The 55729-nt window shown below is 73.7% G+C and carries 53 protein-coding genes, 1 tRNA gene, 1 pseudogene and 1 riboswitch (2 of these 56 running past the window's edge); of the genes and pseudogenes, 28 read left to right on the plus strand and 27 right to left on the minus strand.

Annotated features, from left to right (window positions below; translation table 11 throughout):
• The 3 genes from ACGFSH_RS18680 to ACGFSH_RS18690 form a co-directional block, all read right to left on the minus strand.
• On the minus strand, positions 1-598 hold the 5' portion of the coding sequence (locus tag ACGFSH_RS18680; RefSeq protein WP_393349748.1) for a hypothetical protein. It extends 335 nt beyond the left edge of the window; the window shows 598 of its 933 coding nt (coding positions 1-598); its start codon is at positions 596-598; the stop codon falls past the left edge of the window.
• A gap of 220 nt (positions 599-818) precedes the next feature.
• A complete protein-coding gene (locus ACGFSH_RS18685; protein ID WP_393349750.1) occupies positions 819-4010 on the minus strand; it encodes a sacsin N-terminal ATP-binding-like domain-containing protein in 3192 nt (1063 codons plus the stop codon).
• Positions 4011-4618: 608 nt separating this feature from the next.
• A complete protein-coding gene (locus ACGFSH_RS18690) occupies positions 4619-5581 on the minus strand; it encodes a DUF3027 domain-containing protein (RefSeq protein ID WP_393349753.1) in 963 nt (320 codons plus the stop codon).
• A gap of 576 nt (positions 5582-6157) precedes the next feature.
• On the opposite strand from ACGFSH_RS18690, the gene ACGFSH_RS18695 reads away from it, so the two are divergent.
• The 4 genes from ACGFSH_RS18695 to ACGFSH_RS18710 all read left to right on the plus strand — a co-directional run bounded on the left by ACGFSH_RS18695 (position 6158) and on the right by ACGFSH_RS18710 (position 9731).
• A complete protein-coding gene (locus ACGFSH_RS18695; RefSeq protein WP_329411180.1) occupies positions 6158-7591 on the plus strand; it encodes an MFS transporter in 1434 nt (477 codons plus the stop codon).
• A 61-nt stretch (positions 7592-7652) separates the two neighbouring features.
• On the plus strand, positions 7653-8165 hold the full coding sequence (locus tag ACGFSH_RS18700) for a DUF2771 domain-containing protein (RefSeq protein ID WP_329411182.1): 513 nt from the start codon (positions 7653-7655) through the stop codon (positions 8163-8165).
• Positions 8166-8188: 23 nt separating this feature from the next.
• The gene (locus tag ACGFSH_RS18705; RefSeq protein ID WP_393349755.1) at positions 8189-8890 is read left to right on the plus strand and encodes a futalosine hydrolase; all 702 of its coding nucleotides are present in this window, start codon (positions 8189-8191) and stop codon (positions 8888-8890) included.
• Complete coding sequence (locus ACGFSH_RS18710) at positions 8877-9731, plus strand: 1,4-dihydroxy-6-naphthoate synthase (protein WP_393349756.1); 855 nt, start codon at positions 8877-8879, stop codon at positions 9729-9731. Before ACGFSH_RS18705 ends, ACGFSH_RS18710 begins: the two co-directional genes overlap by 14 nt.
• Before the next feature lie 15 nt (positions 9732-9746).
• Here the strand turns inward: ACGFSH_RS18710 and ACGFSH_RS18715 are convergent, their stop codons facing one another.
• Entirely contained in the window at positions 9747-10130 is a 384-nt protein-coding gene (locus ACGFSH_RS18715; protein ID WP_329411186.1) for a cold-shock protein, read from the minus strand.
• A gap of 184 nt (positions 10131-10314) precedes the next feature.
• Here ACGFSH_RS18715 and ACGFSH_RS18720 point away from each other — a divergent pair, with 184 nt between their 5' ends.
• The gene (locus ACGFSH_RS18720) at positions 10315-10572 is read left to right on the plus strand and encodes a hypothetical protein (RefSeq protein ID WP_393349759.1); all 258 of its coding nucleotides are present in this window, start codon (positions 10315-10317) and stop codon (positions 10570-10572) included.
• Here ACGFSH_RS18720 and ACGFSH_RS18725 read toward each other — a convergent pair.
• Together ACGFSH_RS18725 and ACGFSH_RS18730 are read right to left on the minus strand one after the other, a co-directional pair.
• The gene (locus tag ACGFSH_RS18725) at positions 10560-11186 is read right to left on the minus strand and encodes an HAD family hydrolase (RefSeq protein WP_393349762.1); all 627 of its coding nucleotides are present in this window, start codon (positions 11184-11186) and stop codon (positions 10560-10562) included. The genes ACGFSH_RS18720 and ACGFSH_RS18725 overlap by 13 nt on opposite strands.
• A 59-nt stretch (positions 11187-11245) precedes the next feature.
• Entirely contained in the window at positions 11246-12265 is a 1020-nt protein-coding gene (locus ACGFSH_RS18730) for a hypothetical protein (protein ID WP_393349764.1), read from the minus strand.
• 158 nt (positions 12266-12423) lie between these two features.
• Here ACGFSH_RS18730 and ACGFSH_RS18735 point away from each other — a divergent pair, with 158 nt between their 5' ends.
• Positions 12424-15123: a helicase-associated domain-containing protein gene (locus ACGFSH_RS18735; protein ID WP_393349766.1), complete on the plus strand. Its 2700-nt coding sequence runs from the start codon at positions 12424-12426 to the stop codon at positions 15121-15123.
• 51 nt (positions 15124-15174) lie between these two features.
• Here ACGFSH_RS18735 and ACGFSH_RS18740 read toward each other — a convergent pair whose 3' ends face one another.
• Positions 15175-15729, minus strand: coding sequence for a hypothetical protein (locus tag ACGFSH_RS18740; RefSeq protein WP_393349768.1), 555 nt, complete (start codon positions 15727-15729; stop codon positions 15175-15177).
• A 193-nt stretch (positions 15730-15922) separates the two neighbouring features.
• Here ACGFSH_RS18740 and ACGFSH_RS18745 point away from each other — a divergent pair, with 193 nt between their 5' ends.
• A complete protein-coding gene (locus ACGFSH_RS18745) occupies positions 15923-17566 on the plus strand; it encodes a DNA repair helicase XPB (protein ID WP_393349771.1) in 1644 nt (547 codons plus the stop codon).
• A gap of 8 nt (positions 17567-17574) precedes the next feature.
• Here ACGFSH_RS18745 and ACGFSH_RS18750 read toward each other — a convergent pair whose 3' ends face one another.
• Positions 17575-17754, minus strand: a complete 180-nt coding sequence (locus ACGFSH_RS18750; RefSeq protein WP_329411216.1) for a hypothetical protein — start codon at positions 17752-17754, stop codon at positions 17575-17577.
• A 436-nt stretch (positions 17755-18190) separates the two neighbouring features.
• Here ACGFSH_RS18750 and ACGFSH_RS18755 point away from each other — a divergent pair, with 436 nt between their 5' ends.
• Positions 18191-20164 (plus strand): HelD family protein, encoded by a 1974-nt coding sequence (locus tag ACGFSH_RS18755; protein ID WP_393350062.1) that lies wholly within the window; start codon positions 18191-18193, stop codon positions 20162-20164.
• Positions 20165-20301: 137 nt separating this feature from the next.
• Here the strand turns inward: ACGFSH_RS18755 and ACGFSH_RS18760 are convergent, their stop codons facing one another.
• Complete coding sequence (locus ACGFSH_RS18760; protein ID WP_393349774.1) at positions 20302-21012, minus strand: copper homeostasis protein CutC; 711 nt, start codon at positions 21010-21012, stop codon at positions 20302-20304.
• An 89-nt stretch (positions 21013-21101) separates the two neighbouring features.
• Between ACGFSH_RS18760 and ACGFSH_RS18765 the strand changes: the two genes are divergently transcribed.
• The 3 genes from ACGFSH_RS18765 to ACGFSH_RS18775 all read left to right on the plus strand — a co-directional run bounded on the left by ACGFSH_RS18765 (position 21102) and on the right by ACGFSH_RS18775 (position 23253).
• Positions 21102-21743 carry a hypothetical protein gene (locus ACGFSH_RS18765; protein ID WP_393349775.1) on the plus strand — a complete coding sequence of 214 codons (642 nt, stop codon included), beginning with the start codon at positions 21102-21104 and terminating at the stop codon, positions 21741-21743.
• Positions 21740-22288 carry a GNAT family N-acetyltransferase gene (locus ACGFSH_RS18770; protein ID WP_393349778.1) on the plus strand — a complete coding sequence of 183 codons (549 nt, stop codon included), beginning with the start codon at positions 21740-21742 and terminating at the stop codon, positions 22286-22288. The genes ACGFSH_RS18765 and ACGFSH_RS18770 overlap by 4 nt, the downstream gene beginning before the upstream one ends.
• A 134-nt stretch (positions 22289-22422) precedes the next feature.
• Positions 22423-23253 (plus strand): hypothetical protein, encoded by an 831-nt coding sequence (locus ACGFSH_RS18775; protein ID WP_393349781.1) that lies wholly within the window; start codon positions 22423-22425, stop codon positions 23251-23253.
• On the opposite strand, the gene ACGFSH_RS18780 is transcribed toward ACGFSH_RS18775, so the two are convergent.
• Both ACGFSH_RS18780 and ACGFSH_RS18785 read right to left on the minus strand, forming a co-directional pair.
• Positions 23243-23515, minus strand: coding sequence for a DUF4031 domain-containing protein (locus ACGFSH_RS18780; RefSeq protein WP_256920293.1), 273 nt, complete (start codon positions 23513-23515; stop codon positions 23243-23245). The genes ACGFSH_RS18775 and ACGFSH_RS18780 overlap by 11 nt on opposite strands.
• 7 nt (positions 23516-23522) lie before the next feature.
• A complete protein-coding gene (locus ACGFSH_RS18785; protein ID WP_393349784.1) occupies positions 23523-23918 on the minus strand; it encodes a hypothetical protein in 396 nt (131 codons plus the stop codon).
• A gap of 294 nt (positions 23919-24212) precedes the next feature.
• Between ACGFSH_RS18785 and murQ the strand changes: the two genes are divergently transcribed.
• The 3 genes from murQ to ACGFSH_RS18800 all read left to right on the plus strand — a co-directional run bounded on the left by murQ (position 24213) and on the right by ACGFSH_RS18800 (position 27278).
• The gene (gene murQ, locus ACGFSH_RS18790; RefSeq protein WP_393349786.1) at positions 24213-25148 is read left to right on the plus strand and encodes an N-acetylmuramic acid 6-phosphate etherase; all 936 of its coding nucleotides are present in this window, start codon (positions 24213-24215) and stop codon (positions 25146-25148) included.
• Between the two features lie 16 nt (positions 25149-25164).
• Positions 25165-26601, plus strand: coding sequence for a PTS transporter subunit EIIC (locus ACGFSH_RS18795; RefSeq protein WP_393349789.1), 1437 nt, complete (start codon positions 25165-25167; stop codon positions 26599-26601).
• Between the two features lie 107 nt (positions 26602-26708).
• Positions 26709-27278 carry a hypothetical protein gene (locus ACGFSH_RS18800; RefSeq protein WP_393349791.1) on the plus strand — a complete coding sequence of 190 codons (570 nt, stop codon included), beginning with the start codon at positions 26709-26711 and terminating at the stop codon, positions 27276-27278.
• Between the two features lie 80 nt (positions 27279-27358).
• Here the strand turns inward: ACGFSH_RS18800 and ACGFSH_RS18805 are convergent, their stop codons facing one another.
• Positions 27359-28486, minus strand: a complete 1128-nt coding sequence (locus ACGFSH_RS18805) for an NADH:flavin oxidoreductase (protein WP_393349794.1) — start codon at positions 28484-28486, stop codon at positions 27359-27361.
• 553 nt (positions 28487-29039) lie between these two features.
• Here ACGFSH_RS18805 and ACGFSH_RS18810 point away from each other — a divergent pair.
• Genes ACGFSH_RS18810 through ACGFSH_RS18820 form a run of 3 tightly spaced genes read left to right on the plus strand, consistent with a single transcriptional unit; the run spans position 29040 to position 30443 of the window.
• A complete protein-coding gene (locus ACGFSH_RS18810) occupies positions 29040-29885 on the plus strand; it encodes a hypothetical protein (RefSeq protein WP_393349796.1) in 846 nt (281 codons plus the stop codon).
• Positions 29886-29919: 34 nt separating this feature from the next.
• The gene (locus ACGFSH_RS18815) at positions 29920-30195 is read left to right on the plus strand and encodes a type II toxin-antitoxin system Phd/YefM family antitoxin (RefSeq protein WP_393349799.1); all 276 of its coding nucleotides are present in this window, start codon (positions 29920-29922) and stop codon (positions 30193-30195) included.
• On the plus strand, positions 30192-30443 hold the full coding sequence (locus ACGFSH_RS18820; RefSeq protein WP_393349801.1) for a type II toxin-antitoxin system RelE/ParE family toxin: 252 nt from the start codon (positions 30192-30194) through the stop codon (positions 30441-30443). Before ACGFSH_RS18815 ends, ACGFSH_RS18820 begins: the two co-directional genes overlap by 4 nt.
• A gap of 113 nt (positions 30444-30556) precedes the next feature.
• On the opposite strand, the gene groL is transcribed toward ACGFSH_RS18820, so the two are convergent.
• The 4 genes from groL to thrC all read right to left on the minus strand — a co-directional run bounded on the left by groL (position 30557) and on the right by thrC (position 34762).
• The gene (groL, locus tag ACGFSH_RS18825; protein ID WP_079661499.1) at positions 30557-32179 is read right to left on the minus strand and encodes a chaperonin GroEL; all 1623 of its coding nucleotides are present in this window, start codon (positions 32177-32179) and stop codon (positions 30557-30559) included.
• A gap of 355 nt (positions 32180-32534) precedes the next feature.
• Positions 32535-32741, minus strand: coding sequence for a cold-shock protein (locus ACGFSH_RS18830; protein ID WP_007493268.1), 207 nt, complete (start codon positions 32739-32741; stop codon positions 32535-32537).
• A gap of 450 nt (positions 32742-33191) precedes the next feature.
• On the minus strand, positions 33192-33467 hold the full coding sequence (locus ACGFSH_RS18835) for a MoaD/ThiS family protein (RefSeq protein WP_329411235.1): 276 nt from the start codon (positions 33465-33467) through the stop codon (positions 33192-33194).
• Positions 33464-34762 (minus strand): threonine synthase, encoded by a 1299-nt coding sequence (thrC, locus tag ACGFSH_RS18840; RefSeq protein ID WP_393349803.1) that lies wholly within the window; start codon positions 34760-34762, stop codon positions 33464-33466. Before thrC ends, ACGFSH_RS18835 begins: the two co-directional genes overlap by 4 nt.
• A gap of 18 nt (positions 34763-34780) precedes the next feature.
• A riboswitch (SAM riboswitch) is annotated at positions 34781-34945 on the minus strand.
• A 167-nt stretch (positions 34946-35112) separates the two neighbouring features.
• Between thrC and ACGFSH_RS18845 the strand changes: the two genes are divergently transcribed.
• Positions 35113-36057 (plus strand): glucosyl-3-phosphoglycerate synthase, encoded by a 945-nt coding sequence (locus ACGFSH_RS18845; RefSeq protein WP_393349806.1) that lies wholly within the window; start codon positions 35113-35115, stop codon positions 36055-36057.
• Between the two features lie 149 nt (positions 36058-36206).
• Positions 36207-37625 carry a trehalose-6-phosphate synthase gene (locus ACGFSH_RS18850; protein WP_393349808.1) on the plus strand — a complete coding sequence of 473 codons (1419 nt, stop codon included), beginning with the start codon at positions 36207-36209 and terminating at the stop codon, positions 37623-37625.
• Here ACGFSH_RS18850 and otsB read toward each other — a convergent pair.
• From otsB to ACGFSH_RS18865, 3 genes are all read right to left on the minus strand, one after another.
• Positions 37613-38530 carry a trehalose-phosphatase gene (gene otsB, locus ACGFSH_RS18855; protein WP_393349811.1) on the minus strand — a complete coding sequence of 306 codons (918 nt, stop codon included), beginning with the start codon at positions 38528-38530 and terminating at the stop codon, positions 37613-37615. The two genes, ACGFSH_RS18850 and otsB, sit on opposite strands and share 13 nt — an antisense overlap.
• A 29-nt stretch (positions 38531-38559) precedes the next feature.
• On the minus strand, positions 38560-38805 hold the full coding sequence (locus ACGFSH_RS18860; protein WP_329411240.1) for a DUF3263 domain-containing protein: 246 nt from the start codon (positions 38803-38805) through the stop codon (positions 38560-38562).
• A 70-nt stretch (positions 38806-38875) separates the two neighbouring features.
• A complete protein-coding gene (locus ACGFSH_RS18865; protein ID WP_393349813.1) occupies positions 38876-40165 on the minus strand; it encodes an ABC transporter substrate-binding protein in 1290 nt (429 codons plus the stop codon).
• 121 nt (positions 40166-40286) lie between these two features.
• Here ACGFSH_RS18865 and ACGFSH_RS18870 point away from each other — a divergent pair, with 121 nt between their 5' ends.
• The 3 genes from ACGFSH_RS18870 (at position 40287) to ACGFSH_RS18880 (ending at position 43535) form a co-directional block, all read left to right on the plus strand.
• Positions 40287-41228, plus strand: coding sequence for an ROK family protein (locus ACGFSH_RS18870; protein ID WP_393349816.1), 942 nt, complete (start codon positions 40287-40289; stop codon positions 41226-41228).
• The gene (gene nagA, locus ACGFSH_RS18875) at positions 41228-42469 is read left to right on the plus strand and encodes an N-acetylglucosamine-6-phosphate deacetylase (protein WP_393349818.1); all 1242 of its coding nucleotides are present in this window, start codon (positions 41228-41230) and stop codon (positions 42467-42469) included. The genes ACGFSH_RS18870 and nagA overlap by 1 nt, the downstream gene beginning before the upstream one ends.
• Positions 42470-42605: 136 nt before the next feature.
• Positions 42606-43535 (plus strand): 1-phosphofructokinase family hexose kinase, encoded by a 930-nt coding sequence (locus ACGFSH_RS18880; RefSeq protein ID WP_393349820.1) that lies wholly within the window; start codon positions 42606-42608, stop codon positions 43533-43535.
• Between the two features lie 13 nt (positions 43536-43548).
• On the opposite strand, the gene ACGFSH_RS18885 is transcribed toward ACGFSH_RS18880, so the two are convergent.
• Positions 43549-44502 carry a CBM35 domain-containing protein gene (locus ACGFSH_RS18885; RefSeq protein ID WP_393349822.1) on the minus strand — a complete coding sequence of 318 codons (954 nt, stop codon included), beginning with the start codon at positions 44500-44502 and terminating at the stop codon, positions 43549-43551.
• Between the two features lie 147 nt (positions 44503-44649).
• Positions 44650-46317, minus strand: a complete 1668-nt coding sequence (gene cdgB / locus ACGFSH_RS18890) for a diguanylate cyclase CdgB (protein ID WP_393349824.1) — start codon at positions 46315-46317, stop codon at positions 44650-44652.
• A gap of 342 nt (positions 46318-46659) precedes the next feature.
• Here cdgB and ACGFSH_RS18895 point away from each other — a divergent pair, with 342 nt between their 5' ends.
• A complete protein-coding gene (locus ACGFSH_RS18895; RefSeq protein WP_393350064.1) occupies positions 46660-47223 on the plus strand; it encodes a flavin reductase family protein in 564 nt (187 codons plus the stop codon).
• A 54-nt stretch (positions 47224-47277) separates the two neighbouring features.
• A pseudogene (locus tag ACGFSH_RS18900) lies at positions 47278-47784 on the plus strand (GNAT family N-acetyltransferase); the annotation flags it as partial.
• Here the strand turns inward: ACGFSH_RS18900 and ACGFSH_RS18905 are convergent.
• Positions 47774-48691, minus strand: coding sequence for a sigma-70 family RNA polymerase sigma factor (locus ACGFSH_RS18905; protein WP_393349826.1), 918 nt, complete (start codon positions 48689-48691; stop codon positions 47774-47776). The pseudogene ACGFSH_RS18900 and the gene ACGFSH_RS18905 sit on opposite strands and share 11 nt — an antisense overlap.
• Before the next feature lie 179 nt (positions 48692-48870).
• Positions 48871-49308, minus strand: coding sequence for an alternative ribosome rescue aminoacyl-tRNA hydrolase ArfB (arfB, locus tag ACGFSH_RS18910; RefSeq protein ID WP_393349828.1), 438 nt, complete (start codon positions 49306-49308; stop codon positions 48871-48873).
• Between the two features lie 166 nt (positions 49309-49474).
• Between arfB and ACGFSH_RS18915 the strand changes: the two genes are divergently transcribed.
• Positions 49475-50050, plus strand: coding sequence for a TerD family protein (locus ACGFSH_RS18915; protein WP_256920379.1), 576 nt, complete (start codon positions 49475-49477; stop codon positions 50048-50050).
• A gap of 169 nt (positions 50051-50219) precedes the next feature.
• Positions 50220-50774, plus strand: coding sequence for a GNAT family N-acetyltransferase (locus ACGFSH_RS18920; protein WP_393349830.1), 555 nt, complete (start codon positions 50220-50222; stop codon positions 50772-50774).
• Positions 50775-50842: 68 nt separating this feature from the next.
• Here the strand turns inward: ACGFSH_RS18920 and ACGFSH_RS18925 are convergent, their stop codons facing one another.
• A complete protein-coding gene (locus ACGFSH_RS18925; RefSeq protein ID WP_393349832.1) occupies positions 50843-52321 on the minus strand; it encodes a M1 family metallopeptidase in 1479 nt (492 codons plus the stop codon).
• A 7-nt stretch (positions 52322-52328) separates the two neighbouring features.
• Between ACGFSH_RS18925 and ACGFSH_RS18930 the strand changes: the two genes are divergently transcribed.
• A complete protein-coding gene (locus ACGFSH_RS18930) occupies positions 52329-52829 on the plus strand; it encodes a hypothetical protein (RefSeq protein ID WP_393349834.1) in 501 nt (166 codons plus the stop codon).
• A gap of 42 nt (positions 52830-52871) precedes the next feature.
• Here the strand turns inward: ACGFSH_RS18930 and ACGFSH_RS18935 are convergent, their stop codons facing one another.
• From ACGFSH_RS18935 to ACGFSH_RS18945, 3 genes are all read right to left on the minus strand, one after another.
• Positions 52872-53585 (minus strand): pentapeptide repeat-containing protein, encoded by a 714-nt coding sequence (locus ACGFSH_RS18935; RefSeq protein WP_393349836.1) that lies wholly within the window; start codon positions 53583-53585, stop codon positions 52872-52874.
• Between the two features lie 82 nt (positions 53586-53667).
• Positions 53668-54369, minus strand: coding sequence for a rhomboid-like protein (locus ACGFSH_RS18940; RefSeq protein WP_393349838.1), 702 nt, complete (start codon positions 54367-54369; stop codon positions 53668-53670).
• A gap of 51 nt (positions 54370-54420) precedes the next feature.
• Positions 54421-54497: transfer RNA gene (locus ACGFSH_RS18945), tRNA-Thr, on the minus strand.
• 294 nt (positions 54498-54791) lie between these two features.
• Here ACGFSH_RS18945 and ACGFSH_RS18950 point away from each other — a divergent pair.
• Positions 54792-55729 carry the 5' portion of an ABC transporter ATP-binding protein gene (locus ACGFSH_RS18950; RefSeq protein WP_069770563.1) on the plus strand. 151 nt of this gene lie beyond the right edge of the window, so only the first 938 of its 1089 coding nucleotides appear in the window; the start codon lies at positions 54792-54794; its stop codon lies beyond the right edge, outside the window.

The raw sequence follows: 55729 nt of genomic DNA on the forward strand, positions 1-55729 counted from the left end.
CCAGCGCGTCGCCCTCGGTGTACCCGACCTTGGTCCAGTCGACGTCGTCGGCTCTCGGGTCGACGTCGTTCCAGTCGATGACGTACCCGGCCGCCTTCCAGACCGAGGCGTCGACGTTGTCCAGCTGCTCGGACGGGGCGATGTCGATGGTGCCGGAGCAGGAGGCGACCGTGGCGCTGGTGGCGGTGCAGCTCGGCGCGTAGTCGCCGATCAGCGTCTTGACCGGGTGGGCGAACGACGCGCCGCGGTACAGGACCAGGTCCAGCTGGACGTCCTCCGCGCCGAGGTCGACGCCCGCGCCGTGCGTGATCTGGAACGTGACCGGCACGCTGACCCGGCCATCGGCGCCGGCCGCGATCGGCCGCCCCTTGTTGACCTTGACGCCGCCGAACGTGACGTCCAGTGGGTACGGAACGCCGCCGGCGGGGCTCGCACCCGTGAAGGCGCTCTTGCCGGCGAGGGCCGTGTGCAGGGCCTTCAACGCGCCGGCGGGATGACGCGACCCGCCCCCGGCGGCCTGCGCGGCCGGAACGACGACGGCGGACAGAGCCACGGCGCCGGCGACGGCGACGGTGACCACGGTGGCGCGTGCACGCATGCGATTCCCCCTGAAGGTAGGGGCCCGGACGGTCCCTTCGCACGGCTCGCGACCCGTCCGGCGCCCAAGTGATCGTGGAGTCTTCTGACCCGGTTGCTCAGATGGCCGTCGCAGACGGATGGTTGTGCGAAGGGGAAGATCAACTGACGGAGCGTCCACCGCGGGCGACCGCGCCGCCCGGACAGGCGCCGCCCGGACCGGCCGGGCGGCCCTCTCCGTCTCAGTCGAACCAGCGGTCCCGGGCCAGTTCGGCTGTGCGGGACGGGTCCTCCAGGAGGGCTGCGACCTCGAAGCGGCGGGGCCACTGGCGGGCGGCCCAGGCGAGGCCGGCCGCCACGCCCTCCAGGGTGGACGCGTGCAGGACGCCGTCGGCGGTCAGGCGCCAGTCGATCTCCACGCCGTCGACGACGAGTTCGTCGTGTTCGACGTAGGTGGCGGGCGTGCGCGGTCCGAGGAGGACGCGCACCGGCTCCGGGACGGCGTGTTCCGCGCCCTCGGAGTCGACCTCGCCGGTCACGGACTCGCTCAGCCGCCGCACCTGGAACAGCTCGGCGAGTTCGGCCGCCCGGGAGGGGCGCACGGGGAGCAGCGGGACGCCCCGGGTGAAGGGCAGCAGGTCGGGGGAGTCGACGACCACCGCGTCGGCGGCTTCCACGACCTGGACGTGCCCGTCGACGACGGCCCGCAGCTCGTCCGGCAGGGTCACCTGCTCGGGGTCCAGCTCGGCCAGCGCGCCGTACAGGCCGTGCAGTTGGGCCGGGCCGACGGTTCGTTCCGGGTCGGCGAGGCGGTCCAGCAGTTCGGCCGCGCCGCCGGGCTCGTCGAGGAGGGCCGCGACCGAGGTGCGCACGCCGAGGGCGCGCAGCACCTGTTCGTCGTCGAAGCCGGTGGCGTCGGCCTCGTCGTAGAGGCCGTGCAGCAGCGGGTCGCCGCCGGCCGCGAGCAGACCGGCCGGGCGGCGGCCGTCGAGGACCGGGTTCCCGCGCAGCCACCAGGCGGTGTAGGGCCGTACCAGCTCGTGGGTGCCGTCGGGCAGGAGGACGCGGACGGGCTGGGTGATCGCGTCGCGCAGCGGCGGCCGGGCCAGCATCGCGAGGGCCTGCGGCCAGCGGTCCTCGTCGACGAGGTCGAGGTCGCGCACGGCGACCAGCTCGGTGGCTACGGGAGGCACGGGGCTGTCGGGGAAGCGGTCGAGGATGTCCTCGCACCACACGTCCACCGCGTCCAGCAGCCCGGCGTCGTCGGGCTCGGCGAAGTCGCCGTCGCGCGGCTCCAGTTCGTCCGGGTCGAGGACGACGTCCGTGGCCCGCACCAGCGCGAACCCGGCGAGCACGCCACAGGCGGCGAGCGGCTGCTCCCCCCACTTGTCCGCCAATTCCGCTTCGACAAAGGCGAGTTCGTCCTCACGGATGACGGAGGCGAACGCGCTGCCGGGCAGGACCAGTTCACCGGCGGGGACGAGTTCGCCGTCCTCGTCCGGCAGCGCCAGAGCGCCCAGCCAGGGCTCGTCCCCGGGCTCCAGACCCGCGTCGCGGACCAGCGCGAGCACCGTGTCGGCGAGCTCCTCGGCGTCCGGCGCGCCCTCGTCGTCCCAGGCCCCGCCCTCGTCGTCCAGGGAGGCCGCCACGGCGGCCCGCACCTGCGGGGTGGTCAGGATCGCGCGCGGGGTGGCGGGCAGCGCGCCGAGCTTCTCCAGCAGGGGATGCGCGGCGTCCGGGTGGGCCACCTTGAGGCCCAGCCGGGCGAGGACCTGCGGGTCGAGCGCGGACGCGTCCGGCGTCGGCAGCAGCACCTGGCGCGGGCCGACGGCGGTCCGCCGCCCCCCGCCGAAGGAGGCGGAGGCGTCGCCGGCCAGCGGCACCGGCAGCCCGGTCAGCCGGTCCGGGTCGACCCCGGCCAGGCTGTCGTAGAGCCGGTACCACCACTGCGGGTCCTTCTCCAGCCCGGCGAGGCGGTCGACGACGTCCGCGAGCGGGATCCGGGCCACGCCCAGCGTGCGCAGCTCGACGCGCCGCTCCAGCCCCGCGGGCAGCAGCGTGGGCAGCACCTCCGCCAGCACCCGCACCGTGTCGGCGCCCGCCCCCTCGACGACCTCGGCGTCCCGGGGGCGCAGCGCCTCGGCGAGCCCGGCCGCGACCTCGCCCTCGTCGGCGCCGTCGGGCGCCTCCTCCGGCACGGGCGGGACGGCGGGCGGCAGGAACGCGGTGCGCGGCAGCAGTTCCAGGACGGCCCGGCGCAGCGCCCCGTCCAGCTCCCCCTTGCCCAGCGGACCGGGCACCAGGTCGATGATCCCGGCGCCCACCGGGCGCCAGTCGGCCAGGAGCCCGGCGTACACGTCCGCCGCGCGGCGCACCAGATGGTCGGTCAGCGGGCCGGGGGCCGCGTGCCGGCGGGTGGTGTCGAGCGGGAAGGAGGCGATGAGCAGGGCGGGCACGCCCAGGGGCTCGTCGCTGGGGGTGGGCGCGTGGACGACGGGCGTGGTGCGCGGCGGGACGGGCGCGCCGTCGTCGTCGACGGGCACGGCCCAGGTCACCGACCAGTGCGGCCGCAGCCGCTCCTCCACGGGGCGGTCGGCCAGCAGGTCCGGGGTGAGGTCGCCGTGGGCGGAGGCCGTCCGCCAGCGGGTCGTGCCCTGTTCGCTGTCCGAGACGACGGTGTGGGCCCCGTCGACGGAGCGCCGCAGGGTGCGGGCGGCGCCGTCGCCGATCTCGATCACGACCTCCTCCAGGCCCGGCAGGGCGAGGAGGAGGGCGTCGTCGACGGCGGCGAGGAGACGCTCGGCGAGGTCGGCGGCGGCGGTGTCGCGCAGCGGGAGGATGACGGCCGTGTCGTACGGGTCGGGGGCGGTGCCCTGAGCGGCGAACGGGAGCCTCAGCAGCGGCACATGGCCGTCGCGCCGCCGGATCTCGTCCCCGAGGCCGGGGCTGTGCCGGGCGGTCTCGGACGCGAGCGTACGGGCCTCGGCCAGGTCCCAGCGGACGCCGCCGTGACGGCCGACGACGGCCGGTTCGTCGGTGACGGCGAGCACGGCGGCGAACCCGACGCCGAACCGTCCGACGGCGACGCCCGGCTGCTGTGCCTCACGCTTGGCGGAGGCCCGCAGCGTGGCCAGCGACTCCACGCCGGCCGCGTCCAGCGGCGCGCCGGTGTTCGCCGCGACCAGGACGCCGTCCCGCAGGGTGAGCCGCAGCCGCCCCGGCACCCCGCCCCTGGCGGCCGCGTCGGCGGCGTTCTGCGCGAGCTCGACGACGAGCCGGTCCCGGTATCCGCCGAGGACCAGGTCCTCCTCGGCGTTGGCGTCCTCCCGGAAACGGGCCGCGCTGGTGGCCCAGGCGTCCAGGACCCCGCGGCGCAGGCGCGCCGTGCCGAAGGGATCCGCGCCCTCGGGCGCCGGCCGCACGAACTTGCTCACGTTGGCTCTCCTCGTCGACGGGAGTCGACGGTACCGCGAGATCTTCCCCGCCCCCGCCGCCCCCTGCCACCGTCACCCCGCAGAGCCCTGACCGGGAAAGCCCGGGGCCGCGGACACGGGACCGTGGAACCGGCCGGGAGCGGGACCCGGGCCGCGGAACCGGCCGGAAAGACCCAGGGGCGCAGAACCGGCCGGGAAGACGCGGAGTCGCAGAACCGGCCGGGAAGACCAGGGGCGGGACGACGAGAGAGACCCGGGGCCGCACAGCCGGGAAAGACCCGCAAGCCGGACGACCGGAAAAGACCCGAGGGCCGGACGACCGGGCGGGGCCGGGGCGGTCCGACGGCCCGGTGCCGGCCAGCGGCCCGACGGCTCGGTGCCGGCCCGGTAACGCGGTGGACCGGCAGCCCGGTGGCCCGGTCGCCCGGCGTTGGACCGGCGGCCCGACGGTCCGCTGCCGCCCCACAAGCCCGACGGCTCGGCTGCTGCCCCACAAGCCCCAGGGCCCGATGACCCGCTCCCACGAGCCCGGCGGCTCGGTGCCGGCCCAGCAACCAGGCAGCCCGGTGGTCCGGGGATCGCCCGGAAACCCACCGGCAGCCCGGTCGCTAGGAGTGGCCCAGCTCTGCCGTGTCCTCGTCCGGGACGGCCGGGACCGAGCCCGAGTCCGCGGCCGGGCGCAGCGGGAACGGGTCGACGCGGGTCTCGTCGATCACCGGCGGGGCCGGCCGCGGCGGCTTGGGCATGACCGCGGCCTCCGAGTGGCCGCCGCAGCCGTAGGCCAGGGAGACCACCCGGCCGTCCGCCGGGGAGAACTCGTTGGCGCACACGCCGAAGGCCTGGCCCAGCGAGCCGCCGATCGGGGTGAGGAAACCGCAGCTCACACAGGAGGCGGGAGCGGCCTGCGCCATGGGCGTCTTGGCGCCGAAGCCCTCTTCCCAGCGGTCGGCGGCGGTGTGCAGGCCGTAACGGGACAGCACCCGGGCCCTGCGCAGGCCCAGTTCCTCCGCGACGGCGGCGATCGTGCCGCGGCGCGGGGCGGCGGGCAGGGCCGCCGGCGGCGCCGCCGTCACCTCCGCGTCCTCCGCCTCCACCAGCTCGGCCATCTCCTCGGAGAGAGGCGAGTTGGGCGTCGGGTCGTCCGCGTCGAAGTAGCCGGGCTGGAGGCGCGGGTCGTCCTCGCCGGTGTACCCCGGCTCCAGACGGAGGTCCTCCGCGTCCGTGGGGAGCAGGTCGCCCGGGCCCATGTCGCCGGGGCGCAGCCGCTCGCTCCACGGGACCCACTCGGGGGCGAGCACCGCGTCCGGGCCGGGCAGCAGGACCACCTCGTCCAGGGTGACCGTCTTGGCGCGGGAGGCCCGTGCCACCGTCGCCGCCCAGCGCCAGCCCCGGTAGCCCGGTTCCTTGCACTCGAAGTAGTGGGTGACCACACGGTCGCCCTCGGAGACGACGCCCGCGTGCTCGCCGACCACGCCGGGCGCGGCTGCCTCCTCGGCTGCGGCGCGGGCGAGGTCGACGGCCTCGGCGCACAGGCGGTCGGGGGTGCGGCTTCGCGTGGTCGCTGCGCTCACAGGTATCGCTTCTCTCCTACGCCGTCTCTCGGTGCGCCTGCCTGAAGGCGGCGGGTGCGGACGGAGCGGACCACTGGACCGCGTCGACGTCCGCGCCCGATCGCGCTCGGGCGCACCTGCTGTCATCCATTCTGCGGGATGTCCGGGAGGCGCGCGGCCGAGAACGATCGCCACGGCGCGCTACGCACGCTACCTGCTCCCGGACGCTCGGCCTACACCGACGGGACGTTTCCCTCACTTCGAAACCCCCCGCCCGCCCCACGGCACCCCTTTTCCCCCGCCTCGCCAACGGCCGTTCCGGCGTCCCGGAACTCCCCGGAAAACCCCCTCCGCGGCCCGTCACCGCGCCACCGCGGCCGCACCGGCCCGCCACCGAGGGCTTCCCGCGGGCCTTCCGGGCTCCTCCCCCGCGCTCGCGCACCCGCCCCCGGCCGGCCGGGGGCGGCCTGTGCCCGCCCGGCGGCACCGTGGAATCGTGGGGCGGGCGCGGCCGGGCCCGCCGGGCGCGCCGACGATCACACGGCCATACGCGCGGTAACCGCACTATGCACGGCGTTTCCGGGGCACTATGACGGGGTGGCAGCCGCAAGGACACCCCAGGGCGCCACCGGCATCGGTGCGGCGAAGGGGAACAAGGGGAGGAGCCAGGTGAGCGGTTCGGGCCGGATGAGCGGGTCCGTCCGCGCGGTCGGACGCGCCCTGAACCTCCCGTTCACCGGCGCCGCCCGCGGCATCAGGAAGATCACCCACGCGCACGGCGCCGGCGAGTCCGGCCTCGGCAAGCTGATCGAACTGCACGGCGTGAACGGCGCGGGCGACGTCATGATCACCGTCGCGCTCGCCTCGACCGTCTTCTTCTCCGTGCCCACCGACGAGGCCCGCGGCCGCGTCGCGCTCTACCTCGCCATCACCATGGCCCCCTTCACCGTCCTCGCCCCCGTCATCGGCCCGCTGCTCGACCGGCTCCCGCACGGCCGCCGCGCCGCCATGGCCGGGGCCATGCTGGCGCGGGCCCTGCTCGCGCTGGTGCTGTCCGGGGCCGTCGCCACCGGCAGCATCGAGCTGTACCCGGCGGCGCTGGGCGTGCTCGTCTCCTCCAAGGCCTACGGCGTCGTCAGAAGCGCCGTGGTGCCCCGACTGCTGCCACCAGGGTTCTCCCTGGTCAAGGCCAACTCACGGGTCACCCTCGGCGGCCTCCTCGCCACCGGCGTCGCCGCGCCCGTCGGCGCCGGACTCCAGGCCCTCGGCCCCCGCTACCCGCTCTACGGCGCCTTCCTGATCTTCGTGGCCGGGACGTTCCTGTCGTTCTCCCTGCCCCGCAAGGTCGACTCCGCCAAGGGCGAGGACGTGGCCCTCCTCGCCGCCGACGAGCAGCACCTGCACGGCCCCCACCGCCATCCCGTCAAACGTCCCGGCCTGCGCACGGTCGGCATCGCCGTCACCCACGCCCTCGGCGCCAACGCGGCCCTGCGCTGGCTGTCCGGGTTCCTCACGTTCTTCCTCGCGTTCCTGCTGCGCGAGCACCCCCTCACCGGACAGAGCGCGGCCGTGTCGCTGGGCATGGTCGCCGTCTCCGCGGGCCTCGGCAACGCGCTCGGGACGGCCGTCGGGGCCTGGCTGCGCTCCAAGGCCCCGGAACTGATCATCGTGACGGTCGTCGCCGTCGTGCTGGGCGCCGTGCTCGTGGCCGCCGTGTTCTTCGGCGCGTTCCTCGTGGCCTGCCTCGCCGCCGTCGCCGGGTTCTCCCAGGCCCTCGCCAAGCTGTCCCTGGACGCGCTGATCCAGCGCGACGTGCCGGAACTCGTGCGGACCTCGGCCTTCGCCCGCTCCGAGACCCTCCTCCAGGTGTGCTGGGTGTTCGGCGGCGCGGTCGGCATCGTCATGCCGCTCAACGGATCGCTGGGCCTGTCCGTGGCCGCCGCCGTCGTCGCGCTGGGCTGGCTCGCCACCGTCCGCGGACTGCTCTCCTCGGTGCGCCACGGGAGCGGCGCCAAGCCCCGCGTGGCGTAACACACAGCCGCGCCGCCCCCCGCGTAAAGAGACCACCCGGCGTGCCCGATAGCCTTCGGCCATGACCACGATGCCCCGCGGCGGAGCCGCTGATGTCCTCGGCGTGGTGCGACGCCGCCGTGCCGTCGCCGCCGCCGGCGCCGTATGTGCCGGACTGCTCGTCCTGTCGGCCTGCGACAAGCCGACCCCCCTGTCCACGATCACCGTCGGACGCGACTCGGTCAGCTCCGAGGCCACCTGCGGTGGCGAGGGCGAGACCCTGAAGGCCGCCGAGCTGACCAAGTGCCTCGGCGACAAGGACATCAAGTCCATCAGCGTCGACCCCGACGAGACCGTCCGCTTCGGCGTCGACCCCGACGTCGCCGACAAGCGCTGGACGATCCTGATGAACGGTCAGCCGCTCACCGAGGACAGCGACAAGACCTACCGGACGATCCCGGGCAGCGTGTTCTTCAACGCGCAGTACGGCGCCCAGGGCAACTCCACCCTCGTCACCATCAAGGCCGGAGACGGCAAGAAGCAGAGCCAGGCGGCGACCGGCCTGTGGTCCTTCAAGCTCAAGAAGGACGACTGACCACGTCCCGCCCCCGCGTCCTCGTGGCCACCGCGGTCCCCGCCGAACGGGACGCGGTGGCACGGGCGTGGCCGTCCGGGCCCGCCCCGTGGACCCTGCTGCCCGGCCTGACGCTGCACCGCGCCGGCGAGGGCTGCGACCTCCTCGCCGCCGGCGTCGGCCCCGCCCTGGCCGCCGCGTCCGTGTCCGCCGCCCTCACCGCCGCCGCCCTGAGCGGCGCGCCCTACGGCCTCGTCGTGTCGGCGGGCATCGCCGGCGGTTTCGCGCCCGACGCGCCCGTGGGCTCCCTCGTCGTCGCCGACGAGATCACCGCGGCCGACCTGGGCGCCGAGACCGCCGACGGCTTCCTGCCGGTCACCGAGCTGGGCTTCGGCGCCGTCACCCACCGTCCCCCCGCCCTGCTCGTCCGGCAGACAGCGGCCGCCACCGGCGCCCGGCCCGGGGCCGTCCTGACCGTGTCGACGGTCACCGGCACCGCCGCCCGCGCCGCCGCCCTGCGCGCCCGCCACCCGCGGGCGCTGGCCGAGGCGATGGAGGGCTTCGGCGTCGCCGAGGCGGCCGCCGCGCACGGCACGCCCGTGCTGGAGATCCGCGCGGTCTCCAACCCCGTCGGCCCGCGCGACCGCGCCGCCTGGCGCATCGGCGAGGCGCTCGGCGCGCTCACCGGGGCCTTCGGGAAGCTCGCACCCGTCCTGGAGAGTTGGAAGCCACATGACCACGACTGAGCCGGCGCTGCAGATCGCGTACTCCCCCTGCCCCAACGACACCTTCGTCTTCGACGCCCTCGCGCACGGCCGCGTGCCGGGCGCGCCCGCGCTCGACGTGACGTTCGCGGACATCGACGTCACCAACGGCATGGCCGAGCGCGGCGAGTTCGACGTGCTGAAGGTGTCGTACGCCGTGCTGCCGTACGTCCTCGACGAGTACGCGCTGCTGCCCTGCGGGGGCGCGCTGGGCCGCGGCTGCGGGCCGCTGGTCCTCACCCGCGAGCCGGGGGCCGACCTCACCGGCCGCACCGTCGCCGTGCCCGGCGAGCGTTCCACCGCCTACCTGCTCTTCCGGCTGTGGGCGGCGGAGACGGTGCCCGGCGGCGTCGGCGAGATCGTCGTCATGCCGTTCCACGAGATCATGCCCGCCGTGCGGGACGGCAAGGTCGACGCGGGGCTCGTCATCCACGAGGCCCGCTTCACCTACGGCGGCTACGGACTGCACAAACTCGCGGACATGGGCGAGCACTGGGAGTCCACGACCGGCCTGCCCATCCCGCTCGGCGCCATCATCGCCAAGCGTTCACTGGGAGCGGCCGCGCTGACCGGGCTGGCCGACGCGGTCCGCGCCTCCGTACGGGCCGCCTGGGACGCCCCCGAAATCTCCCGCCCCTACGTGATGGAACACGCCCAGGAGATGGACCCGGCCGTCGCCGACCAGCACATCGGCCTGTACGTCAACGAGTTCACGGCGGAGCTGGGCGAGGACGGCCGGGCGGCGGTCCGCGGCCTGCTCACCCGCGCGGCGGCCGAGGGACTGCTGCCGCCCCTCGGCCCCGGCGCGCTCGACTTCCCGTGACCGCCGCCGGCGCGCTCAGACGTCCAGCTGGTCGGCGACCGCGCGCAGCAGACCGGCGATCTTCTTGCCGGAGGTCTTCTCCGGGTAGCGGCCCTTCTCCAGCATCGGCGTGATGTTCTCGAGGAGGGTCGTCAGGTCCTGGACGATGGAGGCCAGTTCGTCGGGCTTCCTGCGCTGTGCGGCGGCGACCGACGGGGTCGGGTCGAGGATGACGACGGAGAGCGCCTGGTCGCCGCGCTGCCCGGCGACGACGCCGAACTCCACTCGCTGGCCCGGCTTCAGTGCCTCGACTCCGGCGGGGAGGACCGAGGAATGCACGAAGACGTCACCGCCGTCGTCGCGGGAGAGAAAGCCGAAGCCCTTCTCGACGTTGAACCACTTGACTTTGCCGGTAGGCACGTCTGTCCTCGTCCTCGTACTCGTAGAAACGTTCATGGAAAACGGCTCCGGAACCGCTGCGGACCGGCTCCGGACAGCACTTGGGCGGGTCGACCATGACCCGCCGGTACCAGGCTAATGCTCTGCGGGCCGGTGACAAGACGTCCCCCGGCTGTTCCTCAGGGCTGGGAACTACCCTGGTCCGGTGCGTGACAAAACCCAAACGAATTCCGCCGCTCCCGGTGACCGACTGATCCGTGCCGGCGCCGTCGTGTTCTTCGTCGGCGCCGTGGCCACACTGGTCACGGTCGCCCCACTGCTGCTCGGCACGACGCCTTTCCCGACGTTCATGTTCGGGCTGTGCATGCTGATGGGCGTCGGCTTCCTGGTCGCGGCCGCGGGGGTGCTGCGGTCGGCGGCCGCGGGCCGTCGGCAGGCGCGGGGCCAGGGTCAGCCCTCGTAGGCCGCGAACCACCGCGCGAACCGCGTGAGGTCGTCGAGGACGACGTCCGCGCCGGCCTCGGCCAGTTCCTCCGCGCTGCACGGGCCCGTGGCGACGGCGACGGAGAACGCCCCGGCGGCACGGGCGCCGCGCACGTCACCGACGTGATCGCCGACGTAGACGGACGCGCCGTGCTCGCGCAGGGCCGTCGCCTTCTGCGTCGCCCACAGGTCGCCGATCACCGCGTCGGGCCGCATGTCCAGGTGGTCCATGTGCAGCCTGGCGTTCGGCTCCCACTTCGCGGTGACGACGATCGCCCTGCCGCCCGCCGCCCGGACCGCCGCGACGGCCTCGCGTGCGCCCGGCATCGCGAGCGTGCCCGCCACGGCGAACTCCGGGTAGATCTCGCGGTAGAGGTCGGTCATCGCCGGTATGTCCCGCGCCGGGAACCAGTGCGCCATCTCCTGCGCGAGCGGCGGCCCGAGCCGCGTCACCACGAGGTCGGCGTCGACGTACGTCCCGGTCCGCGCGGACAGCTCCTGCCAGCAGGCGCGGATGCCCGGGCGGGAATCGATGAGGGTCATGTCGAGGTCGAAGCCGACGGTGCGGACTGGAGTGACGGTCATGTCCGCCATTGTCGCCGGTCGGCGGGCCGCGCCCGGTGCGGGCGGCATGCGGGGCGGCCCGGGTGGCGTCACCTCTGGCGTTGCGAGCGCCAGACCAGGAACAGGGCCGACGCCACGGCCGCGCCCCGGATGACCCACGGCCAGGTCTCGGCGACCGCGTCGTGCATGTGCCCCTCCGCGATGGGCTCGCCCCAGCGGCCCTCCGAGCGCCCCCACAGCCAGACCAGCCCCGCCGTGAGGGCGAGCCCGGGGAGCCACACGACCGCCAGTTTCGTCTCACGGTCGGTCAGCCGGCGTGAGGCGTAGGCGATCAGCCAGCCCAGGAGCAGTGCGAACCAGTTCCCGAGGACGGCGCCGGCCACCAGGCAGCCGGCCGCGGCCAGCAGCAGCGGGTTGCTCCAGCGCCGGCCCGGCGCGCCGGGCGTCCCGAGGAAGGGGAGCCGGCGGCGGCGCGGGCGGGCCGCGCTCCCGCCGTCGGCCGTGGCGTCGCCGGCGGCCGCCGGGGCCGGTTTCCCGGCTTCCCTCCGCTCGGCGGCCTCCTCCTTCTCCGGGTCGCGGCGTGGCGGGGGCTTGAGCAGTTCCGGGATCTCGACGCCCCCGACGAAGCCGTGCACGTCCTCGCCGGGGCCGAAGGGGGTCGGCTCGTGCAGCCACCAGTCGGGCGACTCCCGGCTGTCGCCCAGTTCGTGGGCGGGCGCGCGGTGCGGCGGCGACGGCGCGTCGGAGGGGACGGCGGGGGGCGGGGCGCCGGTGCGGGGCCGGGGCACGCCGCGCCGGATGCCCTTCGGCGGCCGGGGCGTCTCCTCGCGGTCGCGCTGCACGGGCACGGACGGGGCCGGCGGCTGCGGCACGCCCGCGCCGGAGCCGGCCGCGGCGGCGACGATGTCGTCGGGGCTGCCGAGGCGGTCGATGATGCGGCGGACGGCGGCGGGGGAGTCGACGGCCGCCTTGGCGCGACGCCGGTCGATCTCGTCGCGCAGCTCGGAGACGAGCCGCATCCGGGTGGCCGACGACAACTGCCGCTGCTGCGCGATGTCGCCGACGCGGCTCAGATACTCGTAGACGACTTGGTCGCTCTCGATCCCCACGGGTAAGAAGCTACCGCTTCCGTCCGGGCGCGCCGGGCACCCGGCACGGGCGGGAGCCGTCGGTGCGCGGTCCGCGGGGGACGGGGCGGGGCCGTGGAGGACGGCCGCGGGGCCCGGGGGCGCGGCCCGCGGGGGCGGGTACCGCTACCGTGGGCAAGATGAGCACCGCGGACCAACAGGCCCCCCGGTCCCTCGCGGAAGCGCTCCGCGCCCGGGACGACGCTTCCCTGGCCGCGCTGCTGCGCGCCCGACCCGACCTCATCACGCCGGTCCCCACGGACCTCACGCAGCTCGCCACCCGGGCCGGCACGCGTGCCTCGGTGGTGCGCGCGCTGGAGCGGCTCGACGCGTTCGCGTTGCAGACGGCTGAGGCGCTGGCGGTGGCGGGCGATCCGGCGACCTGGGACGAGCTGCTCGGACTGATGGCGGGCGACGCGCGCGACCCGGCCGTCGTCACCGCGCTCCCGGGCGCGCTGGCCGCGCTGCGCGAACAGGCGCTGGTGTGGGGCGCGGACGACCGGCTGCGCCTGGTGCGGACGGCCCGGGAGCTGCTCGCGCCGTCGGCGCAGCACCCGTCACCGACCGGGCTCGGGCCGAGTGTGCGGGAGGCGACGGCGGGGATGTCGCCGGGCCGGATCCAGGAGTTCGTGGCGAACGCCGGGCTGCCGTCGACGCACGATCCGGTGTCGGCGGTGTCGGCCCTCACGTCGTTGTTCTCGCGTCGGCGGAAGATGGCGGCGCTGCTGGCCAAGGCGCCCGCGGGTTCCCTGGACGTGCTGGAGCGGCTGGTATGGGGGCCGCCGTACGGGCAGGTCACGGCGGAACCGGCGGCGCATCTGCGGTGGCTGCTGGACCGGGGGATGCTGCTGCCGACGGCGCCGGGGACCGTCGTCCTGCCGCGTGAGGTGGCCCTGCATCTGCGGGCGGGGCGGGCCCACCGGTCGCCGCTGCCGACGCCGCCGGCGGTGCCGCCGCTCGTGACGCACCGCCCCGAGGTGGTGGACGCGACGGCGGCCGGTCAGGCGTACACGGCGTTGACGACGGTCGAGGAGTTGCTGAAGGAGTGGGACGAGGGCGGTCCGGCGGTGCTGCGGGCCGGTGGGCTGAGCGTGCGCGATCTGAAGCGGACGGCCGTCGCCCTGGACGTGTCGGAGCCGGTGGCCGCGTTCTGGGTGGAGCTGGCGTACGCGGCCGGTCTGCTCGCCTCGGACGGTGAGGCGGACGAGCGGTACGCGGCGACGCCGGAGTACGACGACTGGCTGGAGCGGCCGCCCGCCGAGCGGTGGGCGCGGCTGGCGCAGGCCTGGCTGACGGCGACCCGGACGTCCGGGGTGGTCGGCGGCCGGGATCTGAAGGAGCGGGCGCTGGCGGCGCTGGGCCCCGGCCTGGACCGGTCGGCCGCGCCGGAGGTGCGGCGGCGGGTGCTGACGTTGCTGGCCGGGCTGCCGGAGGGGGCGGTGCCGGACGCGGAGGCGGTGCTGGCCCGGCTGCGGTGGGAGCGCCCGTTGCGCGGGGCGCGGCCCCAGGGCGGGGCGGGGCCGCACGGTCAGCAGGGCCCGCAGAACCAGCAGGGTGCCGCGGCCTCTCAGGGTTCCCAGGCCGCGCAGTCCGCCCCCTCCGCCATCGGCTCGCACGGCGTGCACGGCTCCTACGGCTCGCACGGTTTTCAGGAGGACGAGGATCTGCGGTCCCGGATCGCCCGGTGGACGCTGACCGAGGCCGAGCTGCTGGGCGTGACCGGCCGGGGCGCGCTGTCGGCGCACGGCCGGGCCCTGCTGGGGGCGGGCGCGGCGACGGTCGCGCGACCGGCCGCGGCCGGGGCGGTCCCGGCCGGGCCGGGTGACAAGCTGCCGGCCCACCACCGTGCCGCCGCCCCCTCCGGGGCGGCCTCCGCGCCCGGTCCGGAGCAGGCCGTGGCCACCGCGGCGGCCGCCCGGCTGCTGGCCCCGTTGCTGCCCGAGCCGCTCGACCACGTGCTGCTCCAGGCGGACCTGACGGCGGTCGCGCCCGGTCCGCTGCGGCGTCCGCTGGCCGACGTGCTGAGCGTTCTGGCGGACGTCGAGTCCAAGGGCGGCGCGACCGTCTACCGGTTCACGCCCGGCTCGGTGCGCCGGGCGCTGGACGCCGGGCGCAGCGCCTCCGACCTGCACGCCTTTCTCGCCGAGCACTCCCGTACGCCGGTGCCGCAGCCGCTCGCGTACCTGATCGACGACGTGGCGCGCCGGCACGGTCATCTGCGGGTGGGGGCGGCCTCGGCGTATGTGCGCTGCGACGACGAGTCGATGCTGAACGAGATCCTCGCCGACAAGCGGGCCGTCGCCCTGCGGCTGCGCCGGCTGGCCCCGACGGTGCTCGCCGCCCAGGTGGACCCGGCGGCCCTCCTGGACGGGCTGCGCGCGATGGGGTTCGCGCCGGCGGCGGAGTCCGCCGAGGGCGATGTCCTGATCTCCCGTGCGCACTCCCGTCGCACCCCGCCCCGCACGGCTCCCGAGCCGGTGCCGGACGGGCCGCCGGTTCCCGACGGCACCCTGTTGACGGCGGCGATCCGCGCGATCCGGGCCGGTGACCTGGCGGCGACGGCCCCGCGCAAGCCGGCCGAGGACGCCGCTCCGCTCGGCCCCGGTCAGCTCCCGCGCACCAGCTCCGCGGAGACCCTCGCCACCATGCAGGCGGCCGTGCTGACCGGGGAGGCGCTGTGGATCGGCTACGTGAACGCGGAGGGTGCGGCGAGCCAGCGGGTCATCGCGCCGGTCCGGGTGGAGGGCGGCTTCGTGACGGCGTACGACCACACCGCTGACGAGGTGCGCACCTACCCGCTGCACCGGATCACGGGCGTGGCGGAACTGGCCGGCGACTGACGGGGGACGGCTGACGGCCGACGGCGCCCGCCGCCGCGGCCCGGCTCGCCCTCAGCACTCCCCCACCGAGGCGTCCGCGGGGAGGCCGAAGTGGGTGCGGGCCTCGGTCTCCAGTTCGGCGGGGGACACCGGGTCCCGCGGGGCGGACCGGGTGAAGAGGCCGAAGCGGGACGCGCTCCAGCGCCCGCGGTCCGCGCTTCGCGGCGGCTCCTCCCGGCCGACGACGCGGAAGCCGCCGTCGGCCGAGTCGTCCCGTCGCAGCCGCACGACCTGCGGGCGCCGGCCGGCGGAGCACTCCACGAGAGCGTCGTCGCGCAGGCCGTACCGCACGCACAGCGCGTCGACGCCGGCCCGTATCTCCCCGCCGCGCTCCTCCAGCGCGAGCGCCCGCGCCCGGCAGAACCAGCGGGCGTCGCGCACGGACGCGCCGTCGGCCGGGCCGCCGCTGCCCGGTTCCGCGGCGAGGCGGGCCTCGATCACCGGCCGCACCTCGGCCCACAGGGCCTCGTCGACGTGCGCCGGCCACATCACCCAGGTGCCCGTGGCCGCCAGGACGGCCGCTGCTGCGACGCCGACCGCGCCCCTGCGGAACGACAGGACCGCCATACCGTGAACTCCTCACCGCGTCGCGCCCGTCGCGCTGCTCTCCCGGTCAGACACCCGGAGGGGGTGCGGGGTTGCCCGGCGCCCGCGGGCTCCGCGGGACCGCGCGGCGGGCCGCGGGCCGCCGTCCGGGCACGTCGTACGGCACACTGGAGGTTTGGCCCGTGCGGAAGGGCCGCGCGAAGGGATGGCGTACGTGAACGGACCGCTGATCGTCCAGTCCGACAAGACTCTGCTCCTGGAGGTCGACCACGAGCAGGCCGACGCGTGCCGTCGGGCCATCGCTCCGTTCGCGGAGCTGGAGCGGGCGCCGGAGCACATCCACACCTACCGGCTGACGCCGCTGGGGCTGTGGAACGCGCGGGCGGCCGGGCACGACGCGGAGCAGGTGGTGGACGCGCTCGTGCAGTACAGCCGCTATCCGGTGCCGCACGCGCTGCTGGTGGACATCGCCGAGACGATGGACCGCTACGGCCGGCTGACGCTGAGCAAGGACCCGGCGCACGGGCTCGTGCTGACCACCACCGACCGGCCCGTGCTGGAGGAGATCCTGCGTTCCAAGCGGGTGGCCCCGCTGGTCGGGGCGCGGATCGACCCGGACACGGTCGCCGTGCACCCCTCCGAGCGCGGTCAGATCAAGCAGACGCTGCTGAAGCTGGGCTGGCCGGCCGAGGATCTCGCCGGGTACGTCGACGGCGAGGCGCACGCGATCGAGCTGGACGAGGACGGCTGGGCGCTGCGGCCGTACCAGAGGCAGGCGGTGGAGAACTTCTGGCACGGCGGGAGCGGGGTCGTGGTCCTGCCCTGCGGGGCGGGCAAGACGCTGGTCGGCGCGGGCGCCATGGCGCAGGCGAAGTCGACGACGCTGATCCTGGTGACGAACACGGTCTCGGCCCGGCAGTGGAAGCACGAGCTGGTGAAGCGGACGTCGCTGACCGAGGAGGAGATCGGCGAGTACAGCGGGACGCGCAAGGAGATCCGTCCCGTCACCATCGCCACCTATCAGGTGCTGACGACGCGCCGCAAGGGCGTCTACCCGCACCTGGAGCTGTTCGACTCGCGCGACTGGGGGCTGATCCTCTACGACGAGGTGCATCTGCTGCCGGCGCCGGTCTTCAAGTTCACCGCGGATCTCCAGGCGCGCCGGCGGCTGGGCCTGACGGCGACCCTGGTCCGTGAGGACGGCCGGGAGTCGGACGTGTTCTCCCTGATCGGCCCGAAGCGGTTCGACGCTCCGTGGAAGGAGATCGAGGCGCAGGGGTACATCGCTCCCGCGGACTGCGTGGAGGTCCGGGTGAACCTGACCGACTCGGAGCGGCTGGCGTACGCGACGGCGGAGGCGGAGGAGAAGTACCGCTTCTGCGCGACGACCGCGACGAAGCGGAAGGTGACGGAGGCGCTCGTGCGGCGCTTCGCCGGGCAGCAGATCCTGGTCATCGGCCAGTACATCGACCAGCTGGACGAGCTGGGCGAGCATCTGGGCGCCCCGGTGATCAAGGGCGAGACCACCAACGCGCAGCGCGAGAAGCTCTTCGACGCGTTCCGGGAGGGCGAGATCAGCGTGCTGGTGGTGTCGAAGGTCGCGAACTTCTCGATCGACCTGCCGGAGGCGACGGTCGCCATCCAGGTGTCGGGCACCTTCGGCTCGCGCCAGGAGGAGGCGCAGCGGCTCGGCCGGGTGCTGCGTCCCAAGGCGGACGGCCATCAGGCGCACTTCTATTCGGTGGTGGCCCGCGACACCCTCGACCAGGACTTCGCGGCGCACCGTCAGCGGTTCCTGGCGGAACAGGGCTACGCCTACCGGATCATGGACGCGGACGAGCTGCTGGCGGGGGGCTGAGCCGGCGGTCACCTGCGGCGGACGCCGGCCTCCTCGCCGTACTCGCCGAGGATGACGACGTCGAAGGCGGCGACGGCGAAGACCTTGATCGCGCGCAGGGCGTCGCCGAGGCGGTGGCGGTGCCCGTCGGACAGGGGGGTCGCGCCGGACGGGCGACCGGGGGCTGGGGTGAAGGTCGCTGCACTCATGCCTCCATGATGGGATCCGGGACATAAGGGGGGCATCGGTCCCAGGTCCCGGTGTGGGGGGTCCCCGGGTACGTCCGAAGGAGCGGCGACTCCCCCGTGGGATGGAGGGCGGCCCGTAGGGGTGCCCTGCACGGGGCGGATCGGCGGCCGGTAACTCGTTGGCGCGCGTCCTCGGCGGTCGCCTAGAATCTCCGCTCTTGCCCGCCTCCCTCGCCGGAGCGCCGCTGTCCGGACGGAAACCGGACGGCCCTCACCGCAGCCCTCTCAGCCGGTCCGGAGGCAACCCCCCTTGTCCACGCCGTCCACTCCGTCAACGCCGTCCACCCCGCCAGCTCCCCAGCCGTCCTCGGCGTCCGTGTCGTCCACGTGCGTCGACGACGATCCGCTCGCCCGCGAACGCTCCCATCTGTCCGCCTCGCGCACCGCCCTGCGAGCGATGCGCGAGGACGCGGAGTCCCTCGACATCCGTGACGTGACCGCGAACTGGGTCAACGCGCAGATCCTGGAGCGCCAGGTCGGGGAGCGCATCAAGGCGCTCGCCGACCTCAGCGACACCCCCCTGTTCTTCGGGCGGCTGGACTACCTGCACGCTCCCGGCGCGGACCGGGCGGAGGGGGCCGAGGGCGAGCGCTTCTACATCGGACGGCGCCACGTGCACGACGCGGACGGCGACCCGATGGTCATCGACTGGCGTGCGCCGGTCTCGCAGCCGTTCTACCGGGCGTCCAAGAAGGACCCGATGGACGTGGGGCTGCGCCGCCGCTTCGGCTACACGCGCGGGGACATCACCGCCTACGAGGACGAGCACCTCTCCGATCCCGGCGACCCGTCGGTGGCCGCGGCCACGAGCAGGCTGCTCCAGCAGGAGATCGAGCGGCCGCGCGTCGGCCCGATGCGCGACATCGTCGCCACGATCCAGCCCGAGCAGGACGAGATCGTGCGCAGCGGGCTGGGCGGGACGGTCTGCGTGCAGGGCGGTCCGGGCACCGGGAAGACGGCCGTGGGCCTGCACCGGGTGGCCTATCTGCTGTACGCCCACCGCGAGCGGCTGGCGCGCACGGGCACGCTGGTGATCGGGCCGAACAAGTCCTTCCTGCGGTACATCGAGCAGGTGCTGCCCGCGCTGGGCGAGCTGACGGTCCGCCAGGGCACGGTGGACGACCTGGTGGCGCACGTGGAGGTGCGGGGCGCGGACGACGCGGCGGCGGCGGTCGTCAAGGGCGACGCGAGGATGGCGCGGGTGCTGCGCCGGGCGCTGTACGCGCACGTGGGCACGCCGGACGAGCCGGTCGTCGTGGTGCGCGGCTCGCGGCGCTGGCGGGTTCCGGCGTACGAGGTGCAGGAGATGGTGGGCGAGCTGCTCGACCGGGAGATGCGGTACGGCGCCGCCCGCGAGGCGCTGCCGCGGCGCATCGCGCACGCCGTGCTGGTGCAGATGGAGCGGGCGGGCGAGGCCCCGGACGACCGGGTGCAGGACGCCGTGGCCCGCGACGGCGCGGTGAAGGCGGCCGTGAAGCAGGTGTGGCCGGCGGTCGACCCGGCGAAGCTGGTGCTGCGGCTCCTCACGGACGCGGACTTCCTCGCCGAGCACGCGCGGGGCGTGCTGAGCGAGGAGGAGCAGAAGGCCATCCTGTGGGCGAAGCCGGCGCGGTCGGTGAGGTCGGCCAGGTGGTCGCCGGCGGACGCGGTGCTGATCGACGAGGCGACGGACCTGGTCGAGCGCACCCACTCGCTCGGTCATGTGGTGCTGGACGAGGCGCAGGACCTGTCGCCGATGCAGTACCGGGCGGTGGGCCGGCGCTGCACGACGGGTTCGGCGACCGTGCTGGGCGACCTGGCACAGGGCACGACCCCCTGGGCGACCCGCAGCTGGGAGGAGGCCCTCGCCCACCTGGGCAAGGCGGACGCGGTGGTCGAGGAGCTGACGGCCGGTTTCCGCGTGCCGACGGACGTCATCGCGTACGCCTCGCGGCTGCTGCCGCACATCGCGCCGGGCCTGGCCCCGGTGGCCTCCGTCCGGGAGAACCCCGGTTTCTTCGAGGTGCGTCCGGTCTCCGGGGTCGCGGACGTCGTCGCCGCGTGCGAGGAGTCGCTGCGCCACGAGGGCTCGACGGGTCTGATCGCGGCCGACGCGCGGATCCCGGCGCTGGCCCGGGCGCTGACGGCGGCCGGTGTCGCCCATCTGTCCCCGGGCGAGGAGACGACGGCGGACAACCGTCTCACCCTGGTCCCGGCCTCGCTCGCGAAGGGCCTGGAGTACGACTACGTCGTCCTCGACGAGCCGCGCGCGGTGGTCGACGGGGAGCCCGACGGGCGCACGGGGCTGCGCCGGCTGTACGTGGCCCTCACCCGTGCGGTGTCGGGCCTGACCGTGACCCACGAGGACGCGCTCCCGCCCGAGCTGGGCTGACGGGCAGGACCCGCCCCCCGCCGCCCCGCCCCGCCCCGCCCCGCCCCGGCTGACCTTCCGACCCGGCCGGCCCCTTGGCGGCCCGGCACGATTGTCCGGATCCGGCCGCGGCGGGGCCGGTCCGCGTCGGGGGCGGCTCACTCCGGCTGTGCGGTGTCCAGGGTTCGCCGCCATTGCCGGACGGAGCGTTCCGACACCGGGCCGGTCCAGCCGTGGGGGCGGGCCGCGCCGCCGATGTGGAAGGCGTTCAGGCCGGCGGCGCGCAGCCGGGGCACATGGCCGAGGCGCAGGCCGCCGCCGACGAGGAGCTGCTGTTCGTAGCCCGGCTCGGTGTGCCGGGCCGCCTCGGCGAGCAGGGTGGGCAGCCCGGCGTCGACGCCGTCGGCGGAGCCGGCGGTGAGGTAGGTGTCCAGTCCGGGCAGGCCGTCCAGCTGTTTGCGCACGGCGTCGCGGTCGGCGGCGTGGTCGAGAGCGCGGTGGAACGTCCAGGGGCAGCCGTCGAGTTCGGCGACGACGCGCTCCACCGCGGTGAGGTCGATGCAGCCGTGCGCGTCGAGAAAGCCGAGCACGAACTCCTCGGCGCCGGCCGCGCGCAGCTCGCCGGCGGTCCGCACGAGGCGGTCGACGTCCTTCGCGGGGCCCGCGGTGAAGCCGTCGGCGAGGCGCACCATGACGCGCAGGGAGAGGTCCACGGCGGCCCGGATCCCGGTGAGCACGGCGACCGGCGGGGTGAGCCCGTCGGCGGCCATGTCGGTGACCAGTTCGAGGCGGTCCGCGCCTCCGGCCTGGGCGGCGACCGCGTCCTCGACGTCGAGGGCGATCACCTCCAGAACTGCACGCTTGCTCATGGGACCCCATTCGTCGGCGTCCATCGACGCGCTTCGGGCTACAGGTCTAGTCCAATTTAAGAATACGCCGGTCGGCGCGACAATGAGGCATGGCCGATCTCGACGCCCTGCGCACCCGTTTCAGCCACGCCCTGGAGGGCGTGCGGACCGCGGGCGGCCCCGCCCCGGGTCCCTACGCCGACGCCCTCCTCGCCCGCTGGCAGGAGCCGCACCGCCGCTACCACACGCTCACGCACCTCACCGCGGTCCTCGACCGCGTCGACGAGCTGGCCGCGCACGCCGACGCCCCCGACGTCGTCCGGCTGGCGGCCTGGTTCCACGACGCCGTCTACCTGCCGGACCGCTCCGAGAACGAGGAGCGCTCCGCCCGCCTAGCCGAACGGGCCCTCGCCGAGGCGGGCGCGCCGCCGGAGCGGACGGCCGAGGTCGCGCGGCTCGTCCGGCTCACCGTCACCCACGACCCGGCCGACGACGACCCCGACGGCCAGGTCCTGTGCGACGCCGATCTCGCGATCCTCGCCGCCCCGCCGGCCGCCTACGCCGCCTACACGGCCGCCGTCCGCGCGGAGTACCACTTCGTCCCCGGCGACGCCTTCCGCACGGGCCGCGCGGACGTCCTGCGCCAACTGCTCGCACTGCCGCGCCTGTTCAGGACGCCGTACGGGAGCAGGACGTGGGAGGAGACGGCCCGGTACAACCTGCGCGGCGAACTGGAGCTGCTGACCTCATGAGCGCCGCCCCGCCCCCGCCGGCGTCACCGCCCGGCCCCCGCGCGCCCCGCATCCCCGCGGCACGCCTCACCCTCGAAGCCGTCTCCCCCGGCGCGGCCGCCGGACTGCGGGCGGGCGGCGGCGGGGGCTTCGCCTGGCTCGGCGGCGAACCGTACGAGGGGACCCGGGAGGCCGCGGGGATGACGGCGCACGCGTACGCGCGCGGGGTGCACCGGCCGGAGTTCGGCCTCTACGTCCTCGTCCGCCGGGCGGACGGACTGGCCGTCGGCAGCATGGGCTTCCACGCGGCTCCCGACGACGACGGCCGCACGGAGATCGGCTACGACCTCGTCGAGGCCGCCCGCGGCCACGGCTACGCCACCGAGGCGCTGCGCGCGCTGGCCGGCTGGGCGCTGGCCCGCGACGACGTCCAGCGCCTGTTCGCGGTCGTCGAACACGCGAACGTCCCTTCGCGGGCCGTGCTCGAACGGGCCGGCTTCGTCAGGGTCGGCGAAGGCGAGGGCGAGTACGCGTATGAGCTGCGCGGCCGACGTCACCTGACGTAGCCGGGGCCGATCTTCGTCGCTTCGCCTCCCGCCGCCCGGCTCGCGTTCCGGATAATTCCGGCACGGCCGGGTCTCGCGCGGTCGCGTGCGCCGGGGCAGGCCGGGGCAGGCCGGGGGGAAAACGGGGGAACGTCATGAGCAGCAGCGGTCCGGCCACGCCTCCGCAGCCGCCCCGTCCCCCGCAGCCCGACCCCGACGCCCACCGGCTGGCCCGGCAGAGCGTGCGATGGGCCGTCATCGGGGTCGTCGTCAGTTCGGTGCTCGCCCTGGCGGGGCTGTACCAGTCGTCCCACGGGGGCGGCGGCCGCAACAGCGCCGACGGCGGCACCGGCTGGAGCACCGGACCCGCGCCGGGCCCGGACACCGGCCCCGGCGCCCCCTCCCCCTCGCCCTCCCCGGCGGACGCCTCCTCCGGCGCCACGGACGTCTCCGACCCCGGCGGGACGCCCGGCGGGGACCCCTCACCCGACGACGGCACGGACGGCACGGACGGCGCCGGCGGGAGCGGCGGGACCGACGGGCTGACCGCCGCCGAGCACGAGCTGCGGGACTCGCTAAACCCCGGCCAGTGGTCGCGCGAGAGCTGCTCGCACGCCCGGTGGCAGGGCGCGGAGGCCGCCCTGTTCTGCACGGTCACCACCGTCGACGCCTACGGCGTGCCCGGCGCCGGCAAGGCCAGCGTGGTGATGTACGGCACCAAGTACGACCGCGACGTCGTCTTCCAGTCGTACGCGGGACGGCTCCAGCCGGGCAACTGCGACGCCCAGAACGGCGTCTACGGCACGTGGCGCGAGAACAACACCGGCGACTCGGCGGGCGACGTGGTCTGCTTCCTGTCGAACACCGGCCAGTACGTCTTCCTGTGCAGCTACTACGACCGTCCCGCACTGGTCCAGATCAGCGGCGCCGACCGGACCCGGCTGGTCGCCTGGTGGCACACCATGGAGCCGGTGTTCAGCCGCTGACGCCGCCGTGCTTGCGCCGGCGCAGGCCGGCCGCCGTCAGCAGCCGCACCACCTCCCGGCTGCTCACCTCGACCGCGCCGGCCGCCACCAGCTCGGCGTAGCGGTGGGAGGGGATGTCGTAGTGGTCGCGCTCGAAGGCGCGGCGCGGAACGCCCGACCGGTCGGCGAAGGCGTGCAGTTCCGCGTAGGAGACGTCGCTGACGAGGTGGGACCACATCCGGCCGTGCCCCGGCCAGTCCGGCGGGTCGATGTAGACGGTCACATGCCGCTCACGAGGTCGACGCGCCTCCCGTGGCCGCCCCGAGCGAGCCCACCGACGCCACCTTCACGCCGGCCTTGTGGCACACCCAGTGCGGATCGGGGCCGAGTTCGGGCTCGACGTCCAGGGCGTGCGGGTCGCCCGAGCCGCAGACCGGGCACAGGGGCCAGCGGCCATGGCTCTCCAGCAGGGCGTCCTGCACGTCCTGGGCCACCAGCCCCGCGACGTACGCCGCGCCCTCGGGCCACTGCTCGACCCACCAGCGCCGCTGCACCACGGAGTCCTCGACCATCGACACCACGTCCGGCGCGGCGACCTCGCCCGAGGCGAGATCCGCCAGCACCAGGGCGCGCGCCGTGTGCAGGGTCCGTTCCAGCGGCTCGACGGGGGTGCGGGGATCGTCCATGCCCCCCATTGTGCGCACCTCGCACCGCGACCGTTGCGCGGCCGGCGGAATCGTTCGCCCCCGTTCCCCCTCAGGCCACCGGCCCCGCCTTCGCACCCGCGCCCGGCCCGCACCCCACCCGCACCCTCCCCGGCCGCGTCGTACGGCGCGCCGGACCGCCCGCACCGGTAGACCGTAGGGGTGCTCGCGCGGCCGTGGGGCGCCGGCCCGCGCGGATCCCGGCCCGGCCGCCGGTCCCGCCCGCACCCGTCCCGCACAACGCCCCGCCCCCTCACCGGAAGAGAGACCGTCCCGATGACCTCCAGCCCGGACCCCCAGGAACTGCGCGCCGCGCTCGAGACGCTGACCACCGAGGCGTTCCGACCCGACCTGTCCGAGATCGACCGACTGCCCACCCTGGACATCGCCCGCCTCATGAACGGCGAGGACGCGGGCGTGCCGGCCGCCGTGGCCGCCCGGCTGCCGCAGATCGCGGCCGTCGTCGACGCCGTCGCCGAACGGATGGCGCGCGGCGGACGCCTGGTCTACGCCGGCGCGGGCACCGCCGGACGGCTCGGCGTGCTCGACGCCTCGGAATGCCCGCCGACCTTCGGCACCGACCCCGGCCAGGTCCTCGGCGTGCTCGCCGGGGGGCCGTCGGCCCTGGTGAGCGCGGTCGAGGGCGCCGAGGACTCCCCGGAGCTGGCCGAGGCGGACCTCGCCGCCCTCTCCCTCACGCCCGACGACACCGTGATCGGCGTCTCCGCCTCCGGCCGCACCCCGTACGCCCTGGGCGCCGTGCGGTACGCGCGCTCGCGGGGCGCGCTGACCGTGGGTCTGGCCTGCAACCCGGGCAGCGCGCTGGCCGCGGCCGCCGACCACGGCATCGAGGTGGTCGTGGGGCCCGAACTGCTCGCCGGCTCCACCCGGCTGAAGGCCGGCACCGCGCAGAAGCTGGTGCTGAACATGATCTCGACCATCACGATGATGCGGCTGGGCAAGACCTTCGGGAACCTGATGGTCGACGTCCGCGCCACCAACGGCAAGCTGCGCGCCCGCTCCCGGCGCATCGTCGCCCTGGCGACGGGGGCGGCGGACGACACGGTCGAGACGGCCCTCGCGGCCGCCGGCGGGGAGGTCAAGAACGCGATCCTGATCGTGCTGGCCGGCGTGGACGGGCCCGCGGCCGCCCGCCTTCTGGAGGAGTCCGGGGGCCATCTGCGCGCCGCGCTCGCCGCCGCGGGCGGCTGAGCCGCACGCTCGACGGGTGCGCATCGACTCCTCCACCACAGCCGCCGCGATCCTGCCCCTGGTCGGCGGCCCCGCGAACGTCACCTCCGTCGCCCACTGCATGACCCGGCTGCGCCTCGGCCTCGCCGATCCGTCCCGCGCCGACCGGGCGGCGCTGCGGGCCGTCCCCGGAGTCCTCGGACTCGTCATGGACGACGGCGCCTGCCAGGTGGTCCTCGGGCCCGGCGCGGTGACGGCGGTGACGGGCGCGTTCGAGCGGCTGCTCGCCGAAGCGCCCGGCGCCCCGCCCGCCGGCACCCCCGCCACCGCGCCCCCGCCCGCCCCGCCCGTGTCCCCGCCCGTGTCCCCGAGCGGGGCGGGCGGGAGCGGGCCGAAGGTCCTGCTGCGCCGGATCGCGGCCGTCTTCCTCCCGCTGATCCCCGCCCTCGTCGGCTGCGGGATCCTCGCGGGCGTCAACGGCCTCCTGCTGAACGCGGGCCTGCTTCCCGGCCTCACCCCCGCGCTGACCGCGGTCGCCTCCGGCTTCATGGCCCTGCTCCCCGTGTTCATCGGCTACAACACGGCGAAGGAGTTCGGCGGCACCCCGGTCCTGGGCGGCGCGGTCGCCGCGATCGTCGTCCACCCGGGCGTCGCGAAGGTGACGGCGTTCGGGGTGGCGCTCTCCCCCGGCCAGGGCGGCGTCCTGGGCGCGCTGGCGGCGGCCCTGCTGGCGACCCGCGTGGAGAAGTGGTGCCGCGCCCGCGTCCCCCGGACGCTGGACGTCCTCCTCACCCCCACCCTGACGGTCCTCGTCGCGGGCCTGGGCACGCTGTACGGGCTGATGTACGCGGCCGGCACGGTGTCCGCGGCCGTCGGCGCGGCGGCGAACTGGCTGCTGGCGACGACGGGCGCGTTCGCCGGCCTCGTCCTGGGCGGCCTCTTCCTGCCTCTGGTGACGCTGGGCCTGCACCAGGCCCTCATCCCGGTCCACGCCACCCTCATCGAGCAGCAGGGCTACACGGTCCTGCTGCCCGTCCTGGCGATGGCGGGCGCGGGCCAGGTCGGCGCGGCGGTCGCCGTGTACGTCCGGCTGCGTCCCGGCGCGCCCCTGCGCACGACGATCAGGTCGGCGCTCCCGGCCGGGCTGCTCGGCGTCGGCGAGCCCCTGGTCTACGGGGTGTCGCTGCCGCTGGGCCGCCCTTTCCTGACCGCCTGCGCGGGCGGGGCGGCCGGCGGGGCCTTCGTCGGGTTCTTCGCGATGCTCGGCGACCGGGTCGGGGCGACGGCGATCGGCCCGTCCGGCTGGGCCCTGTTCCCGCTGCTGGCGGGCAACCGGGGCCTGGGCGAGACGGCGGGGATCTACGCGGGCGGGCTGCTGACGGGGTACGCGGTGGGGTTCGCCGCGACCTACGCCTTCGGCGGGGTGAGCGCGGCCGTCGCGGCCGCCGCCGCCCTCGATCCCCGCGGTTCCTGAGGAGGACGCACCGACGACGAGGACACACCGACAGCGCGGGAGAGGCCCCGCCCCGCCCCTCGCCGCCCCGGACTCCGGTCCGCGGCGCCCGTCCTACCCTTGGTGCCATGAACCACGCCCAGCTCACCGCTCTCGGTCGTGCCCTCCGGCTGCTCGGGGAGCACGGCGAGGCCCTGACCGCCGACACGCCCGACGCCAAGTTGCACGAGGTCAAGGCGGATCTGCGGCGGGCCCTGGAACTGCTGGACGACAGCGTCGTCGGCGCCGTGCCCACCACCCGCTGCGCCGAGCATCCCCACGGTCCGGTCGACAACGCGGCCCACGACCTGTGCCTGCTGTGCGAGACCCGCCGCCGGGCCGCCCGCCGCGCCGAGTTCAACGGGCCCGCCCCGCAGGCGCCGCCTGCCGCCCCCGCCCCTTCCCGCTACGGGTCCCGCGGCGACCGGCCGCAGCCCCAGCAGCGCTGGCTGGCGGAACTGTGGAACGGCCAGGAGTGGCAGCTGTGCGGAACGCCCCGGCGGGACCGCCGCGAGGCCGAGCTGTACATCGCCGCCCTGCGCCGCGGCTCCCGCCCGGCGATGGCCTACCGGCTGGTCCACGAGTTCACCGACTACGAGGTGCTGCGCGTGTGGGGCACCCCGGTGAAGGTCGACATCGAGCCCCTCGGCAACCTTTAGCGGCGGGCCGGCCCGCGGGCGGAAGAACGGCCGGCCGGCGACAAGGCCGGCCGGCTCGGGGCGTCGTCTCGTGCCGTCGCTCAGCTCAGGGTGCGCAGGGCGGCGGCGTCGAAGGGCTTCAGCTCGTCGAAGCGGCCGGCGAGCACCTTGGCCGCCCACTGCGGGTCCTGGAGCAGCGCACGGCCGACGGCCACCATGTCGAACTCGTCGCGCTCCAGCCGGTCGAGCAGGTCGTCGATGCCCTTGACCGGGGCGCCCTCGCCCGCGAAGCCCCGCAGGAACTCGCCGTCGAGGCCGACCGAGCCGACCGTGATGGCGGGCTTGCCGGTGAGCTTCTTCGTCCAGCCCGCGAGGTTGAGGTCGGAGCCGTCGAACTCGGGAAGCCAGTAGCGGCGGGTGGAGGCGTGGAAGGCGTCGGCGCCGGCGGCGGCGAGCGGGGCGAGGATGGCCTCCAGCTCCTCCGGCGTCTCGGCGAGACGCGCGTCGTACGCCTCCTGCTTCCACTGCGAGTAACGGAAGATGACGGGGAACTCCGCCGAGACGGTCTCCCGGACGGCCGCCACGATCTCGGCGGCGAACTTGGCGCGGGCCACCGGGTCGCCGCCGTAGGCGTCGGTGCGGCGGTTGGTGCCGGCCCACAGGAACTGGTCGATGAGGTAGCCGTGGGCGCCGTGGATCTCGACGCCGTCGAAGCCGATGCGCTCGGCTGCGGCGGCCGCCTCGGCGAACGCGCCGATGACGTCGTCCAGGTCGCGCTGGGTCATGGCCTTGCCGGCGCCCTCGGTGCCGTCGACGCGGATGCCGGAGGGGCCGACGGCGGGCGCGTCCGCGTAGGGCGGCTCGCCCTGCTTGCGCACCATCCCGATGTGCCACAGCTGCGGCACGATCGTCCCGCCGCCCGCGTGCACCGCGTCGGCGACCTTGGCCCAGCCGGCGAGCTGCTCCGTGCCGTGGAACCGGGGGACGCGGTCGCTCTGGCCGGCGGACTCGTGCCCGACGTAGGTCCCCTCGGTGACGATGAGGCCGACGCCGGCCGCGGCCCGGCGCCCGTAGTACGACACCACGTCCTCGCCGGGGATGCCGTCCGGGGAGAACATGCGCGTCATGGGCGCCATGGCGATGCGGTTCGGGACGGTCAGTCCGTTGATCGAGACCGGCCGGGACAGGATCTCGGCGGCGCGGGCGGAGGCGGGCTGGGTGACGCTCACGTGGGGGACTCCTCGTGACGGGAACCGGGCGGTATGTGCACGCGCATGGAGTGCGCTCCTCACGGAACGCCCCCGGCCCCCGGCCCCATTCCGCCCCCGCGAACCCGACGCCTGTGATCCCGGCCACGCGCCCCCTACGGAACAGAGCCGCGCTCCACCACCCATTGCGTGGACTCCCCCGCCCGCGTCCGGGACCCCGAGGCCCCCTCGGCCCGAGGCTCGCGTTCCGGGCGGAGGCCTGGTCCGCGTTCGGGGAGAACCTCGAGGCCGACTGACCCGCACCGCCCCCGAAGCTCAAGCGCCCAGCTCCGAGCGCTCTTTCCAGGGAACGGGTAGAGGGTCTCAACCCACCCTCCCACCCGGCGAGTTGACGCGCAGCGACCGGTTTGCCACGGACGGTCACAAGGCTCTGCGGTGCGCACAACGAAACAGCCCCCGCCGGTGCGCCAACACCTACGGGGGCCTGACCTACGAGATCGATCGAGACCATCGAACTGTGGCTGAGACCAAGACTAGTACTGCCTGCCTGCCCCCACACGCATCCCCGCACCCGATGGCCAATCCGGGTTACGGGAAGCGGGTCGCGGCAGGCCAACTTCCGCGCCGGAAGAACGACTTCACTCACCTCCCGCCCCGCGAGGCGGCCATCGCCGCGTACATCGACCGCCTGCCGGACGGCGCCGACGTCTCGGTGAAATCGCTGGCCAAGCAGCTGCCGTACGGCCAGTGCGCCCTGCGCACCGCACTCAACCGCATCCAGGGGGCGGGCCACTTGAGGCGAGGGCGGGAACGGCTGAAAACCGTCTCGGGCGAGTTCCGCTGGGTCACCCGAACGTGGTTCACCCGCACCGCACGTGACGACGACTGGTGGGCGGGCTTCACCCGGGGTGACGTCCCGGAGCCGGAACGGCCGCCGGACCAGCGGCCCGACGCGGTCCGGCACACCCGCTCCCGCGCCCACATCCTCCTGGCCGCCCTCGGCCGCACGGCCCCCGCCCTCTCCCTCTCCGCCGCGGACTGCACACGGCTCGCACCGCTGGTGGAGGAGTGGTTCGCGCGAGGAGCGACGGAGGAGACGCTGATTTCCGCTCTCACCTGCGGTCTGCCCGTCCCCGTCCACAGTCCGGCGGCCCTGCTGCACCGCCGCCTGACGGACAGGATCCCCCCGCCGCCCCAGGCCCCGCGCCCGCCCCGCAGACGGATGGAGTGCGCGGAGTGCGGGGTCCCGGGACATCCGGAAGCCCTGCCGGGGGGTGTGTGCCGCGGCTGCCGGGGCGAACAGCAGCCCGCGCGTTCTCCTGCGCCTCTCCCCGCCGCGGCCGTTCACGCTCGCGCGTCCGGCATTCGCAGGGTCATGGCCTCGACGACACCGAAACGGGCAACAGCATCCAAATGCTAACTCGTACACACTCGCAGGTGTGTACAGTTCCCCTATGGACACGTATCCGCTCGTGGAGGCCCGCAACCAGCTCGGCCAGCTCGTCGGCCGTGTACGGCACGGCCAGGAACACATCCTGATCACGGAGTACGGCAGACCCGCCGCCGCGCTCATCCCGATAAGCGAGCTGGAAGAACTTCAGCGTCTGCGGGACGAGGCGGAGATCGCCGAAGCACGGACCCGCGAGACGGCACCGTCCGGACCGTCGATGTCCCACGATGAGTTCATGGATCAACTGGAGGCGGAGGACCGGCAGGCGGCGGCCTCGTGACGCACGCAGTCGTCTGGCAGCACCACGCCATGAACGAGTTCCGCAGACTCCGCGCCATCGACCCCGTGGGCGCCAAGGCGACGGCTGCGGCGGTGCGCGCACTCGCCGACGGACCAAACCCCGAAGCGGCCCGGGCCTTGGGAACCTCGGGCTACTTCAGGCTGCATGTGGGCGACTGGCGCGTGCTGTACCGCTTGGACGACGACACCGTAGCCGTCCTGGTGGTGAAGGTCGGCCGCAGGAGCTGACGCCGCCCGTGGTCCGGGACACGCGCCCACAACGCCCGAGGGCGGTACCCCCAGCCGCAGCTGGGAGCACCGCCCTCGGTCCGAAGGACAGTCGATCAACCGGAACCGGTCGATCAGAAGTCCATGTCACCGCCCGGCATGCCGCCGCCGGCGGGCGCGGCGGCCTTCTCCGGCTTGTCGGCGATGACGGCCTCGGTGGTGAGGAACAGCGCGGCGATGGAGGCGGCGTTCTGCAGAGCGGAGCGCGTGACCTTCGCCGGGTCGATGATGCCTTCGGCGATCATGTCGACGTACTCGCCGGTCGCGGCGTTCAGACCGTGGCCGACCTGAAGGTTGCGGACCTTCTCCACGACGACGCCACCCTCGAGACCACCGTTGACGGCGATCTGCTTGAGCGGGGCCTCCAGCGCGATGCGCACGGCGTTGGCGCCGGTCGCCTCGTCACCCTCGAGCTCCAGCTTCTCGAAGACGGCGGACGCCTGGATGAGCGCCACGCCACCACCGGCGACGATGCCCTCCTCTACGGCGGCCTTCGCGTTGCGGACGGCGTCCTCGATGCGGTGCTTGCGCTCCTTGAGCTCCACCTCGGTGGCGGCGCCGGCCTTGATGACCGCGACACCGCCGGCGAGCTTCGCCAGGCGCTCCTGGAGCTTCTCGCGGTCGTAGTCCGAGTCGCTGTTCTCGATCTCGGCGCGGATCTGGTTGACCCGGCCCGCGACCTGGTCCGACGAGCCGGAGCCGTCGACGATGGTCGTCTCGTCCTTGGTGATGACGACCTTGCGGGCCTTGCCCAGCAGGTCCAGGGAGGTGTTCTCGAGCTTGAGACCGACCTCCTCGGAGATGACCTCGCCGCCGGTGAGGATGGCGATGTCGTTCAGCATCGCCTTGCGGCGGTCGCCGAAGCCCGGGGCCTTGACCGCGACGGACTTGAAGGTGCCGCGGATCTTGTTGACGACCAGGGTCGACAGGGCCTCGCCCTCGACGTCCTCGGCGATGATCAGCAGCGGCTTGCCCGACTGCATGACCTTCTCCAGGAGCGGGAGCAGGTCCTTGACGTTCGCGATCTTGGAGTTCGCGATCAGGATGTACGGGTCGTCGAGGACGGCCTCCATACGCTCCATGTCGGTGGCGAAGTACGCCGAGATGTAGCCCTTGTCGAAGCGCATGCCCTCGGTGAGCTCGAGCTCCAGACCGAAGGTCTGCGACTCCTCGACCGTGATGACGCCTTCCTTGCCGACCTTGTCCATGGCCTCGGCGATGAGCTCGCCGATCTGGGTGTCGGCGGCGGAGATGGAGGCCGTGGAAGCGATCTGCTCCTTGGTCTCGACATCCTTCGCCTGCTCCAGCAGGGCGCCGGAGACGGCCTCGACGGCCTTCTCGATGCCGCGCTTGAGGGCCATCGGGTTGGCGCCGGCCGCGACGTTGCGCAGGCCTTCCTTGACCAGGGCCTGGGCCAGGACGGTCGCGGTCGTCGTGCCGTCACCGGCGACGTCGTCCGTCTTCTTCGCGACTTCCTTGACCAGCTCGGCGCCGATCTTCTCGTACGGGTCCTCGAGCTCGATCTCCTTGGCGATGGACACACCATCGTTGGTGATCGTGGGGGCGCCCCACTTCTTCTCGAGGACGACGTTGCGGCCCTTGGGGCCGAGCGTCACCTTCACGGCGTCCGCGAGCTGGTTCATGCCGCGCTCGAGGCCGCGCCGTGCCTCCTCGTCGAACGCGATGATCTTGGCCATGTGAAGTGGTCCTCCCGGACTGGGGTGGATTGCTCCGGACCGCGCTGGCGCCCGCGACGGACGGCTCGCCGGCCTCGTGGTTCCTTGCCCCACCTGGCCTGCGGGCCTCACCGACCCGGTCCTTCGTTGTCACTCTCACCTTCAGAGTGCTAACGCCAATGATTAGCACTCGACCCCGGAGAGTGCAAGCGCCTCCGCGAGACCCGCGCCGTCGCGGACACCCCGCCCGCACCCCCGCGGGCCGGGGCGACACCCTGCCCCGGGCAGGCCGAAGGGCTCGCACCCCGGGAGGTGCGAGCCCTTCGACAAATGTGACAGATGTACAGAAGAACGACGCTGTCAGTCGGCGCGCGCTTCAGCCGGTCGCGAGTCGGACCATGTCCGCCTGCGGCCCCTTCTGGCCCTGCGAGATCTCGAAATCGACCCGCTGACCCTCTTCCAGGGTGCGGTAGCCGTCCATCTGAATCGCGCTGTAGTGGACGAAAACATCCGCACCACCGTCGACCGCGATGAAGCCGTACCCCTTCTCCGCGTTGAACCACTTGACGGTGCCCTGAGCCATGCCTAACTCCCCTATTACTGGCCCTTGCACAGATCCACACTTCGCGGATCCGGGTCAGACCTCACCCCCCATTGGTTGGGGGCGTGCGCCGGAACGCGTCGACCGCGGCCGAATGTATCTGTCCAACTGCCCTCTGCAACAGGTCACTCGGACGAGAATTCCGGACGCACGGGATCCGGAATGTGGCGAGAATTCGCCCGAATTCAGGGCAAGTCGGGCCCTGCAAAAGCCACAAAAGCCGCGAAAGGGGTCCGCACTTTGGCTGCTTCTTGTCGGCTGAAGAAAGAAAACAAAGGCTCCGGATCCGGTGATCCGGGCCGGGTTCCCCAACTGTACCGCGCTCAACCACACTGAATTGCCCCCTCCGCTTCTATCGCGGAGAGGGCAATTCGGTGAACTCTCGGTAATCGCTGTTACCGACGGTTACTACCGGCGGGTACTGAACGGCGGTCAGCCACCGGCCACGGCGGGGATGATCGAGACGCCGGCGCCGTCCGGGGTCGCCGTCTCCAGGCCCTGCTCGAAGCGGACGTCGTCGTCGTTCACGTACACGTTGACGAAGCGGCGCAGCTTGCCCTGGTCGTCCAGGACGCGCGCGGCGATGCCGGTGTGGTTCTTCTCCAGATCGGAGATGACCTCGCCGAGGGTCGCGCCCTCGGCCTTCACCTCGGCGGCGCCGCCGGTGTAGGTGCGCAGGATGGTGGGGATGCGGACGTTGACGCTCATACGAGGCCAGCCTCTCGGAAGGAGTCCAGGTTCGGACGGATGGTCGCGGTCAGGCCCGTGCCGGCCACCGCGTCCAGGGTCTTCAGTCCGTCGCCGGTGTTGAGGACGACGGTGGTCTTCGCCGGGTCGAGCAGGCCGCTCTCGATCAGCTTGCGCGTCACCCCGACCGTGACCCCGCCGGCGGTCTCCGCGAAGATGCCCTCGGTCCGCGCCAGCAGCCTGATCGCGTCGACGATCTGCTCGTCGTTCACGTCCTCCACCGCGCCGCCGGTGCGCCGGGCGATGTCGAGGACGTACGGGCCGTCCGCCGGGTTGCCGATGGCCAGCGACTTGGCGATGGTGTCCGGCTTCTGGGGGCGCACCACGTCGTGCCCGGCCTTGTAGGCGACGGACACCGGGGAGCAGCCCTCGGCCTGCGCACCGAAGATCTTGTACGGCCGGTCCTCGACGAGCCCGAGCTTGATCAGCTCCTGGAGACCCTTGTCGATCTTCGTGAGCTGCGAGCCGGAGGCGATCGGCACGACCAGCTGGTCGGGCAGGCGCCAGCCGAGCTGCTCGCAGATCTCGTAGGCCAGCGTCTTGGAGCCCTCGGCGTAGTACGGGCGCAGGTTGACGTTGACGAAGCCCCAGCCCTCGCCCGCCGGGTCGCCGATCAGCTCGGAGCAGAAGCGGTTGACGTCGTCGTAGTTGCCCTCGATGCCGACCAGCTCGCCGCCGTAGATCGCGGCCATGACGACCTTGCCCTGCTCCAGGTCGTGCGGGATGAACACGCAGGAGCGGAAGCCCGCCCGGGCGGCCGCGGCGCCCACCGCGCCGGCGAGGTTGCCGGTGGACGAGCAGGACAGGGTGGTGAAGCCGAAGGCGCGGGCGGCCTCGATGGCCTGGGCGACGACGCGGTCCTTGAAGGAGTGCGTGGGGTTGCCGGAGTCGTCCTTGACGAAGAGCCTGCCGGGCTCGACGCCCAGCTCGCGGGCGAGGTTGTCGGCCTGCACGAGCTTGGTCCAGCCTGGGTTGATGTTCGGCTTGTCCGCCACGTCGGCCGGGACGGGCAGCAGCGGCGCGTAGCGCCAGATGTTCGCCGGGCCCGCCTCGATGCGCTTGCGCAGCTCCTCCGTGTCGTAGGAGGAGAAGTCGTACGCGATCTCGAGCGGGCCGAAACACTCCTCGCACGCGAAGACCGGGCCGAGGGGGACGCGGTGACCGCATTCGCGGCAGCTCAGCGCCACGGCGGGACCGAGGTCCACGGAAGAGGTCGGCGTAGAGTCGGTGGTGCTTGCAACAGTCTGCGCAGCCATGTGAGGCGAGGCCCTTTCTCCTCATCTTCCTCACGACGCATCTCGCCGTGAGACGGATTTGGCACCTTCCCGAGCCGGGAGCCTCGCGGAGCGCGCACCTGGTGATCGGTGAGCGGTACGAGACCGGCTGGAGGGTTGCCGGGGCTTCATCGGGCCGTGTCCCTCTGCCCCTCTGGATGAGCGGTGTGAAGTTGTGAACGGGGGCGACCGGACATGCGATGGTCATCCGCGTTGTTCAAGACTGTAACCGAAGGCCAGGACAGTTGAGATAGTCGTCCGAACCGCGAGATGGATCACACGGTCACCCCCCGTGCACCCAAAGTGATCATGACAGTGAGGAGCCGTGGACCGTGCTGGAAGAAGTCGAGCGCTGGCTGGCCACCCGCTCCTGGTCGGTGACCGATCGCCCGCTGCACAGCGTCCTGGCCGCGAAGCGCGCCGCGAACCAGTCGGTGTCCGTCGTCCTGCCCGCGCTGAACGAGGAGGAGACCGTCGGCGACATCGTCGCCGTCATCCGTCACGACCTCATGCACCAGGCGCCGCTCGTCGACGAGATCGTCGTCGTCGACTCGGGATCCACCGACCGCACCTCGCAGGTCGCCGCGGCGGCCGGGGCGCGGGTCGTCCACCGGGACGAGATCCTGCCGCGCATACCGGCCGCGCCCGGCAAGGGCGAGGTCCTGTGGCGCTCGCTGCTGGTCACCACCGGCGACATCGTCTGCTTCGTGGACGCCGACCTGCGGGAGTTCTCCTCCGACTTCGTCGCGGGGATCGTCGGCCCGCTGCTGACCGACCCGGACGTGGACCTGGTCAAGGCCATGTACGACCGCCCGCTGGGCGGCGCGGCCGGGCAGGGCGGGCGGGTCACCGAGCTGATGGCCCGGCCGCTGCTCAACATGCACTGGCCGCAGCTGGCCGGGTTCGTGCAGCCTCTCGGCGGCGAGTACGCGGCGCGCCGCACCCTGCTGGAACGGCTGCCCTTCCCCGTCGGCTACGGCGTGGAGCTGGGCATGCTGGTCGACGCCCTGCACCTGGTGGGCCTGGACGCCCTGGCCCAGGTCGACGTCGGCGTGCGCAAGCACCGCCACCAGGACGGCCAGGCCCTCGGCCGCATGGCGGCGGCCATCTACCGCACCGCGCAGCTGCGGCTGGCCCGCGGCCACCTGGTCCGCCCGGCGCTGACCCAGTTCGAGCGCGGCCCCTCCGGCTTCGAGCCCCGCACCCACGCCGTGGACACGGAGGAGCGCCCGCCGATGGCCCAGATAGCCGAGTACGCGTCCCGCAGGGTGGCCTGAGAGCGGACCCGCCGCCGACGACGGGCCAGCCCGGGCAGCGCGGGCCGCGGGTCACCCCGGGTGACCGTCCGACCAGCGCCGGACCCCGGCGGCGTCCGTCGGGGCCGGCGAACGTTTGAGCGTTTACGGAGCGGGCTAGGTTGAGGCTTATGGCTTCCACGCACGACACGTCTGCCTCCCGCGGTTCCGCTCAGGTACTGGTCGCGTCCAACCGCGGCCCGGTCTCCTACGAGGTGCGCGAGGACGGCTCGCTGCACGCGAAACGCGGGGGCGGCGGGCTGGTCTCCGGTCTGTCGGCCATCGGGCCCGACGCGGGCGCGCTGTGGGTGTGCTCGGCGCTCACCGACGGCGACCGGGAGGCGGTCGCGCGCGGGATCGGCGAGGAGGGCGTGCGGATGCTGCCCGTCCCGGCCGACGTGCACGCCGACGCCTACAACGGCATCGCCAACTCGGTGCTGTGGTTCGTCCACCACATGCTGTACCAGACGCCGCTGGAGCCGGTCTTCGACGCGGAGTTCCGCCGCCGGTGGGCGGCCTACGAGACCTACAACCGGACCTTCGCGCAGGCGCTGGCGCAGGAGGCGGCGCAGGGGGCGGCGGTCCTGGTCCAGGACTACCACCTGTGCCTGGTGCCGGGGATGCTCCGCGAGCTGCGCCCGGACCTGCGCATCGGCCACTTCTCGCACACGCCCTGGGCGCCGGTGGACTACTTCGGCCTGCTGCCGGACGACATCCGCGGGCAGCTGCTCGCGGGCATGCTCGGCGCCGACCGCCTGGGCTTCCTCACCCGCCGCTGGGCGGACGCCTTCAGCGCGTGCTGCACCGAGTTCGCCGGCGGGCCGGGCAAGACGCGGATCGGCGTGCACGGACTGGGCGCGGACGCCGACTTCCTGCGCGAGCGCTCGCGCCGCGCGGACGTCGACGAGCGCATGGCGGCGCTGCGCGCGGAGATCGGCGAGGGGCGCAGGACGATCGTCCGCGTCGACCGCACCGAGCTGTCCAAGAACATCGTGCGCGGCCTGCTGGCCTACCGGCAGCTGCTGGAGGACCACCCGGAGTGGCACGAGCGGGTGGTGCACGTGGCCTTCGCCTATCCCTCACGCCAGGACCTGGCCGTCTACCGCGACTACATGAGCGAGGTGCAGCGGGTCACGGAGGAGATCAACTCCGCTTTCGGCACGCCCGGCTGGACGCCGGTGCTGCTGAACCTCAAGGACGACTTCGCGCGCTCCCTCGCCGCCTACCGGCTGGCCGACGTGGCGCTGGTCAACCCGATCCGCGACGGCATGAACCTGGTGGCCAAGGAGGTGCCGGTCGTCTCCGACGAGGGCTGCGCGCTGGTCCTGTCCCGGGAGGCGGGGGCGTACTGGGAACTGCGCGACGACGCGATCGTCGTCAATCCCTACGACGTCCTGGAGACCGCGCGGGCCCTGCACGAGGGCCTGACGATGGACCCGCGCGAGCGGGCGGAGCGCTCCGCCCGCCTGGCGGCGGCGGCCACCGCGCTCCCCCCGGCCCGCTGGTTCCTGGACCAGCTGAACGCGCTGCGCGAGCCTCAGCCCAGCTGAGCGGCGAGCGCCCGCAGCAGTCGGACGACCCCGGCCGGTCCGTCCACGACGAGGTCGGCGCGCTCCGCGAGTGCGCCGACCTCGGCGCTGCCGCTGCACACGAGCAGGCCCGGGACACCGTCGGCGCGGAGTTTCTCCACGGCGGCGAAGGCGGGCAGGTCGCCGAGGTCGTCGCCCGCGTAGAGGACCGCGCCGGCGCCGGTCTCGCGGACGTGCTCCAGCAGGGCCACGCCCTTGTCCATGCCCGGGGGGCGCAGTTCCAGCACCATGCGGCCGGGTTCGACGATCAGGCCGTGCCGGGTCGCGAGGTCGGTCAGGGGGCCGCGCAGGGCGTCGAAGGCGGCCTGGGGGTCGTCGGCGCGGCGGGTGTGGACGGCGACGGCCCGGCCGCCCTTCTCCTCGATCCACACGCCCGGCCGGTCGCCGGCGGCCGCCAGGACGGCGGGCAGTGCGGCGCGGACTGCGGCGACTCCCGGGTGCGGGGCGGGTGCGCTCAGGGCGCCGGTGCTCGCGTCCCAGCGTTCGGCGCCGTAGTGGCCGAGGACGGCGAGCCGGTCCAGTCCCTCGACGCCGGCGAAGCCTCCGTGGCGGACGGCGACCTCGGCGGGCCGGCCGGTGACGACGGCCACCGCGGCGACCCGCGGCGCGAGGGCCGCGAGAGCGGGGACGGCGTCGGGGTGGGCGCGGGCGTCCTCGGGGTTCTCGACGATCGGGGCGAGGGTGCCGTCGAAGTCGAGGGCGACGAGGGCGGCCGAGGGCCGGGCCACGATCGCGTCGAGCGCGGCACGGCCCGCCGCGGTGACCGGGACGGGCAAGGGTGCCGGCGGGGAGGGGGGTGGGGATCCGGGGGGTGGGGATCCGGGTGCCGTGGAGTGTGTCCCGTGGTGCGTCTCGTGGGTGCCCATACGGCGACCATAGCCAACGGCCGGACGGGCTACCGCTCCGCCCGCCGCGCTTCGCGCACCCTGCGCAGCCGGTTCACGGTCACCGGGTCGTGGGCCAGTGCCCGGGGGTCGTCGAGCAGGGCGTTGAGGAGCTGGTAATAGCGCACCGGCGACAGGTCCAGCTCCTCGCGTATCGCCCGTTCCTTCGCGCCCGGCCCGGCGAAGCCGCGCCGTTCCAGGGCGAGGACGCCCCGCTCCAGCGCCCCCAGCCCGTCCGTGTCCGCTCGCCGTTCCATGCCCCGCACGGTAGCGCCCGGCGCCGACATCCGGCCCGGCGTTCAGTCCCCGGCGTTCAGTCCCCGTCGCTCAGTCCCCGGCGGCGGTCTCCGCGGTCACCGCCGCGGTCTGGAGTCCGCCGAGGACGTCGGCCGGGCTGCCGTGCGCGGTCACGGCCGCGCCGATGCGCTTCTTGACGTCCGCGCTGACCGTCGCCCAGGAGGTCCGTCCGACGGGGTAGCTCTCGGCCAGCGGGAGCTCCTCGAGGAACGGCTGGAGGTCGGCGTCCTGCGATGCCCCTTCCATGACCTGGGAGGCGGAGCTGGTGACGGGCAGCAGGTCGTACTCGCGGGAGAAGGCGAGGACGTTCTTCTCGCTGTAGACGAAGTCCAGGAACTCGCCGATCTGGTCGCCGTGCCCGTTCTGCTTGAAGGCGGTCATCCAGTCGGCGACGGCCATGGAGTTCTTGGTGGGGCCGTCGACGCCTGGCATCGGCACCATGCCGAACTTCACGCCCTTGCTCCGGGCCGCCTTCATCAGCGAGGGATGCCCGTTGAGCATGCCCACGTCGCCCGCGGTGAACGCGGCGAACGCGGCGGCCCGGTTCAGCTTGCCGGGGGCGACCGGGCCGGTGAGGCCCTTGCCGACCAGTTCGTCCTTCAGCCATTCGAAGGTGGCGACGTTCTCCGCGGAGTCGAGGCTGTAGCTGCCGGCGGTCTGGGTGTAGCCGCCTCCGCCGCTGAGCAGCCACTGAAGGGTCTCGGCCTGCGCCTCCTCGGGCCCCAGCGGCAGCGCGTAGGGGTACTCGACGCCCTTGGCCTTCAGCGTCCGGGCGTCCCGCGCCAGCTCGGCCCAGGTGGTCGGCGCGGTGATGCCGGCCTGCTCGAAGAGGGTCTTGTTGTAGAACAGCAGCCGCGTCGAGGAGGCGAACGGCATGCCGTACTGCACGTCGCGCACCTTGCCCGCGTCCGCGAGCCGGGGCACGAAGTCCGCCTCGACGGGGATGGAGAGCACGTCACCGACCTTGTAGAGCCGGTCGGCGGCCGCGTAGTCCGCGTAGGCGCCGATCTGCGCCATGTCGGGGGCGTCGCCCGCGTCGACCATGGCCTTGACCTTGGCGTCGACGTCGTTCCAGGAGTACACGGTGACGTCGACGGTGACGTCCGGGTGGTCCTTCTCGTACGCCTCGACGAGCTGGTCCCAGTACTTCTTGGAGCTGTTGGCGGCGCTGTCGCCGTAGTCGGCGGCGACGAGTCTCAGGGTGACGTCGTCGGAGCCCCCGGTCAGTCCGCAGCCGGCGAGGACCGCCGCCATGCCGAGGGCGGACGCCGCCGCGATCGTCCCTGACTTTCGTGCCCGCTGCACCGAACCGCTCCTCATCGCCGAACTGACTGACCGTGAGCACTTGATTGCTCATACCAATGGTTCCGTTATCCGGAGTAAGGTCTACACCACGTAAGTGGACTAGACCTCTTGCGGGTCCTCGGGCCACACTGTCCCCGTGAGACATGTCATCGCCCTGGACGTGGGCGGAACCGGGATGAAGGCCGCCCTCGTGGGTGCCGACGGCACCGTGCTGCACCGCGCCCGCCGCGCCACCGACCGCGAGCGCGGCCCCGAAGCCGTGGTCGACGCCATCCTCGGCTTCGCCGCCGACCTGCGCGAACACGGCGCCCGGCAGTTCGGCGAACCCGCTTCCGCCGCGGCCGTCGCCGTCCCCGGCATCGTCGACGAGGCGAAAGGCGTCGCCGTCTACGCGGCCAACCTGGGCTGGCGGGACGTCCCCCTGCGCGCCCGGCTCGCCGAACGCCTCCAGATCCCCGTCGCCCTCGGCCACGACGTGCGCACCGGCGGTCTCGCCGAGGGCCGCGTCGGCGCGGGCCGCGGCGCGGACCGGTTCCTGTTCGTGGCCCTGGGCACCGGCATCGCCGGCGCGATCGGCGTCGACGGCCGGGTGGAGGCGGGCGCCCACGGCTTCGCCGGCGAGATCGGCCACATCGTCGTACGCCCCGGCGGAACCCCCTGCCCCTGCGGGCAGCACGGCTGCCTGGAGCGGTACGCGTCCGCCGCCGCCGTCGGCCAGGCGTGGGCGGCGGCGAGCGGCGACCCGGACGCGGACGCCGCGCACTGCGCGAAGGCCGTCGTCTCCGCCGACCCCGAAGCCGTCCGGGTCTGGCAACACGCCGTGGACGCCCTCGCCGACGGCCTGATCACCGCCGTCACCCTGCTGGACCCGCGCACGCTCGTCATCGGTGGCGGACTCGCGGAAGCAGGGGAAACCTTGTTCACACCGCTGCGGGAAGCGGTCCGCCGCCGGGTGACCTTCCAGACGCTTCCGCGGATCGTCCCCGCGGCCCTGGGCGACAGCGCCGGCTGCCTGGGGGCCGCCCTGCTCGCCCGCGATCTCCTCGACCCGACCGACCGTACGGAGGTAACCCCCTGATGGCCACCCCCCTAGGGGCGCGGAACGCGACAGCGAGCGGCCCCGCCGCGAGCGCGCGACCGGCCACCACGCACCCGCGGCCCGCGACCGGCGCACGCAGGCAGGTGCTGACCGGCGCCCGGGTGGTCCTCCCCACCGGCACCGTGCCGGCCGGCCGCGTCACGATCGACGGCACGAAGATCGCCGCCGACGACCCGCCCGGCGCCCCGCAGGGAACCGTCGTCGACGTCTGTGGCCACTGGCTGGTGCCCGGCTTCGTCGACCTGCACAACCACGGCGGCGGCGGAGCCTCCTTCTCCGGCACCGCACAGGACGTCGAGAAGGCCATCCACACCCACCGCCTGCACGGCACCACCACCCTCGTCGCCTCGACCGTCACCGACGACATGGACGTCCTCGTCCGCCAGGCCGGCCTGCTGAGCGAGCTGGCCGAACAGGGCGACCTGGCCGGCATCCACTTCGAGGGCCCCTTCATCTCCCCGTGCCGCAAGGGCGCACACTCCGAGGCCCTGCTGCGCGACCCCGACCCGGCCGAGGTCCGCAAGCTGATCGACGCGGCGCGCGGCCAGGCCCGGATGCTCACCCTGGCGACGGAACTCCCCGGCGGCCTGGACTCCGTACGCCTGCTCGCCGAGCACGGCGTGATCGCCGCCGTCGGCCACACCGACGCCACCTACGAGCAGACGGTTCAGGCCATCGAGGCCGGAGCCACCGTCGCCACCCACCTCTTCAACGCGATGCCGCCCCTCGGGCACCGCGCCCCCGGACCCATCGCCGCCCTGCTGGAGGACGAGCGGGTGACCGTCGAGCTGATCAACGACGGCACGCACCTGCACCCGGCCGCACTGGAACTGGCGTTCCGTCACGCGGGCCCGAACCGCGTCGCGTTCATCACCGACGCGATGGACGCCGCCGGCATCGGCGACGGCCGCTACCTGCTCGGCCCGCTCGAGGTCGAGGTCAGCGAGGGCGTGGCGCGTCTCGTGGAGGGCGGCTCGATCGCCGGCTCCACCCTCACCCTGGACCGCGCCTTCCAACGGGCGGTGACGGTCGACCGCATCCCGGTCGAGGACGTCGTCGCGGCCCTGTCCGCCAACCCGGCCCGCCTGCTGGGCCTGGACGACCGGATCGGCTCCCTGGAACCCGGCAAGGACGCCGACCTGGTACTGCTCGACGAGGACTTCGAGGTCAAGGGCGTGATGCGCAAGGGGGTTTGGGTGGTGGATCCCCAACTGGCGTGAAACGTCCGCCTCCACCGGGACGGTGGCCGACCCGAGCACTGGGCCGGCCGCCGTCTCTTTGGCATGATCAGGCCTTCGGAATCACGCACCGCGGTACCGAAGCCCCACACGTGCCCGCCGAGGGAGGTCGGCTCCGGTGATCCTCACCGTCACCCTGAACACCGCTCTCGACCTCACGTATCACGTGCCCGCCCTGCGGCCGCACGCCTCCCATCGGGTGACCGACGTGCGGGAGCGGCCCGGCGGCAAAGGGCTCAACGTCGCCCGCGTGCTGGCCGCCCTCGGCCACGAGGTGACGGCGACCGGCTTCACGGGCGGCGCGACCGGCCGGCGCGTGCGGGAACTCCTGTCCGGCACAGCCGGGGTGGCGGACGCGCTGGTGCCCGTCGCCGGGTCCACCCGCCGCACGATCGCGGTCGTCGACGCCCGCACGGGCGACACCACCCAGCTCAACGAGCCCGGCCCGCTCGTCGCACCGGCCGAGTGGACCGCCTTCCAGGACGCCTACGGGCAACTGCTCGCCGACGCCGACGCGGTGGCCCTGTGCGGCAGCCTGCCGCCCGGGGTGCCGGTGGGCGCGTACGCGGTCCTGATCCGCGCGGCACGGGCCGCGGGCGTGCCCGTCCTGCTCGACACCGGCGGCGAGCCGCTGCGCCGCGGGGTGGCAGCCCGCCCCGACATCGTCAAGCCGAACGCCGAGGAACTGGCCGAACTCACCGGTTCCCACGAGCCGTTGCGCGCGACGCAGGACGCGCGCAGGCGCGGGGCGCAGTCGGTGGTGGCCTCGCTCGGCGCCGAAGGCCTCGTCGCGGCGACCCCGGAGGGCCGCTGGCGCGCCACCCCGCCGGCCCGCGTCCACGGCAACCCCACGGGCGCGGGCGACTCGGTCTGCGCGGGCCTGCTGTCGGGCCTGGTCGAACATCTCCCCTGGCCGGCCCGCCTGACCCGGGCGGCAGCCCTGTCCGCGGCGACCGTACTCTCCCCGACAGCGGGCGAGTTCGACCGCGCGGCCTACGCGGAACTGCTGCCGCGGATCTCGGCCAGACGTGAGGAAAGCGCGGCCTGAGAGACGGCGCCCGCTACTTCCAGCCCGCCTCGAGCGACAGCTGGTCGAGGTTGGCGTCGCAGACGTTGCCCTGCTCGCAGGAGATCTTGATGGTGTTGGTGCCCTTGTTGAGGGTGATGTTCCCCCAGGTGTTCGTCCAGCCCTTCGCGTAGTCGCCCTCGGGGGCATGGGCGAAGTTCTTCATGTTGAGAGGGCGGTCCTGGGGCGTGCCGTTGACCGTGAGCGTGGCGTTCCCGTCCTTGCCGGGCACGCCGTAGGTGAGGTTCAGCGTGTACTTGCCGTCCTCGGGGATCCCGCTGACGTTCCAGGTCACGGCCGCACCGACATGGTTGAAGTTGCCGACGTAGGTGCCTCCGGCCGCCTTCGCGCCCTTGACCTCCGAAGCCGGCGAGGTACCGCCCTCGAGGCTCAGCGCCTTCGCATCGATGGCCGGAAGGTCCGCCTTGCTGTCGTCTTCGGAGGCCGACGCGCTCGGCGACGGGCTTCCCGTGGCGGCGGCCGAGGACGACGACTGGCCGTTCGCCTTGTTGTCGTCCGGGTTGTCGTCGCCGCCCGCCATGGCCACCGCGATGCCGATCACGACCGCGGCGACCACCGCGACCGCGCCGATCAGCAGGCCCTTGGTGTTGGGGCCGCGGCCGCGGCCGCCGCCGTTGTGCACGGGCTGCCGGCCGGTGGAGGGGCCGCCGCCGCCGAAGTTCTCCGGCGCGGCGTAGTGCGGGTTGGGCTGGCCGTACGCGCTCTGCTGCGGAACCGTCGGGGGCTGCTGCCCGTACTGCGCGGTCTGCTGCTGCGGCTGCTGTCCGTACTGGCGCTCGCCGACCGCGCGCACCCGGCTGACCGAGTTCGGGTAGCCGTAGCCGCCGCCGGAGGGCGGCTGCGCGCCGTTGGCCTGGCCGTCGGCGTAGAGGTAGCCGAACGGGTCGTCGTCCTCGGGCGGGCTCGCGCCGTTGTTGCCGGGCGTCATCCCTTCGTACTCCTCAACAGTGCGGGGCGGATGCGACACGCGTACGCGGATCCATACGTGTGGGAACTGCGAGCCTACCCGGTCCGCACCGCCCAAACGGGTGACTCGGATCGCATCATCAGGCGGGCGGGGCCACTGACCTGGTGATCATCCCGCGCGTCTGTGCTGTTTGGGACGAGATCGTTTCTCGACGTACATGCGCTCGTCGGCGGACTTCAGCACTTCGTCCGCTGTCATCCCGCAATGCGCCCAGCCGATGCCGAAGCTGGCGCCGACCCGGACGGCCCGGCCCTCGGCGCGGATGGGCTGGATGATCTCGTTGCGCAGCCGGACGGCGAGGTCGGCGGCGTCGGCGCGGCCGAGGCCGTCGGCGAGGATCACGAACTCGTCGCCGCCGAGCCGGGCGACCGTGTCCCCGTCGCGGACCTGCCGGGAGAGGCGGCGGGCGACCTCGATGAGGACCGCGTCGCCCGCGTTGTGCCCGAAGCGGTCGTTGATCGACTTGAAGCCGTCGAGGTCGCAGAAGAGGACCGCGAGCCCCTTGGCGCCGTCGTCGCGGTCGTCCTCGGGAGCGGCGGTGTGCACGTGGTGGTCGTAGCCGTCGAAGGACTCGGCGCCGGCGGGCCGGTAGCCGAAGCCGTGGTCGTCGGCGTCGAAGGCGGCGTGCGCGTAACCGGAGTCCATGGCGTCGACGGCGGCGGGCTGGGCCGACTGGGGGCGCCGGCAGAGGCGGGCGGACAGCCGCGAACGCAGTTCCGCGGAGTTCGGCAGGCCGGTGAGGGAGTCGTGCGAGGCGCGGTGGGCGAGCTGGAGCTCGCGGCGCTTGCGGTCCTCTATGTCCTCGACGTGGGTGAGCAGGAAACGCGGCCCGTCGGCGGCGTCCGCGACCACGGAGTTGCGCAGGCTGACCCAGAGGTAGGTGCCGTCGCGGCGGGCGAGGCGCAGTTCCGCGCGGCCGCCCTCCGCCGAGGTGCGCAGCAGGGTGCCTATGTCCTCGGGGTGGACGAGGTCGGAGAAGGAGTAGCGGCGCATCGCGGAGGCGGGGCGGCCCAGCAGGCGGCACAGGGCGTCGTTGGTGCGCAGTATTCGGCCGTGCTGGTCGCCGCCCATCTCGGCTATCGCCATGCCGGAGGGGGCGTACTCGAAGGCCTGGCGGAAGGATTCCTCACTGGCGCGCAGGGCCTGCTGCTCGCGTTCGAGCCTGACCAGTGCGCGTTGCATGTTGGCTCGCAGACGCGCGTTGCTGATCGCGATGGCGGCCTGGAAGGCGTACATCTGGAGCGCTTCGCGCCCCCATGCGCCCGGACGGCGCCCGTTGCGCGGCCGGTCCACGGACAGGACGCCGATCAGCTCGCCGCAGGCGCCGCCGCTGCCGGGGGCCGCGGGAGTGTACATGGGGGCGAAGAGCCGGTCCGAGGGGTGCCACTCGTCCTCGAAGCGGGGCGCGGGCCCGTCGGTGTACCACTGCGGGACGTCGTCGTCGTCGAGGATCCAGCCCTCGGTGTGGGGGATGAAGATCAGGTCGCCCCAGGTCTCTCCCATGGAGAGGCGGCGCTCCCAGGAGTCGCGCGAGCCGACCCGGCCGGTGATGAGGGCCTCGGCGGCGGGGTTCCCGGCGAAGGCGGCGACGACGAGATCGCCGTCGGGACGCACGAGATTGACGCACGCCAGCTCGTACCCGAGTGCCGTGACCACGCCGTCGGCGACGGTCTGCAGTGTGTCGGCCAGACTGCGGGCCGTGTTCATGTCGGCCATGACCTGGTGCAGCTGTCGCAGGGACGCAAGACGGACGTACGGCTCCGACTCGGTCTCCATGTGTTTCGCCCTCCCCCCGAGACTTCGCAGCGAATCAAGGGTTGTCTTCGGCGCAACGTCGTTTCTGGTGCTCTGTTGTCGGTGTGTGTCTCGTTGTGACGCCTCCGCCACTGAATCACAGCGCGCTGCTCACTCGGTACACAGGGTCAACAATTAGTACGTCTTGTGACTCAAGTCACAGCCGAACATGAACATTTGAGTGGAGTTTCCGCGTTTTTCCTGTGTGTTTCCTGAACACGGACAGAGACCGGATTCGGTCCGCGGTCCTACGACCCTACTCGGGCGGAGGTCCGATGCGGGGCGCAATGATCGGACACTAGCGTTTCGGATGTGTCCCCCGATCTGCTCAACACCGTGCCCAAGCCCCCTGCCGTGCATCCTGAGGGGGTGAGCAACGACGAGTTCCGCGCCGCCATGTCCCGGCTCGCCGACGGCGTGGTCCTGGTGACCGCGCGCGAACCGTCCCTCGACCCCGACGACCCCGGCGCCCCGGACGGCGAGGACGTCGGCATGACGGCGACGTCCTTCGTGTCGGTCTCCCTCGACCCGCCGCTCGTCCTGGTCGGCCTGCGCACCGGCTCCCGCATGGACGACCTGCTCGACGAACAGCCGCTGTGGGCCGTGTCGGTGCTCTCCGAGCACCAGCGCCACATCGCCGGCCGCTTCGCCATGAAGGGCCGCATCAGCGACCGTCTCCTCTTCGAGGACCTCCCCTGCGTCCGCGGCGAGGCCGGCGGCGCCCTCCTGGTCGGCGGCGCGCTGGCCACCCTGGAATGCCGCACCGAACAGCGCGTGTCCGCGGGCGACCACACCCTGGTGATCGGCCGCGTGCTGACCGCGACCGTCGCCGACGCGCACGGCGGTCCCCTGGTCTACTTCCGGGGCCGCTACCGCCAGTTGGGCTGACCCCGGCGGAAATGCCGTGGCCGGACCGGGAACCAGGCGCCTAGGGTGCCGGACATGACAGGCACGACAGACACCGCCGCCGGGGCGACCGCCACGAGTTCCCCCCTGCGCCTCGTGGAGATCACCCCCGAGAACTTCGACGCGGCGACGGCCGTCCGGGTCCACCCCGACCAGGAGTTCGCGGTCTCGCCCGTCATGAAGTCCCTCGCCGAGGCCTACGTCCACCCGGGCATCGCCTGGCCACGGCTGATCATGGACGGCGACCGGCCCGTCGGCTTCCTCATGGCCTTCCTCGACATCGACTGGAACGGCCGCGGCGACGGCAGCCTGGTCCGCTCCGGCCTGTGGCGGCTGAACATCGCCGCCGCCGAACAGGGCTGCGGCTACGGCCGCTTCGCCGTCGAGGCCGTCGCCGCGGAACTGCGCCGCCGCGGCACCCGCGAGATGTACGTGACCTGGCACGAGGGCGAACACGGCCCCGAGGACTTCTACCTGCGACTCGGCTTCCGCAAGACCGGCGAGAAGAGCGACGGCGAGACCGTCGGCGTCCTCACCCTCGACCAGGGCGCGGCCGGCTGGTCCCCGTCCGGTCGCCGTCCCCGTCGGGCGGCAGGAGTTTCACCTCCAGCCGGGCCAGCCGCGCCGGGTCGGTCGTGACGTCGATCAGAGCGATCCGGTCCCGGACGAAGGTGAACGCGAGCGTGCGCTCCACCCGGCCGTCCACCAGCACCGCCAGTCCCGTCGCACCGTCCACCAGAGCCGGCCCGGCCACGAACGAGAGCCGGGCGAAACCCGACGCGCCCCGGGCCACCTCGCTCGCGCCCGCCGTCACCAGCGTCTCCGAGCGGGCCACGACATCCGGATCCAGCACCGCCAGCAACCCGTCGAAGTCCCCCTCCCGGGCCGCCGCCAGGAAGGCGTCCACCACCCGGCGCCGGCGGACCGGGTCGGCCTCCGGCTCCGCCGCCCCCCGCACCCGCCGACGAGCCCTGCTGGCCAGCTGCCGGGCCGCCTCCGGACTCCGGTCGACGACCCCCGCCACCTCCTCGAACGGGACCCCGAACAGATCGTGCAGCACGAACGCCAGCCGCTCCGCCGGGGACAGCGTGTCCAGGACCACCAGCAGGGCCGTGCCCACGGACTCCGCGAGCAGCGCGTCCTGCGCCGGATCGGGCACCGCCGCCACCGCCGGCGTCCAGCTCTCCAACGGCTCCTCGGCACGCGAGCGGCGCGAACGCAGCATGTCCAGGCACACCCGGCCGACGACCGTCGTCAGCCACCCCCCGAGATTGCCGATGCCCCCGGCCTCGCCCCGGCCGGCGCTCCGGCTGAGCCGCACCCACGCCTCCTGCACGGCGTCGTCCGCCTCCGCCCCCGAGCCCAGCATCCGGTGCGCCACGGCGCGCAGCCGCCCGCGGTGCGCCTCGAAGGACTCGGCCAGGAAGCCGTCGTCACCGGTCGTCGTCATCGGTCGCATCCCTCGTCACGCTCCGGACGCCGGCCGCGAACCCGCATCCGCATCCGCATCCGCATCCGGCCGACGTGATCGCCACAGTCACGGCAATGACGCACGACACGCCTGGAACGTGACAGCCGGACGCCACACGCCACGGCACGTCGGGACCGGGCAGGGCGACGCCGTGCCGCTCAGCCCCAGTCCCGGCCCGTCCGGCCCCGCTTCGTCTCCGAACGCTGCTTCTTCTCCCGCAGCCGCCGCTCGTTGATCCCGCGCGGGATACGGGTCGCCCGGCGCGGCTTGGGCGGCGGCGCCGTCGCCTCCGCGAGCAGCGCGGCCAGCCGCACCGCCGCGGTCTCCCGGTTGCGCCACTGGGAACGGTGCTCGGAGGAACGGACGGTGACGACGCCGTCGACGAGCCGGCCCGCCAGCCGCTCCAGCGCCCGCGCCTTCCACACCTCGGGCAGCGCCTCGGTGCGCTCCACGTCGAAGCGCAGCTCCACCTGCGAGTCACTCGTGTTGACGTGCTGCCCGCCCGGCCCCGAAGACCGCGAGAAACGCCACATCAGCTCGGCCTCGGGAAGCGAGACGGAGCCGCGGACGACATAGGGACCAGACATGCCGACCATGTTCCCGCTCCGGCCCGGCCCGAGTCACGCGAATATCCCTTGGTAAAGAAAGTAAAGAATCGCGGGCACGCCGGGAACCTTGACCGGCCTTCGCTGCGTTCATAGGGATAGCTGTAGCTTCGTGCCCGCGAAGCCGTACGAAAAAACGAGGGAAGGACTCCCAACCATGGCTGTAAGCCTGTCCAAGGGTGGCAACGTCTCGCTCACCAAGGAGGCTCCGGGCCTGACCGCCGTCACCGTGGGCCTCGGCTGGGACGTCCGCACCACCACCGGCACGGACTTCGACCTCGACGCCTCCGCCATCGCGGTCAACACCCAGGGCAAGGTCTACTCCGACGCCCACTTCGTGTTCTTCAACAACAAGCAGACGCCGGACCAGACCATCGTCCACACCGGCGACAACCGCACCGGCGAAGGCGCGGGCGACGACGAGGCGATCAACGTCAACCTGGCCGGCCTCCCCGCCGACATCGACAAGATCGTCTTCCCGGTCTCCATCTACGACGCGGAGAACCGCTCGCAGAACTTCGGCCAGGTCCGCAACGCCTACATCCGCATCGTCAACCAGGCCGGCGGCGCCGAGATCGCCCGCTACGACCTGTCCGAGGACGCGGCCACCGAGACCGCGATGGTCTTCGGCGAGCTCTACCGCAACGGCGCCGAGTGGAAGTTCCGCGCCGTCGGCCAGGGCTACGCCTCCGGCCTCGTCGGCATCGCCCAGGACTTCGGCGTCAGCGTCTGACCCCGAGGTCCCCGGCACCACGGCACCACAGAGATCCCGGACCGCCCCGCCCCGCCCCGCCCCGCCCCGCACCTCGCCGGGCGGGGCGGCCCGCGTCCGGCCCCGCCCCACGCCCGCGGGCGGCTCGGGCGGCTCTCCGCGGGCGGCCGCCGCCGCCTAGCCTGCGGCCATGCACCTGGACGCGCTGCGCCTCACCCCGGACCACGACATCCCCGGCCCCCTCCTCACCGAACTCACCGCCCTCTACGCCTCCCACCGCGAATACCACGCCCTCAGCGGCGACTTCCCCGACCCGGACGACATCCGGCCCGAGCAGGTGGCCGCGGCCCTCGCCGACGAGCTGGCCGAGCCGCACGTCGAGGCACTGCTCGCCCGCAGCCGGGGCCGCCTCGTCGGCATCGCCGTCACGCTCGCACGGCACCCCGACCCCGCGGACCCGGACCCCTGGATCGGACTGCTCATGGTCGACGCGGCCGCACAGGGCCAGGGGTTCGGACGCCGCATCGCCGAACGCGTCGAGGAACGACTGCGCACGGCCGGCCACACCGCCGTCCGGCTCGCCGTCCTCGACGCCAACCCCAAGGGCCTCGCCTTCTGGACCGCCCTCGGATACGAGGTCATCGGCCACCGGCCCGACCGCCGACTCGGCCGCCCCTGCACCGTCCTGCGCAAACCGCTGACCCCGCTCCCACCGCGGACGACGGCCCCGTCCGACGGGCGCTAGACGGCCGGGAGACGGCCCACCGGCCAGGACCGGCCCCGGCCGATCCCTCGGTTCACACCCGCCGGGCCTCACGGGCGCGGCGGCCGGCCCTCCCCGTAGAGCCACTGCGACCAGATCCCGTCGAAGTCCACCTGCGGCGCCCGCTTCTCGACGAACGCCGTGAAGTCCTCCGTGCGGGCGTTGCCATGGCGACGGGCCGCCGCCCACCCCCGCAGCAGGCCGTGGAAGGCGTCGTCGTCGTGGAGGGCCTGCCGGACACGGTGGACGACCATCGCGCCCCGCTGGTAGACCGGCGCGTCGGAGATGTGCGCGGGCCCCGGCGGCTTCGCCGGCGGGAAGTCCCACAGGTCCTCGTACACGTCCGCACCGTGGTCGTACAGCGCCCGGAACGTCTCCTCAGCCGTCGCCCCGCCCTCGTCCTCCGTCCACAACCACTCGGCGTACGTCGCCAGCCCCTCGCTGAGCCACATGTCCCGCCAGCTCCTCGGCGTGACGGACACCCCGAACCACTGGTGCGCAAGCTCATGGACGAACGTCTCCATGCCGGGCGCTCCGGGGAAGACCGGCCGGTTCTGCGTCTCCAGCGCGTATCCCGCGTCACCCGGCCGGTCCACGATCGCCCCCACCGAGGAGAAGGGGTACGACCCGAAGCTGTCCCGCGCCCAGTCCATGACCTCGGGAAGCCGGGCCAGCACCGCCCGGCTCGCCGCCACCTGCGAGGGATCGACCGCCACATACGCGGGCAGGCCGCCCCCCAGCACGGACGTGGTCACGGTGAAACGGCCGATCGCCAGCGTCGCCGCGTAACTCGCCGTCGGCTCCGCCGTGTGCCACCGGAACGTCGTCCGCCCGTCCGGCCCCGTGCGCCGACCGCGCGGCTCACCGTTGGAGACCGCCGTCAGCCCCTTCGGGACGGTCACGGCGACGTCGTACGACGCCTTGTCGGACGGGTGATGGGCGCCCGGGAACCAGGCCATCGACCCGGTCGGCTCCCCCAGCGCCAGCACGCCGTCCGCCGTACGCAGCCAGCCCTCCTGGGAACGGTCCGCATCGGTGATCGTGACCGGACTGCCGGAATAGCGGACCCGCACCTCGAACGCCTCGCCGCCGGCGAGCGGCTCGGACGGGCGGACGACGAGTTCCTGGCCCTCCCGGCGAAACCGCGCGACCGCCCCCTCGACCCGCACCTCCTCGACGTCCATGCCCAGCAGATCGAGATCGAACGAGGACAGGTCCTGCGTCGCCCGGGCCGTGACCACCGCCGTCCCCCTGAGCCGGTTGCCGTCGGGGACGTAGGACAGGGTGAGGCCGTAGTGCGTGACGTCGTACCCGCCGTTGCCCGCCTTCGGGAAATACGGATCGCCGACGCCCGCCGCGCCCCGCGAACCACCGGAGCCACCCCTCGCGCCCTCCGGCGGACCGCCGTCGCACGCGACCAGGACGAGACATCCCGCCACCAGCGCGGCAACCGTGACAAGACGTACGGATCGGGGCACGACAGCGATCCTACGGCGACGTCCGACGACCACACGCGGGCGTGACACCATCGCCTACGTGCTCGACATCGGCTACGCCCTCTCCAACCGCTTCCCGGACCCGCCCCAGACGGACTACCGGCGCGCGGACGTCCGCACCCTGCGCCACGACCTGTTCTGCGGCGACGTCTACCTCGCCGACACCAAGGCGGACCGCGAGCTGTCCACAGCCTGGGGATGGGTGCCCGTACTCGACTTCGCCTGGGCGCTGTGCGACATCGCCGAGCACATCGACCAGGACCCGGCCGGCTCCCGCGCCTCCCGCCCCCAGTACGCGGAACTCGACTTCACCGAGTCCACGGACCGCATGCTCTTCCGCCGCCGCTTCGGCTGGGTCGACATCGAGGCCGACTGGATGCCCCCCGAGGAACCCCCCCTCACCTTCTCCCACAGCGAACTGCGCCGCGAGGCCCGCGACTTCCTCCACGACCTCCTCGCCGACCTGACCGACCTGCACGAGGACCTCGGCGAGAACCCCGCCGTCTGGACGCTCCAGGCCCGCTTCCCCCGCGTGAAGTGACCCCGGCCGGAGCCGGGCCCGCGACCGGAGCCCCCGCCGGGTTCAGCCCTCCACTCTGATCCCCAGCTCCGTCGCCAGCACCGGCGCCAGATCCAGCAGTTGCGCCGTACTGATCACCGCCCCCGACAACCGGTCCACGCCCCCCGCGAGGCCCAGTTCCACCGCACCCCGCAGATCCACGTCCGTCAGCGTCGCCGCCGTGAAGTCCGCCGACCGCAGGGCACAGTCCACGAACTCGACCCGCTCCAGCCGGGCCCCGCCGAAATCGGGCTCGACCAGCACACACCCCTCGAAGACGACGTCCCGCAACCGCGCCTGGCGCAGATTCAGGTAGTCGATCTTGCCGCCGCGCACCACCACCCGCTCCAGCACCGCGCCGTACAGCTGGGTCCCGCCCAGCCGCGCGTCCCGCAGCTCCACGTCCCGCAGGGTCGCCTCCGCCAGATCCGTGCCGACCCCCCGCAGACCGGTCAGCACCGAGTCCAGGAAACGCGCGTGGCGCAGCCTCGTCCCGTCCAGCGCACAGCCGGTCACCGCGCAGTCCATGAAGCGCGCGCCACCGCCGTCCTGCCCGGCGAGGTCCAGCTCACGCCACTCCACGCCGTCGTAGTCCCCGTCGGGCTCCAGCCCCCCGCCCCCGTACGGTTCCAGCTCCGGCAGCCGCACCTCGGGCCGCCGCGCCCCCTTCACCGCGGCGCCCGCCCTGCCCCCGGCCCCGCCCGTCCCGCCGGTCCTGCCGGCCCCAGTCCTCGCCATGCCCCCCATGCTGCACCCCGCCTCTGACAATCCCGCGCCGGCCTGGAGATCGACGCGGCGGCCTGGAGATCGACGCGGCGGCTCACGGCCGGACGCCGCCCGGTGGAGCCGCCCCCGCGCCCGGGCCAGGCCCCGCCCCCTCGGGATCACGCATCCGTTCCCGCTCCCGGCTCCTGACCAGGGGGTGACACGCCAGCCCGACGAGCACGGACAGGAAGTGCCCGAAGTCGGTGAAGGTCGGCGCGGCCGTCAGCGGAGCGCCGAAGAAGACGAGCAGCCCCGCCAGGTACCCGTACCGCCACGGCGGGCCGATCCGGTAGACCAGCACCCCCGCCACCCCGGCCAGCGCATAGCTCACCCCCACGTCCAGGGTGTCGGCCGACGACCGCGGCGCGAGCCCGTCCTGGATCGCCAGCGCGAGCGCGCCCTCGCTGATCAACGTGGCCAGCACGTGCGCGGCCGCGCACACCGCGAGCCACCGGGCCGTCCCGAGCCACCGTTCGGCCTGCGCGTGGAAGACGGAGTACAGCGCCACGTACGGCACCCAGTGCCCGCCGTCGATCCACATGGCGCTCGCCACCAGCACCCGCACCGGGTGCCGCGACAGCTCATGGATGTTCGTCGACCGCTGCCGCAGAAACTCCTGCTCGAACTCGGGGGACATGTGGTGCAGCGTCACCGTGGTGACGAACAGGACGGCCAGCCACACATAGGTGCCGGGCGCCCGGCGCACATACGCCCACACCGCCCGCCGAACCCGGGAGACCCCCGTGAGCCGCTTCACGAGGCCCAGTATCGTGCAGCCCAGGTCAGACGGCCTGACCTGGGCTTCTCATGGAGCCCCCTGTCGGATTCGAACCGACGACCTGCGCATTACAAGTGCGCTGCTCTGGCCAGCTGAGCTAAGGAGGCATCGCGCGCCACGACCCGCGCGCGAGGGCGGCACCACTGTACACAGCCGCTGTTTCCCCGGGCCACGGACTTCTCCCGCCGTGCGGCCCGGACGGTGTGCGCCCGGCGGGTCTCCGGGCCGGCGGCCGGGGCCGTCCCGAACGTTCTTGTGAAGTTCACCCGTCCTCAAGTGCTGACAGACCGGTGAACGCCAGGTACCGTCCTGACCCAGTTCGCTCATGTGGACTACACCAACCACCTTCCTACAACGGATCGTCCGGCACGTTCCTGCCGGTAGAAGGGGGCCTTCGAGCCATGGCCACTGTCACTTTCGACAAGGCGACCCGGGTCTACCCCGGTTCCACCAAGCCCGCCGTCGACGGACTGGACATCGAGATCGCGGACGGCGAGTTCCTCGTCCTGGTCGGTCCGTCCGGTTGCGGCAAGTCCACCTCGCTCCGCATGCTCGCGGGGCTCGAGGACGTCAACGGCGGCGCCATCCGCATCGGCGACCGCGACGTGACGCACCTGCCGCCGAAGGACCGGGACATCGCCATGGTGTTCCAGAACTACGCGCTGTACCCGCACATGACGGTCGCCGACAACATGGGCTTCGCGCTCAAGATCGCCGGCGTCAACAAGGCGGAGATCCGGCAGAAGGTCGAGGAGGCGGCGAAGATCCTCGACCTCACCGAGTACCTGGACCGCAAGCCGAAGGCCCTCTCCGGCGGTCAGCGCCAGCGTGTGGCGATGGGCCGCGCCATCGTGCGCGAGCCGCAGGTCTTCCTCATGGACGAGCCGCTGTCGAACCTGGACGCCAAGCTCCGCGTCTCCACGCGTACGCAGATCGCCTCGCTCCAGCGCCGCCTCGGGATCACCACCGTCTACGTCACCCACGACCAGGTCGAGGCGCTGACCATGGGCGACCGGGTGGCGGTCCTCAAGGACGGTCTGCTCCAGCAGGTCGACACCCCGCGCAACATGTACGACCGTCCGGCGAACCTGTTCGTGGCCGGGTTCATCGGCTCCCCGGCGATGAACCTCGTCGAGGTGCCGATCGCCGACGGCGGCGTGAAGTTCGGCAACTCGGTGGTGCCGGTGCAGCGTGACGCGCTGTCCGCGGCCACCGACAAGACGGTCACCGTCGGCGTCCGCCCGGAGCACTTCGACGTGGCCGGCCCCGACGGCGACCAGGGTCTCGCCGTCGTGGTGAACGTGGTCGAGGAGCTCGGCTCGGACGCGTTCGTGTACGG

The sequence above is a fragment of the Streptomyces sp. NPDC048481 genome (assembly GCF_043200075.1).
In the GTDB taxonomy this organism is placed as follows: Bacteria; Actinomycetota; Actinomycetes; order Streptomycetales; family Streptomycetaceae; genus Streptomyces.

Bases quoted from the DNA above. Each gene is read 5' to 3' on its own strand.
- ACGFSH_RS18700 (WP_329411182.1), top strand. From the start codon at position 7,653: ATGACCACGATGCCCCGCGGCGGAGCCGCTGATGTCCTCGGCGTGGTG.
- ACGFSH_RS18710 (WP_393349756.1), top strand. From the start codon at position 8,877: ATGACCACGACTGAGCCGGCGCTGCAGATCGCGTACTCCCCCTGCCCC.
- ACGFSH_RS18725 (WP_393349762.1), bottom strand. From the start codon at position 11,186: ATGGCGGACATGACCGTCACTCCAGTCCGCACCGTCGGCTTCGACCTC.
- ACGFSH_RS18735 (WP_393349766.1), top strand. From the start codon at position 12,424: ATGAGCACCGCGGACCAACAGGCCCCCCGGTCCCTCGCGGAAGCGCTC.
- ACGFSH_RS18740 (WP_393349768.1), bottom strand. From the start codon at position 15,729: ATGGCGGTCCTGTCGTTCCGCAGGGGCGCGGTCGGCGTCGCAGCAGCG.
- ACGFSH_RS18750 (WP_329411216.1), bottom strand. From the start codon at position 17,754: ATGAGTGCAGCGACCTTCACCCCAGCCCCCGGTCGCCCGTCCGGCGCG.
- ACGFSH_RS18755 (WP_393350062.1), top strand. From the start codon at position 18,191: ATGCGCGAGGACGCGGAGTCCCTCGACATCCGTGACGTGACCGCGAAC.
- ACGFSH_RS18760 (WP_393349774.1), bottom strand. From the start codon at position 21,012: ATGAGCAAGCGTGCAGTTCTGGAGGTGATCGCCCTCGACGTCGAGGAC.
- ACGFSH_RS18765 (WP_393349775.1), top strand. From the start codon at position 21,102: ATGGCCGATCTCGACGCCCTGCGCACCCGTTTCAGCCACGCCCTGGAG.
- ACGFSH_RS18770 (WP_393349778.1), top strand. From the start codon at position 21,740: ATGAGCGCCGCCCCGCCCCCGCCGGCGTCACCGCCCGGCCCCCGCGCG.
- ACGFSH_RS18775 (WP_393349781.1), top strand. From the start codon at position 22,423: ATGAGCAGCAGCGGTCCGGCCACGCCTCCGCAGCCGCCCCGTCCCCCG.
- ACGFSH_RS18785 (WP_393349784.1), bottom strand. From the start codon at position 23,918: ATGGACGATCCCCGCACCCCCGTCGAGCCGCTGGAACGGACCCTGCAC.
- murQ (WP_393349786.1), top strand. From the start codon at position 24,213: ATGACCTCCAGCCCGGACCCCCAGGAACTGCGCGCCGCGCTCGAGACG.
- ACGFSH_RS18800 (WP_393349791.1), top strand. From the start codon at position 26,709: ATGAACCACGCCCAGCTCACCGCTCTCGGTCGTGCCCTCCGGCTGCTC.
- ACGFSH_RS18810 (WP_393349796.1), top strand. From the start codon at position 29,040: ATGGCCAATCCGGGTTACGGGAAGCGGGTCGCGGCAGGCCAACTTCCG.
- ACGFSH_RS18815 (WP_393349799.1), top strand. From the start codon at position 29,920: ATGGACACGTATCCGCTCGTGGAGGCCCGCAACCAGCTCGGCCAGCTC.
- groL (WP_079661499.1), bottom strand. From the start codon at position 32,179: ATGGCCAAGATCATCGCGTTCGACGAGGAGGCACGGCGCGGCCTCGAG.
- ACGFSH_RS18830 (WP_007493268.1), bottom strand. From the start codon at position 32,741: ATGGCTCAGGGCACCGTCAAGTGGTTCAACGCGGAGAAGGGGTACGGC.
- ACGFSH_RS18835 (WP_329411235.1), bottom strand. From the start codon at position 33,467: ATGAGCGTCAACGTCCGCATCCCCACCATCCTGCGCACCTACACCGGC.
- thrC (WP_393349803.1), bottom strand. From the start codon at position 34,762: ATGGCTGCGCAGACTGTTGCAAGCACCACCGACTCTACGCCGACCTCT.
- ACGFSH_RS18850 (WP_393349808.1), top strand. From the start codon at position 36,207: ATGGCTTCCACGCACGACACGTCTGCCTCCCGCGGTTCCGCTCAGGTA.
- otsB (WP_393349811.1), bottom strand. From the start codon at position 38,530: ATGGGCACCCACGAGACGCACCACGGGACACACTCCACGGCACCCGGA.
- ACGFSH_RS18860 (WP_329411240.1), bottom strand. From the start codon at position 38,805: ATGGAACGGCGAGCGGACACGGACGGGCTGGGGGCGCTGGAGCGGGGC.
- ACGFSH_RS18865 (WP_393349813.1), bottom strand. From the start codon at position 40,165: ATGAGGAGCGGTTCGGTGCAGCGGGCACGAAAGTCAGGGACGATCGCG.
- nagA (WP_393349818.1), top strand. From the start codon at position 41,228: ATGGCCACCCCCCTAGGGGCGCGGAACGCGACAGCGAGCGGCCCCGCC.
- ACGFSH_RS18885 (WP_393349822.1), bottom strand. From the start codon at position 44,502: ATGACGCCCGGCAACAACGGCGCGAGCCCGCCCGAGGACGACGACCCG.
- cdgB (WP_393349824.1), bottom strand. From the start codon at position 46,317: ATGGAGACCGAGTCGGAGCCGTACGTCCGTCTTGCGTCCCTGCGACAG.
- ACGFSH_RS18905 (WP_393349826.1), bottom strand. From the start codon at position 48,691: ATGACGACGACCGGTGACGACGGCTTCCTGGCCGAGTCCTTCGAGGCG.
- arfB (WP_393349828.1), bottom strand. From the start codon at position 49,308: ATGGTCGGCATGTCTGGTCCCTATGTCGTCCGCGGCTCCGTCTCGCTT.
- ACGFSH_RS18915 (WP_256920379.1), top strand. From the start codon at position 49,475: ATGGCTGTAAGCCTGTCCAAGGGTGGCAACGTCTCGCTCACCAAGGAG.
- ACGFSH_RS18920 (WP_393349830.1), top strand. From the start codon at position 50,220: ATGCACCTGGACGCGCTGCGCCTCACCCCGGACCACGACATCCCCGGC.
- ACGFSH_RS18925 (WP_393349832.1), bottom strand. From the start codon at position 52,321: ATGGTGTCACGCCCGCGTGTGGTCGTCGGACGTCGCCGTAGGATCGCT.
- ACGFSH_RS18935 (WP_393349836.1), bottom strand. From the start codon at position 53,585: ATGGCGAGGACTGGGGCCGGCAGGACCGGCGGGACGGGCGGGGCCGGG.